At 65.2% G+C, this 56,668-nt stretch carries 53 protein-coding genes and 1 pseudogene (1 of these 54 cut by a window edge); 31 read left to right on the plus strand and 23 right to left on the minus strand.

The genetic code is table 11. From position 1 onward, the window contains the following. The 3 genes and pseudogenes from U5768_RS20685 to U5768_RS20695 form a co-directional block, all read left to right on the plus strand. Nucleotides 1-260: pseudogene (locus tag U5768_RS20685) on the plus strand (hypothetical protein); the annotation flags it as partial. Nucleotide 261: 1 nt separating this feature from the next. Then, complete coding sequence (locus tag U5768_RS20690) at nt 262-747, plus strand: hypothetical protein (protein ID WP_322032270.1); 486 nt, start codon at nt 262-264, stop codon at nt 745-747. Further along, a complete protein-coding gene (locus U5768_RS20695; RefSeq protein ID WP_322032271.1) occupies nt 744-947 on the plus strand; it encodes a hypothetical protein in 204 nt (67 codons plus the stop codon). Before U5768_RS20690 ends, U5768_RS20695 begins: the two co-directional genes overlap by 4 nt. Nucleotides 948-1,090: 143 nt before the next feature. Here U5768_RS20695 and U5768_RS20700 read toward each other — a convergent pair whose 3' ends face one another. Together U5768_RS20700 and poxB are read right to left on the minus strand one after the other, a co-directional pair. Continuing rightward, the gene (locus tag U5768_RS20700) at nt 1,091-1,462 is read right to left on the minus strand and encodes a hypothetical protein (protein ID WP_322032272.1); all 372 of its coding nucleotides are present in this window, start codon (nt 1,460-1,462) and stop codon (nt 1,091-1,093) included. Between the two features lie 138 nt (nt 1,463-1,600). After that, entirely contained in the window at nt 1,601-3,319 is a 1,719-nt protein-coding gene (poxB, locus tag U5768_RS20705; protein WP_322032273.1) for a ubiquinone-dependent pyruvate dehydrogenase, read from the minus strand. A 276-nt stretch (nt 3,320-3,595) separates the two neighbouring features. Here poxB and U5768_RS20710 point away from each other — a divergent pair, with 276 nt between their 5' ends. Both U5768_RS20710 and U5768_RS20715 read left to right on the plus strand, forming a co-directional pair. Further along, entirely contained in the window at nt 3,596-4,303 is a 708-nt protein-coding gene (locus U5768_RS20710; RefSeq protein WP_322032274.1) for a 16S rRNA pseudouridine(516) synthase, read from the plus strand. 166 nt (nt 4,304-4,469) lie between these two features. Beyond that, the gene (locus U5768_RS20715) at nt 4,470-4,658 is read left to right on the plus strand and encodes a hypothetical protein (protein ID WP_322032275.1); all 189 of its coding nucleotides are present in this window, start codon (nt 4,470-4,472) and stop codon (nt 4,656-4,658) included. Between the two features lie 34 nt (nt 4,659-4,692). On the opposite strand, the gene U5768_RS20720 is transcribed toward U5768_RS20715, so the two are convergent. Beyond that, on the minus strand, nt 4,693-5,784 hold the full coding sequence (locus U5768_RS20720; protein WP_322032276.1) for an NAD-dependent epimerase/dehydratase family protein: 1,092 nt from the start codon (nt 5,782-5,784) through the stop codon (nt 4,693-4,695). 118 nt (nt 5,785-5,902) lie between these two features. Between U5768_RS20720 and U5768_RS20725 the strand changes: the two genes are divergently transcribed. The 3 genes from U5768_RS20725 (at nt 5,903) to U5768_RS20735 (ending at nt 8,988) form a co-directional block, all read left to right on the plus strand. Continuing rightward, entirely contained in the window at nt 5,903-6,934 is a 1,032-nt protein-coding gene (locus U5768_RS20725) for a CDP-6-deoxy-delta-3,4-glucoseen reductase (RefSeq protein WP_322032277.1), read from the plus strand. A 380-nt stretch (nt 6,935-7,314) separates the two neighbouring features. After that, the gene (locus U5768_RS20730) at nt 7,315-8,499 is read left to right on the plus strand and encodes an acetylornithine transaminase (RefSeq protein ID WP_322032278.1); all 1,185 of its coding nucleotides are present in this window, start codon (nt 7,315-7,317) and stop codon (nt 8,497-8,499) included. Nucleotides 8,500-8,517: 18 nt separating this feature from the next. Further along, nucleotides 8,518-8,988, plus strand: a complete 471-nt coding sequence (locus U5768_RS20735) for a GNAT family acetyltransferase (protein WP_322032279.1) — start codon at nt 8,518-8,520, stop codon at nt 8,986-8,988. A gap of 95 nt (nt 8,989-9,083) precedes the next feature. Here U5768_RS20735 and U5768_RS20740 read toward each other — a convergent pair whose 3' ends face one another. The 7 genes from U5768_RS20740 to U5768_RS20770 form a co-directional block, all read right to left on the minus strand. Continuing rightward, nucleotides 9,084-9,800 carry an ABC transporter ATP-binding protein gene (locus tag U5768_RS20740; protein WP_322032280.1) on the minus strand — a complete coding sequence of 239 codons (717 nt, stop codon included), beginning with the start codon at nt 9,798-9,800 and terminating at the stop codon, nt 9,084-9,086. Continuing rightward, on the minus strand, nt 9,800-10,576 hold the full coding sequence (locus U5768_RS20745) for an ABC transporter ATP-binding protein (RefSeq protein WP_158758448.1): 777 nt from the start codon (nt 10,574-10,576) through the stop codon (nt 9,800-9,802). The genes U5768_RS20740 and U5768_RS20745 overlap by 1 nt, the downstream gene beginning before the upstream one ends. 15 nt (nt 10,577-10,591) lie before the next feature. Then, complete coding sequence (locus tag U5768_RS20750) at nt 10,592-11,761, minus strand: ABC transporter permease subunit (protein ID WP_322032281.1); 1,170 nt, start codon at nt 11,759-11,761, stop codon at nt 10,592-10,594. A 16-nt stretch (nt 11,762-11,777) separates the two neighbouring features. Next, nucleotides 11,778-12,728, minus strand: a complete 951-nt coding sequence (locus tag U5768_RS20755; protein WP_322032282.1) for a branched-chain amino acid ABC transporter permease — start codon at nt 12,726-12,728, stop codon at nt 11,778-11,780. 477 nt (nt 12,729-13,205) lie between these two features. Continuing rightward, nucleotides 13,206-13,421 (minus strand): hypothetical protein, encoded by a 216-nt coding sequence (locus U5768_RS20760; protein ID WP_322032283.1) that lies wholly within the window; start codon nt 13,419-13,421, stop codon nt 13,206-13,208. A gap of 370 nt (nt 13,422-13,791) precedes the next feature. Beyond that, nucleotides 13,792-14,763 carry a 4-hydroxy-3-methylbut-2-enyl diphosphate reductase gene (ispH, locus tag U5768_RS20765; RefSeq protein ID WP_322032284.1) on the minus strand — a complete coding sequence of 324 codons (972 nt, stop codon included), beginning with the start codon at nt 14,761-14,763 and terminating at the stop codon, nt 13,792-13,794. Between the two features lie 5 nt (nt 14,764-14,768). Beyond that, nucleotides 14,769-15,224, minus strand: coding sequence for a peptidylprolyl isomerase (locus tag U5768_RS20770; protein ID WP_322032285.1), 456 nt, complete (start codon nt 15,222-15,224; stop codon nt 14,769-14,771). Between the two features lie 189 nt (nt 15,225-15,413). Here U5768_RS20770 and radC point away from each other — a divergent pair, with 189 nt between their 5' ends. The 4 genes from radC (at nt 15,414) to nadB (ending at nt 18,683) form a co-directional block, all read left to right on the plus strand. Further along, the gene (gene radC / locus U5768_RS20775) at nt 15,414-16,235 is read left to right on the plus strand and encodes a RadC family protein (protein ID WP_322032286.1); all 822 of its coding nucleotides are present in this window, start codon (nt 15,414-15,416) and stop codon (nt 16,233-16,235) included. A gap of 247 nt (nt 16,236-16,482) precedes the next feature. Next, on the plus strand, nt 16,483-16,716 hold the full coding sequence (gene rpmB / locus U5768_RS20780; RefSeq protein WP_027794135.1) for a 50S ribosomal protein L28: 234 nt from the start codon (nt 16,483-16,485) through the stop codon (nt 16,714-16,716). 10 nt (nt 16,717-16,726) lie between these two features. Continuing rightward, nucleotides 16,727-16,894: a 50S ribosomal protein L33 gene (gene rpmG, locus U5768_RS20785; protein ID WP_027817504.1), complete on the plus strand. Its 168-nt coding sequence runs from the start codon at nt 16,727-16,729 to the stop codon at nt 16,892-16,894. Nucleotides 16,895-17,081: 187 nt separating this feature from the next. After that, complete coding sequence (nadB, locus tag U5768_RS20790; protein ID WP_322032287.1) at nt 17,082-18,683, plus strand: L-aspartate oxidase; 1,602 nt, start codon at nt 17,082-17,084, stop codon at nt 18,681-18,683. A gap of 93 nt (nt 18,684-18,776) precedes the next feature. Here nadB and nadC read toward each other — a convergent pair whose 3' ends face one another. The 5 genes from nadC to purN form a co-directional block, all read right to left on the minus strand. Next, nucleotides 18,777-19,676 (minus strand): carboxylating nicotinate-nucleotide diphosphorylase, encoded by a 900-nt coding sequence (gene nadC / locus U5768_RS20795; protein WP_322032288.1) that lies wholly within the window; start codon nt 19,674-19,676, stop codon nt 18,777-18,779. Beyond that, nucleotides 19,677-20,807, minus strand: coding sequence for a quinolinate synthase NadA (gene nadA, locus U5768_RS20800; RefSeq protein WP_322032289.1), 1,131 nt, complete (start codon nt 20,805-20,807; stop codon nt 19,677-19,679). A gap of 174 nt (nt 20,808-20,981) precedes the next feature. Continuing rightward, the gene (locus tag U5768_RS20805) at nt 20,982-22,178 is read right to left on the minus strand and encodes an acyl-CoA desaturase (RefSeq protein ID WP_322032290.1); all 1,197 of its coding nucleotides are present in this window, start codon (nt 22,176-22,178) and stop codon (nt 20,982-20,984) included. A 318-nt stretch (nt 22,179-22,496) separates the two neighbouring features. Then, nucleotides 22,497-23,888 (minus strand): RsmB/NOP family class I SAM-dependent RNA methyltransferase, encoded by a 1,392-nt coding sequence (locus U5768_RS20810; protein WP_322032291.1) that lies wholly within the window; start codon nt 23,886-23,888, stop codon nt 22,497-22,499. Next, nucleotides 23,885-24,544, minus strand: a complete 660-nt coding sequence (gene purN / locus U5768_RS20815; protein ID WP_322032292.1) for a phosphoribosylglycinamide formyltransferase — start codon at nt 24,542-24,544, stop codon at nt 23,885-23,887. Before purN ends, U5768_RS20810 begins: the two co-directional genes overlap by 4 nt. A 177-nt stretch (nt 24,545-24,721) precedes the next feature. On the opposite strand from purN, the gene U5768_RS20820 reads away from it, so the two are divergent. The 6 genes from U5768_RS20820 (at nt 24,722) to dut (ending at nt 32,031) form a co-directional block, all read left to right on the plus strand. Continuing rightward, nucleotides 24,722-25,717: a bifunctional riboflavin kinase/FAD synthetase gene (locus U5768_RS20820; RefSeq protein WP_322032293.1), complete on the plus strand. Its 996-nt coding sequence runs from the start codon at nt 24,722-24,724 to the stop codon at nt 25,715-25,717. Nucleotides 25,718-25,857: 140 nt separating this feature from the next. Next, entirely contained in the window at nt 25,858-28,707 is a 2,850-nt protein-coding gene (ileS, locus tag U5768_RS20825) for an isoleucine--tRNA ligase (protein WP_322032294.1), read from the plus strand. Next, the gene (gene lspA / locus U5768_RS20830) at nt 28,707-29,222 is read left to right on the plus strand and encodes a signal peptidase II (protein WP_322032295.1); all 516 of its coding nucleotides are present in this window, start codon (nt 28,707-28,709) and stop codon (nt 29,220-29,222) included. Before ileS ends, lspA begins: the two co-directional genes overlap by 1 nt. A 33-nt stretch (nt 29,223-29,255) precedes the next feature. After that, nucleotides 29,256-30,485, plus strand: coding sequence for a bifunctional phosphopantothenoylcysteine decarboxylase/phosphopantothenate--cysteine ligase CoaBC (gene coaBC, locus U5768_RS20835; protein WP_415913950.1), 1,230 nt, complete (start codon nt 29,256-29,258; stop codon nt 30,483-30,485). Between the two features lie 62 nt (nt 30,486-30,547). Continuing rightward, on the plus strand, nt 30,548-31,552 hold the full coding sequence (locus tag U5768_RS20840; RefSeq protein WP_322032296.1) for an LLM class flavin-dependent oxidoreductase: 1,005 nt from the start codon (nt 30,548-30,550) through the stop codon (nt 31,550-31,552). 32 nt (nt 31,553-31,584) lie between these two features. Further along, on the plus strand, nt 31,585-32,031 hold the full coding sequence (gene dut / locus U5768_RS20845; protein ID WP_322032297.1) for a dUTP diphosphatase: 447 nt from the start codon (nt 31,585-31,587) through the stop codon (nt 32,029-32,031). Nucleotides 32,032-32,085: 54 nt separating this feature from the next. Here dut and U5768_RS20850 read toward each other — a convergent pair whose 3' ends face one another. The 3 genes from U5768_RS20850 to clpS all read right to left on the minus strand — a co-directional run bounded on the left by U5768_RS20850 (nt 32,086) and on the right by clpS (nt 36,277). Beyond that, on the minus strand, nt 32,086-33,501 hold the full coding sequence (locus U5768_RS20850) for an amino acid permease (RefSeq protein ID WP_322032298.1): 1,416 nt from the start codon (nt 33,499-33,501) through the stop codon (nt 32,086-32,088). 173 nt (nt 33,502-33,674) lie between these two features. Beyond that, on the minus strand, nt 33,675-35,966 hold the full coding sequence (gene clpA / locus U5768_RS20855) for an ATP-dependent Clp protease ATP-binding subunit ClpA (protein WP_322032299.1): 2,292 nt from the start codon (nt 35,964-35,966) through the stop codon (nt 33,675-33,677). Further along, the gene (clpS, locus tag U5768_RS20860) at nt 35,963-36,277 is read right to left on the minus strand and encodes an ATP-dependent Clp protease adapter ClpS (RefSeq protein ID WP_028213389.1); all 315 of its coding nucleotides are present in this window, start codon (nt 36,275-36,277) and stop codon (nt 35,963-35,965) included. Before clpS ends, clpA begins: the two co-directional genes overlap by 4 nt. Before the next feature lie 585 nt (nt 36,278-36,862). Here clpS and cspD point away from each other — a divergent pair. Beyond that, nucleotides 36,863-37,069, plus strand: a complete 207-nt coding sequence (gene cspD / locus U5768_RS20865; protein WP_017776809.1) for a cold shock domain-containing protein CspD — start codon at nt 36,863-36,865, stop codon at nt 37,067-37,069. An 85-nt stretch (nt 37,070-37,154) separates the two neighbouring features. Here cspD and U5768_RS20870 read toward each other — a convergent pair whose 3' ends face one another. The 3 genes from U5768_RS20870 to icd form a co-directional block, all read right to left on the minus strand. After that, complete coding sequence (locus U5768_RS20870) at nt 37,155-38,720, minus strand: multicopper oxidase family protein (RefSeq protein ID WP_322032300.1); 1,566 nt, start codon at nt 38,718-38,720, stop codon at nt 37,155-37,157. Nucleotides 38,721-38,825: 105 nt separating this feature from the next. Beyond that, the gene (locus U5768_RS20875; RefSeq protein WP_322032301.1) at nt 38,826-39,191 is read right to left on the minus strand and encodes a hypothetical protein; all 366 of its coding nucleotides are present in this window, start codon (nt 39,189-39,191) and stop codon (nt 38,826-38,828) included. Between the two features lie 61 nt (nt 39,192-39,252). Then, nucleotides 39,253-40,509, minus strand: a complete 1,257-nt coding sequence (icd, locus tag U5768_RS20880; protein ID WP_322032302.1) for an NADP-dependent isocitrate dehydrogenase — start codon at nt 40,507-40,509, stop codon at nt 39,253-39,255. A 304-nt stretch (nt 40,510-40,813) separates the two neighbouring features. Between icd and U5768_RS20885 the strand changes: the two genes are divergently transcribed. The 11 genes from U5768_RS20885 to U5768_RS20935 all read left to right on the plus strand — a co-directional run bounded on the left by U5768_RS20885 (nt 40,814) and on the right by U5768_RS20935 (nt 54,182). Next, complete coding sequence (locus tag U5768_RS20885; RefSeq protein WP_322032303.1) at nt 40,814-41,395, plus strand: pseudouridine synthase; 582 nt, start codon at nt 40,814-40,816, stop codon at nt 41,393-41,395. Nucleotides 41,396-41,739: 344 nt separating this feature from the next. Next, entirely contained in the window at nt 41,740-41,946 is a 207-nt protein-coding gene (locus U5768_RS20890; protein WP_322032304.1) for a hypothetical protein, read from the plus strand. A gap of 243 nt (nt 41,947-42,189) precedes the next feature. Beyond that, nucleotides 42,190-42,705 (plus strand): DUF192 domain-containing protein, encoded by a 516-nt coding sequence (locus U5768_RS20895; RefSeq protein WP_322032305.1) that lies wholly within the window; start codon nt 42,190-42,192, stop codon nt 42,703-42,705. A gap of 306 nt (nt 42,706-43,011) precedes the next feature. Beyond that, a complete protein-coding gene (gene fusA / locus U5768_RS20900; RefSeq protein WP_322032306.1) occupies nt 43,012-45,120 on the plus strand; it encodes an elongation factor G in 2,109 nt (702 codons plus the stop codon). Nucleotides 45,121-45,266: 146 nt separating this feature from the next. Then, complete coding sequence (locus U5768_RS20905; protein WP_322032307.1) at nt 45,267-45,776, plus strand: cupin domain-containing protein; 510 nt, start codon at nt 45,267-45,269, stop codon at nt 45,774-45,776. A 4-nt stretch (nt 45,777-45,780) separates the two neighbouring features. Continuing rightward, complete coding sequence (locus U5768_RS20910) at nt 45,781-46,788, plus strand: HoxN/HupN/NixA family nickel/cobalt transporter (RefSeq protein ID WP_322032308.1); 1,008 nt, start codon at nt 45,781-45,783, stop codon at nt 46,786-46,788. Between the two features lie 226 nt (nt 46,789-47,014). After that, nucleotides 47,015-48,691 carry an ABC transporter substrate-binding protein gene (locus tag U5768_RS20915; protein ID WP_322032309.1) on the plus strand — a complete coding sequence of 559 codons (1,677 nt, stop codon included), beginning with the start codon at nt 47,015-47,017 and terminating at the stop codon, nt 48,689-48,691. A gap of 32 nt (nt 48,692-48,723) precedes the next feature. Next, nucleotides 48,724-49,761, plus strand: a complete 1,038-nt coding sequence (locus U5768_RS20920; RefSeq protein WP_322032310.1) for an ABC transporter permease — start codon at nt 48,724-48,726, stop codon at nt 49,759-49,761. Continuing rightward, nucleotides 49,758-50,669, plus strand: coding sequence for an ABC transporter permease (locus U5768_RS20925; protein ID WP_415913951.1), 912 nt, complete (start codon nt 49,758-49,760; stop codon nt 50,667-50,669). Before U5768_RS20920 ends, U5768_RS20925 begins: the two co-directional genes overlap by 4 nt. Further along, a complete protein-coding gene (locus U5768_RS20930) occupies nt 50,666-52,738 on the plus strand; it encodes an ABC transporter ATP-binding protein (RefSeq protein WP_322032311.1) in 2,073 nt (690 codons plus the stop codon). Before U5768_RS20925 ends, U5768_RS20930 begins: the two co-directional genes overlap by 4 nt. 463 nt (nt 52,739-53,201) lie before the next feature. Continuing rightward, nucleotides 53,202-54,182, plus strand: coding sequence for a hypothetical protein (locus U5768_RS20935; RefSeq protein WP_322032312.1), 981 nt, complete (start codon nt 53,202-53,204; stop codon nt 54,180-54,182). 237 nt (nt 54,183-54,419) lie between these two features. Here the strand turns inward: U5768_RS20935 and U5768_RS20940 are convergent, their stop codons facing one another. Further along, a complete protein-coding gene (locus tag U5768_RS20940) occupies nt 54,420-55,265 on the minus strand; it encodes an aldo/keto reductase (protein WP_322032313.1) in 846 nt (281 codons plus the stop codon). Between the two features lie 142 nt (nt 55,266-55,407). Between U5768_RS20940 and U5768_RS20945 the strand changes: the two genes are divergently transcribed. Continuing rightward, entirely contained in the window at nt 55,408-56,154 is a 747-nt protein-coding gene (locus U5768_RS20945) for a GntR family transcriptional regulator (protein WP_322032314.1), read from the plus strand. Nucleotides 56,155-56,162: 8 nt separating this feature from the next. Here the strand turns inward: U5768_RS20945 and U5768_RS20950 are convergent, their stop codons facing one another. Further along, nucleotides 56,163-56,668, minus strand: partial view of a CoA transferase gene (locus tag U5768_RS20950; protein ID WP_322032315.1) — the end only. Its footprint extends 934 nt past the window's final position; 506 of the gene's 1,440 nt are visible here — the last part of the coding sequence; its start codon lies off the right edge, out of view; it ends in the stop codon at nt 56,163-56,165.

Raw genomic sequence — 56,668 nt, forward strand, 5'->3', positions numbered from 1 at the left:
GTTCGACGCCGCTTGGCGATGCCCAGCCATTCGATTACCAGCCTGATATGCCGGACGGCGACGCGGAGGATCTGGCGGCCGGCGATGGTCGGCCAGGGAATAATCAGGCACAAAACAAGCAATTTCGGGCGGTGGTTAAGGCCCTCGGCTTGAATCAGGATCAGGCTAGGCAACTCCACGACGACATACAGGACGATGACGAAATGGACTACCACGGACTCATGGACCGTGCTCAAGACTTGTTTGGCGGGAGTGATTGAAATGATTGATGCGCGGGAACAAATTGAGCAGCGTCTTTCTGTCCTCATCGGGCTGGACCTAAGCGCGGCCGGGCGAGCAGCGGACATGCTCACCTTGCAGTTCGGCCCCCTTCGCGAAATGACAACGAAGCGCGGGACCGTCAAGCGGGTTGGTGCGTGGGCGCTGCACGTCCAATGCGACTGGAAAATCGAGCGCGCCAATGAGATCTTCGCAGATGCCTCGGACTTCACCGTTTCAGACGAGGGCACTCGCGCGACGCTAGAGCGGATACGAGGCCTCATTGCCGACGGCGGTCCGCTCACTGTTGAGCGCGTGGTCGTCGGTGATAGCGGCAACGTGTCCATCTCAATGCCGCGGCGACTGTGTCTCACCATCGTTACGGATGCCGCGCCCGACGAGGAAGATTGGCGCTTTTTTGAACCGGGCTCCGACGGAAAGCACTTCGTGATCCAGGGCGGTAAGGTAGACCCTTGGAGTTTGGCGTGAGCGAGGTTTCAAAGCGGGATCGCCTCGCTGGCGAACTTGGCTGCTTCGTGCAGAAGTACGCCCGAAAGGCCCGCCCCGGCGGCCTCGATCCCAATGACAGGAAGTACGACCACAAGATCGAGAAGGCGATGCGACGGCTGCGCCCCGATGAATTATCCGACCTGCTTTCGGGCGATAGCGAACCGGATGCCGCCGACTGAAACGCAAAAGCCGACCTGCGAGGGTCGGCGTGTCTTCATCTCGCGAGGCGCGGCGAAGCCCGGATCGTCAAACCCATTAACCGTAAACAAGAGCGCTGTGCAAGAGTTCGAACGGGGCAGCAAGTCGCGACGTCAATCGCGGATCACGATGCTCTCCGTATTGTCACTTCCCGCGCTTGTGGAGCTTGGTGCAGCGGGACAATGTGTTCGCGCAATTCGGCCTCTTCCAGGGCTTCATTGAAGTCGCGCGCCAGTTGCGCAAGCTTTTTGAAGTGGTGCGGAACGTCGGCGGCCTCATCCAGTGCCGTGCACATGTGCTTGTGGATCGCCTTTAATTCTTCTGCCAGATCCGCGCGAAATCTGTAGAAGTCGCTTACACCAAAGTCGGCGAAGATGTCGATGTACGCTGGCCCGTCTTCGGCGCGTCGGACGTGCGCACCAAGGAAACTGGACAGGCGAGTCTCAGGCTGCTCGCGACGCTTCTTCTCGATGTGCTGCCAGACGGTGTTCTGCATGATTACGCGCGGACCGTCCGCGTGCGTCGATTCGAAGGTGTACGCTGCGACAAAGGCTGGCCCGAACCAGAATACTTTCCGGCAATCAGCCTATATCCGAAACCCGCGAAACCCCATGGCTTCGCGGGTTTTTCGTGCTCAGCGCAAATTCGTCTGCGCCAGTTCCACCACCTCGTCCCCGCGACCGCTCAGCACCGCACGCAGCATGTAGAGGCTGAAGCCCTTCGCTTGCGCCCACTGCAGCTTAGGCGGCATGGCCAGCTCGTGCTTCGTCGTCACCACATCGACGAGCGCCGGTCCTGCATGCGAGAACGCCGCGCGCAACGCCTCGTCGAGTGCTTCCGAAGTCTCCACACGCACGCTGAACAAGCCCGCGCCTTTCGCGATATCCGCGAAATTAGTGGCCGCCAGATCGGTGCCCGTCTCCACGTAGCCGCCCGCCTTCATCTCCATTGCGACAAAGCCGAGCGAGCTATTATTCAGGACTACGATCTTGATCGGCAGATTGAGCTGGCGCGCCGTGAGAATATCGCCGAGCAGCATGGAAAGGCCGCCGTCGCCGGAGAGCGAAACCACCTGGCGCCCGGCGTGCGCCGCCTGCGCGCCGAGCGCCTGCGGCATGGCGTTCGCCATCGACCCATGGTTGAACGAGCCGTGCAGACGGCGCCGCCCGTTCATGGTCAGGTAGCGCGCGGCCCAGAGCGTGGGCGTACCCACGTCGACCGCGAAAATCGCGTCGTCTTCGGCGAGGGCGTCGAGCCGCGAGACCACATACTGCGGATGAAGCGGCTTGCCCGCGGCGGCCGGGCGCGCGAGTTCGTCGAGTCCCTTGCGCGCGGTCGCGTAATGCTCGCGCGCGCGGTCGATAAAGCGCCGGTCGGTCTTGCGCGTGAGCTTCGGCATGAGCGCGCGCAGCGTTTCGCGCACGTCGCCGACGAGTCCGAGCGTAAGCGGCGCGCGCTTGCCGAGCGCGGCGGCGTCGCGGTCGATCTGCACGATGTTCGCGTGCTGCGGATAGAAGTTGCGATACGGGAAGTCGGTGCCGAGCATGACGAGCGTGTCGCACGACATCATCGCGTGATAGCCCGAGCTGAAGCCGATCAACCCTGTCATGCCCACGTCGTATGGGTTATCCCATTCGACATACTGCTTGCCGCGCAGCGCGTGCACGGTCGGCGCGCCGAGCGCGTCCGCGAAGGCCACCACTTCGTCGTGCGAGTTCTTGCAGCCGCTACCGCACAGCAGCGTCACCGCCTCGGAGCGGTTGAGCAGCACGGCTAGCCGGTCGATATCCGCCGCCGAGGGCAAGGTCGCCGGACGCGCCGCCTGGGACCAGACGGGCTCTTCGTCGGATGCTTCCAGCAGCGCCACGTCGCCGGGCAGCACGATCACCGCCACGCCCTTCTGGTCGATCGCCGTGCGCAGCGCCGTGTCGAGCACGCGCGCGAACTGCGACGCGTTCGTCACCAGTTCCACGTAATGGCTGCACTCGCGGAAGAGTTCGGTCGGGTGCGTCTCCTGGAAATAGCCGAGGCCGATTTCCGTCGACGGAATATGCGCCGCAATCGCGAGCACTGGCGAACGGTTGCGATGGCAATCGTACAAGCCGTTGATGAGGTGCAGGTTGCCCGGTCCGCAACTGCCCGCGCACACCGCTAGCCGGCCGGTTGCGGCCGCTTCGGCGCCCGCGGCGAAGGCGGCGACTTCTTCGTGCCGCGTGTGCATCCAGCGGATCGTGCCGAGCTTGCGCAGGCTTGCCGACAACCCGTTCAGGCTGTCGCCCGTCACGCCCCAGATGCGCTCGACACCAACTGCCTCGAGCGTTTTTGCCAGATGATCCGCGATTGTCTTCGCCATGGTGTTCTCCACGTGAGCCGTATGGCGCAGCGCGCGCACCCAGGCCGTGCGCTGCGCGAGAAGGAAATTGGGGGGAATCAGCAGGCGTCCGGGCCGCGCAATCCGGCCCGACGCGTCAATACTCGCGCTACGTTACGCCATCCGCCCGAAACGCGTGGTCAAGCCGTGCGCGGCGCGTTGGTACGGCGCGTTGATGCGGCGAGATCGGCGCAGGCGGACGCGCGTAACGCGTTGCCGCGGATAAAATACCCGGCTCCACGCTGTTCGCCGTCCGTCATGAATCTCGAAAGCATTCTCTTCACGCAGGGTTTCGGCACACGCCGTCAATGCCGCGCGCTCATCGCCGACGCGCGGGTCGCCGTCGCGGGCGAGCCGTGCTCCGATCCGCTCACCACGTTCGACACGGCCGGCCTCGTCTTCAGCGTGGACGGCACGCCGTGGCCGTTTCACGAGCGCGCGTACATCGCGCTCAACAAGCCCGCTGGCTACGAGTGCTCGCGCGATCCGCAGCATCATCTGAGCGTGTTTCATCTGCTGCCGCCGCAGTTCGCCGAGCGCAACGTGCAATGCGTCGGCCGCCTCGACCAGGATACGACCGGCCTTTTGCTGCTTTCCGACGATGGCCCGTTCGTCCACGCTTTCACCTCGCCCAAACGCAAGGTGCCGAAGGTGTACGTGGCGACGACGCGTCATCCACTCGACGAAACGCAACTGAACGCCCTGCGCGAAGGCGTGTTGCTGCACGGCGAGCGCGAACCGAGCGCCGCCGTCGCGGCGAACGCACGTGCGGACCACGAGCTGGAGCTGACGGTGCTCGAAGGCAAATATCACCAGGTCAAGCGCATGGTGGCGGCGGCGGGCAACCGCGTCGAGGCGCTCCACCGCGAGCGCATCGGCGGCTTTTCCCTTCCCCCCGCACTGGCGCCGGGCGCCTGGGAATGGCTCGACGCTTCCGCGCTCGAAGCATTGCGCAACAAGGGGTAAACCACCACGGCGCGCCCCCTGAAGGCCGCGCGCAGCCGCCGCTCCGTGGGTCGACGCCCCCACGCTTGCAAACAGGCGGCGTTTTCGCCGCGCCGCAGCATGCCCTTGCCGGGCTTCCGCCCTATACTCGTTTCAAGAACGATTACAAGTTGCAAGGAGGGGCATCATGATCATCAACGGATCATTCGAAATCTCATTCGTGTTGATGGCATTTATGGCGCTTGGGGCGGTGCTGATTGGGGGCCTGCTCGCGTCGATGCATATGCGACATCGGTATCATCCGAACCTCATCGGGGCGCTCATCGGGGCGCTGCTGTGCTTCCTCCTGCTCGAAGCGCTGCCGGCCATCACGTGAACGGCACGCTTTGCGCCGCGCCGCCCGCCCGGCGTCACGGGCGCGGCGGCAGCGTGCGCAAGAACGCATCCACATCGGGATAACGCAAACGCACGCCCAGTTCGCCCTTGAGCCGCGTATTGGCGAGCCGGCGCGACTCGCGCATGAACGACAGCAAGACGGGCTCGAGTTCGCGCTCGGCCTCGGCGCGGCTCACGCGCGGCGCGCGCGCGAGGCCGAAGGCGTCGGCCACGCGGTCGAAATACTCGCCCATCTTCAGTTCGCTGTCGTCCGTTGCGTGAATCGTGCGGCCGGGGCGGCCATGCGTCGCGAGGCGCAGGAGTATGGCCGCGAGGTCATCCGCGTGGATGTGGCTCGTGTAGACGTCGTCGCCTGCGACAAGCGCCGGCGTGCGCTTTTCCAGCCGCGCCAGGGGGAGTCGATCGGCGGCGTAAATGCCCGGAATGCGCGCGATCGTGGCGGCCAGTGCGCCGCGCGCCGTGGCGCGCCGCAGTTGCCGTTCAGCCGATACCCGTCGTATGGCCCGGGCGTTGGCGGGCTGAACCGTGCGGGTTTCGTCGATGCGCGCGCCGCCACAATCGCCGTACACCCCTGTCGTGCTGGCGTAGACGAGCGTTGGGCGGCTCGGGCCGTTCAGGCGCTTGTGCCGGACGCGGGAAAACCGCCGGATGCGCTCGGGTACAATGATGGATGCTCCAAAGCCTGCGGCGGAGCCGAAAGCGCTGCGGCGCAGGCGGCCCACGAGCGAACGCAATGGGGGCCGCAATGCGCGTGGCGCTACGCCCGCGAGCGCTGGCCGCGACACTGCCCGGCGGCGCGCGGCGAGCGCTGCGATCAGGCGGCGCGTGCGCAGGTCGTCGTCGCCGGATTTTTGCGGTGGCGCGAGGTGCAGCACCGTGCCCGCCAGGCCCGCGATCCGCGCGAGGCTCGTGCGGGAATCGAGGTCGCCGCGCACCGGCACGGCGCCCGCGGCCCGCGCCGTGTGGGCGCGCTCGTCGCGGCGCGTGAGCGCAAAAACGCGCGCGCGGTCTGGCCGCTCGCGCAACTGGGCGACGCAGCGCAGGCCGACGTCGCCGCAACCGACAATGAGGATGCGCGCACGGCGCAAGGTTCGTGTGGCAATCATGGTGGAACCATTTTAGCGGCCCCGGCCTTTCGGCGAGGCCGGCAAGGAAACGCGGCAACCTGACCAGGCAACCCGCGACCGATTCAACCCCCGGATACAGACTTACGCTTCCCTGAATATGGCTTTCAACGTAACGCTCAAGCAAAGCGGCCGGCAATTCCAGGTCGAACCCGACGAACCCATTCTCAACGCGGCCCTGCGCCAGGGCATCGGCCTGCCGTACGGTTGCAAGAACGGCGCCTGCGGCTCGTGCAAAGGCACGGTCTGCCACGGCGAAGTCGAGCAGCGCGCTCACGCGGCGTCGGCACTGTCCAACGACGAAAGAACGCGCGGCATGGCCCTCTTCTGCTGTGCGACGGCGCAAACCGACCTCGAAATCGATATCCGCGAAGTGGCGGGCGTGGGCGACATGCAGGTGCGCAAGCTGCCCACCCGTATCGCCGCTATCGAACGCCGCGCCGACGACGTCGTCGTCCTCAGGCTGCAACTGCCCGCCAACGAGCGCCTGCAGTATCTCGCCGGGCAGTACCTCGAATTCATCCTCAAGGACGGTACGCGCCGCAGCTACTCCATGGCGAACGCGCCGCACGAGGAAGGCCCGATCGAGCTGCACGTCCGCCACATGCCGGGCGGCAAGTTCACCGATCACGTCTTCTCGCAGATGAAGGAGCGCGACATCCTGCGCTTTGAAGCGCCGCTCGGCACCTTCTTCCTGCGCGAGGAGTCGGACAAGCCCATCGTGCTGCTCGCCTCGGGCACCGGCTTCGCGCCGCTCAAGGCGATCGTCGAGCACGCGGTCCACAAGAACCTGAACCGCCCGATGACGCTCTACTGGGGCGCGCGCCAGAAGAAGGACCTGTACCTGATGGATCTCGCCGAACAATGGGCGAAGGACATCCCGAACTTCCGCTTCGTGCCGGTGCTCTCGGAGCCCGCAGCGGACGACAACTGGACCGGCCGCACGGGCTTCGTGCACCGCGCCGTGATCGAGGATCTGCCCGACCTTTCGGGCTACCAGGTCTATGCGTGCGGCGCGCCGGTGATGGTCGAGTCGGCGCAGCGCGACTTCACGCAGCACCACGGCCTGCCCGAAGACGAGTTCTACGCGGACTCGTTCACGAGCGCCGCGGACCTCGCGAACGCCGTCTGAAGCGCTTTCCGGCGGGTCGTTGCGTACGCAATGCAATGACTCGCATCGCCCAATCCAGGCGGCCGTCACGAAAAATTCTTCGGCCGCCTGAAAAAAATCGGCACATTGACGGTTTACATCGCCGTTCGGCTTGTCGTATTCTTGCGCCCATGAACTGCATCCTGTCCGCTCTCCGACGTCGCCGCTCGCCCCATCTTTAGGGCCTGGCTACTCGCGGACGCGCGTTGCACTTCTCAACGCACAGCAAGTTCGAATCACGAAAGCCACGGCCAGTCCGTGGCTTTTTGTTTTTCCGCCGTATCGTTTGTAACCCAGTCTGCAACCCAGTTTGCAACCCCGTTTTTCAACCCTTTAGCAGCCCCAACGCGGAGCCCGTTGCCATGAATTATTCCGAGTACCCGATCGAGTCGCTGATGTACATCACCAACCGGCCCGAAATCGTCTTCACGCATGGCAAGGGGTCGTGGCTCTACGACAACGAAGGCAAGCGCTACCTGGACTTCATCCAGGGCTGGGCCGTCAACAGTCTCGGGCACTGCAACGAGGGCATGATCGAGGCGCTGGAAAAGCAGTCGCGCCTGCTCATCAATCCGTCGCCGGCCTTCTACAACGAGCCGATGGCGAAGCTCGCGGGCCTGCTCACCGAGCATAGCTGCTTCGACAAGGTGTTCTTCGCCAACAGCGGCGCCGAAGCCAACGAAGGCGCGATCAAGCTCGCGCGCAAGTGGGGCAAAAAACATCGCGACGGCGCCTACGAGATCATCACGTTCGACCACAGCTTCCACGGCCGCACGATCGCGACGATGTCGGCGAGTGGCAAGCCGGGCTGGGACACGATCTACGCGCCGCAAGTGCCTGGCTTCCCGAAGGCCGACCTCAACGACATCGCTTCGGTCGAAAAGCTCATCAACGCGAAGACGGTCGCCGTGATGCTCGAGCCGATCCAGGGCGAAGGCGGCGTGATCCCCGCCACGCGCGAGTTCATGCAGCAACTGCGCGCGCTCACGCAGAAGCACGGCATCCTGCTGATCGTCGACGAAGTGCAGAGCGGCTGCGGCCGCGCGGGCACCCTTTTCGCGTACGAACTTTCGGGCATCGAGCCGGACATCATGACGCTCGGCAAGGGCATCGGCGGCGGCGTGCCGCTCGCGGCGCTGCTCGCGAAGAAGGAAATCGCCGTGTTCGAAGCGGGCGACCAGGGCGGCACGTACAACGGCAATCCGCTGATGACGGCTGTGGGCTATTCGGTGATCTCGCAACTGGTTGCGCCCGGCTTCCTCGAAGGCGTGCGCGCTCGCGGTGAATATCTGCGCGAAAAGCTGCTCGAACTTTCGGCTGAACGCGGTTTCCAGGGCGAACGCGGCGAAGGCTTGCTGCGCGCGCTGCTGCTCGGCAAGGACATCGGGCCGGAGATCGTCGAGAAGGCGCGCCTCATGCAGCCGGACGGTCTGCTGCTCAATGCCGCTCGCCCGAACCTGCTGCGCTTCATGCCGGCGCTGAACGTGACGACGCAGGAAATCGACCAGATGATGGCGATGCTGCGCACGATTCTCGACTCGCTGTAATCAGGCGGAGCGCGAGCGATGTCCATCACGATCCGCGTGTTCAAGGAAACCGATACCGAAGCGGTGATCGCGCTCTGGCTGCGGGCGTTTCCCGAGTACAACGACGCGAGCCGGCCGCACCGCAATCCGCGTCTGTCGATCGCGAACAAGCTCGGTACGCAGCCGGAGCTGTTCTTCGTCGCGATTCGCAACGACGGCGAGGTCGACAGCGCGCTAGTCGGCACGGCGATGGCCGGTTACGACGGGCATCGCGGCTGGCTCTATTCGGTCGCCGTCGCGCCAGATGCGCGGCGCCATGGTCTCGGCACGCGGCTCGTGCTTCACGCCGAAAACGCGCTCGCCGCGATGGGCTGCCTGAAGCTCAACCTTCAGGTGCTCACCGACAAGGCCGAGGTGCTCGCGTTCTACGAGCGGCTCGGCTATCGCGCCGATGCCGTGGTGAGTCTCGGCAAGCGGCTCGCCACACAGGAGTCCGAAGCAATCGTTTGAGCCTTGTTGGCCGATGCCATAAGAAAAGCCGCATGGGGTTCGAAACCCATGCGGCTTTTGTTTTTTATGCGGCCGCCAGGGCCGCATTGCGATGCTTACTCACCCAGGTACGCCGCGCGCACCTTCGGATCGTCGAGCATCTGCTTCGCTTCGCCTTCCATCGTCACGAGGCCCGAATCCATCACGTAACCGCGATTCGCAGCCTGCAGCGCGAGCCGTGCGTTCTGCTCCACCAGCAGCACCGTGATGCCTTCCGACGAGATCGTGCGCACCACTTCGAAGATCTTCTCGACCATGATCGGCGAGAGACCCATCGACGGTTCGTCGAGCAACAAAAGCTTCGGCTTGCTGATGATCGCGCGCGCCATGGCCAGCATCTGCTGCTCCCCGCCCGAGAGCGTGCCCGCGAGCTGCGTGGCGCGTTCCTTCAGACGCGGGAAGAAGCCGAACATGCGTTCGACGTCCTTCTGGATGCCGTCGTTGTCGCTGCGCAGGTACGCGCCCATCTGCATGTTTTCGAGGATCGACATGCGCGCGAAGATGCCGCGGCCTTCCGGCACCATCGCGAGGCCGCGCTTGAGCAGTTCATACGCCGGCACGCCCTTGATCGACTGGCCCATGTACTCGATGTCGCCCGCCGAGTACGGCTTCAGGCCCGTGATGGCCTTCATCGTCGTGGTCTTGCCCGCGCCGTTCGCGCCGATCAGCGTGACGAGTTCGCCAGAGCGTACTTCCATGTCCACGCCCTTGACCGCCTGAATGCCACCGTAGTTGACCTGCAGACCCTTGATTTTCAGAACTGGTGTAGCCATCAATGAACCCCCGCGCCCAGATATGCCTCGATCACCTTCGGGTCCTTCTGCACGTCTTGCGGCAGCCCTTCGGAGATCACCTTGCCATAGTCGAGCACTGTCATCCGGTTGCACAGGCCCATCACCAGTTTCACGTCGTGCTCGATCAGCAGGATGGTCTTGCCATCGGCGCGGATCTTGTCGAGCAGGCGCGTGAGTTCGACCTTCTCGGTCGCGTTCATGCCGGCTGCCGGCTCGTCGAGCGCGAGCAGCTTCGGATCGGTCGCGAGCGCACGCGCAATTTCCAGACGGCGCTGGTGGCCGTACGAGAGATTGCGCGAGGTGTAGTCCGCGTATTGCGCGATGCCCACGTATTCGAGCAGTTCGATCGCGCGTTCCTTGATCTCGCGCTCTTCCTTGCGCTCGGACGGTGTTTGCAGCACCGCGCCGATCAGGCCGTGCTTCGTGCGCACGTGGCGGCCGACCATCACGTTTTCGAGCGCCGTCATGCCGCCGAACAGACGAATGTTCTGGAACGTGCGCGCAATGCCTGCCTGCGCCACCTGATAAACGGCGGTCGGCGTATAGGCCGTGCCGTCCAGCTTGAATTCGCCGGAATCAGGCGTGTAGAGACCGGTGATCACGTTGAAGAACGTGGTCTTGCCCGCCCCGTTCGGGCCGATCAGGCCGTAGATCGTGCCTTCCTCGATCTGGAGGCCCACATCGGAGAGCGCCTGGAGGCCGCCGAAGCGTTTGTTCACGCCCTTTACGGACAGACGAATGGATTTGTTGCTCATATTCTGGTCTCCCCGTTATGCGCGAACCGGCTTCTTGCTGGCGCGCCTCGCGATCTTCGCGATCTTGTCCTCGTGCTTCGCCGCGGGCCACAGGCCTTCCGAGCGATACAGCATGATGACGACCATGGCGAGGCCGTAAAGCAACTGGCGAATGACTTCCGTGTCGACGACTTCGTGGCCGAACAGCATGTGCTGGAGCGGGCCCATCGTCGAGCGCAGGAACTCGGGGAAAATGGCGAGCAGCACGGCGCCGAGAATCACGCCGGGGATGTGGCCCATGCCGCCCAGCACCACGCAGGCGAGCACGACGACCGATTCCCAGAACGTGAACGATTCCGGCGACACGAAGCCCTGGAACGCACCGAACATCGCGCCAGAAAGACCGCCGAACGACGCGCCCATCGCGAACGCGAGCAGCTTGACGTTACGGGTGTTGATGCCCATGGCCTTGGCGGCGATTTCGTCTTCGCGGATCGCGGCCCACGCGCGGCCGATGCGCGAGTGCTGCAAACGCGTACACACCCAGATCACGAGCAGCGCGCAGATCACGAACACGTAGTAGTACATGTAGACCGACGTGAACGTGAAGCCGAGGATCTCGTGCGGCTGCGCGAGATTGAAGCCGAACACCTGCAGCGGCGCCACGCCCGTAATCCCCTGCGGCCCGTTGGTGATGTTCACCGGACGGTCGAGGTTGTTCATGAAGATACGAACGATTTCCCCGAAGCCCAGGGTCACGATGGCGAGGTAGTCGCCTCGCAGACGCAGCGTCGGCGCGCCGAGCAATACGCCGAAGATGGCGGCGAGCGCCATGGCGCACGGCACCACGATCCAGTACGGCGTATGCATGCCGCCCGGGAACATGCTGGCGATCCACGCGAACTGCGTGGTGAGGTGCGGCGAAGTGAGCAGCGCGGCGACGTAGGCGCCCACCGCGTAGAACGCGATGTAGCCCAGGTCCAGCAGGCCGGCGAAGCCCACCACCACGTTCAGGCCCAGCGCGAGCATCACGTAAAGCATCGCGAAGTCGAGCACGCGCACCCAGTAGTTGCCGCCCGCGGCGCCGACCACGAAGGGCAGCGCGGCAACGACGACAGCGGTCACGATGCCCACGGCGAGCGTCTTCGTCGTGTTCTTTTCGGGGATGAGCGTCGTCGACGGCTCGATCGGTTGAATTGAAGTCATGTTGTGCTACTCCCTCTTATGCGCGGTCCGCGACACGTTCGCCCAGCAGCCCCGACGGACGGAACACGAGCACGACGATCAGCACGATGAATGCGAAGACGTCCTGATAGTTACTGCCGAACACCCCGCCGGTCAGGTTGCCGATGTAGCCTGCGCCGAGCTGCTCGATCAGACCGAGCACCACGCCGCCGACCATCGCGCCGCCGAGGTTGCCGATACCACCCAGCACTGCCGCCGTGAAGGCCTTCATGCCGGGGATGAAACCCATGTAGAAGTGCGCGTTGCCGTATTCCGAGGCGATCATCACGCCGGCCAGCGCCGCGAGCGCCGAGCCGATCATGAACGTGGCCGAAATCACGAAGTTCGGGTTCACGCCCATCAGCGAAGCGTTGTTCGGGTTCTCGGCGATGGCGCGCATCGCGCGGCCGAGCTTGGTCTTGTGCACGAGGATCAACAGGCCCGCCATCACGAGGAACGCGACCACGATGATGACGATTTCCGTCATCGAGATCACGGCGCCCACGCCGGTTTCAGTCGGCTTGATGACGTTGATCGGGTCGGTCGAGATGAGCTGGGGGAACGCGAGCGGATTGCGGCCCCAGATGATCATTGCGAGCGTCTGCAGCAGGATCGACACACCGATGGCGGTGATCAGCGGCGCGAGACGCGGCGCGCGGCGCAGCGGCCGGTAAGCGACCTTTTCGATCGTGTACCCGACGACCGCACACACTACGGCGGCGACCACCAGCGCGATACACAGCGTGGGGATGTTCCCGAGGCCCGGGAAGTGATTGTGGAGCACGTTGATCGCGGAGAGCGCGACCATGGCGCCCACCATGAGCACGTCGCCGTGCGCGAAGTTGATGATGCCCAGAATCCCGTACACCATGGTGTAGCCCAGTGCGATGATGGCGTAGATGCTGCCAAGCACCAGCCCGTTCAGGATCTGCTGGATGAAAATATCCATGTAATGCTCCTTAGCCCGTGCAACCGGATTCGCGCTCGTCATCGGCCGGTGGGCGATGTTTTACGGAACCGCAACGACACTTTCGGGTATTGAGTAAAAACCGGTAACGGTTGGCCGCCCGGGTTCGCGTTGCCGCTGTGTTGCAGCGGCAGGCTCGCCAGAAGCGGATGCAAAAACGGCACCGTCGGATGGTTCGGTGCCGTCGGGTTCAATCAACTACGCGCCATGTTCGCGTTGGCGTATTCGCGGCGAGCCTTTCGGCCCGCAAACGCGAATGCGTCAAACGCCATGACTCCTTTTCCCCGACCGCTCGCGCACTTCGAAATCTCGCCTGCGAGATTCGTCGCACTTGAGCGGCAAACCGGCATGACTACGCCGGTGCATGCAAAAGCAACCTGCATGCCAGGAATGATCGATGTTGCGCTCATACCCGTCTCGACATTGCAGCGGCGCCACGCGTGACGCAGCGCAACCGCATTAATCGCAGACGCGGCAAAAGCAGACTTGAATCGCATTAATCAGGTCTCCTGCGCCTTCCGAAATGCTTGCCTGATGGCCTTCCCAACGATGTCCGGCCTTCAGAACGCGCGCATTGTAACGCCAATTATGCGACGGGCAATATTGTTGAACCGGCAGGGTTTTCCTGCATTGCAACCATATTTCTAGATAAGCCCACAGATAGGGTTGCACCATGGGTTGCGCCTTATTTTGGTGCACCAGTTGCACCAGAAATCGACCGCTTCACATCATGTGTTGCGGATAAGGACCGCAATGCCTTATCGGATGGGCATGAACTCCCGTGTAACGGATTTAAGGGAGAGCATAAAACTCTCGCCCCCGCGGGATGCATGTGTGTCGAAATTGTGCCAAGTGAAGCAATAAATCGGGGTCACACCATGAAATTCGACACCCCACTCTAGCGAAAACACTGATAAGAACGCCCGCCCGACGTGAGGTTAACCTGCTCTTTCTTGTGATGCAGCCCTTTTTATTGCGGTGGGACACGGGGCGCAGCCATAAAAAAACGCGCCGCATGGGCGCGTTGTTCTGGGAGCGCGAAGCTTCAGAGTACCTGGCCGAGTCCGCGCGGCAAGGGGAACGCAATATTCTCCTCGATGCCTTCGAGCGCGCGCACATTGCGCGCACCAAGTTCGTGCAGACGCTGGATGATTTTCTGTGCAAGCGCCTCGGGCGCGGACGCTCCGGCCGTCAGACCGATCCGGCGCTTGCCGGCAAGCCACTGCGGGTCGATCTGCTCGGGGGCGTCCACCATATAGGCGGGAATGCCGCGCTTTTCCGCGACTTCGCGCAGACGGTTCGAGTTGGAACTGTTCGGGCTGCCCACCACGATCACGACGTCGCACTGCGGCGCCATGAACTTGACGGCGTCCTGGCGATTCTGCGTGGCGTAGCAAATGTCCTGCTTCTTCGGCTCGCGAATGGCCGGAAAGCGCGCCTTGAGCGCCGCGATGATTTCCGCGGCGTCGTCCACGGAGAGCGTGGTTTGCGTGACGAACGCCACGCGCTGCGGATCGCGCAGCTTGAGCGCCTCGACATCGGCAATGTCTTCGACGAGGTACATGCCTTCGGCCACCTGCCCCATCGTGCCTTCCACTTCCGGATGGCCCTTGTGCCCGATCATGACGATGTCGAGCCCTTCGTCGCGCATTTTCGCGACTTCCACGTGCACCTTCGTGACGAGCGGGCAAGTCGCGTCATAGACGCGCAGGCCGCGCGATTCGGCGTCGGCGCGCACCGACTTGGAGACGCCGTGCGCGCTGAAGATCACGGTGTTGCCGGACGGGACCTCATCGAGCTGCTCGATGAAGATCGCCCCTTTCTTGCGCAGGTCTTCGACGACATATGCGTTATGGACGATCTCGTGACGCACGTAGATCGGCGCCCCATGCAACTGGATGGCGCGTTCGACGATCTCGATGGCCCGATCGACGCCGGCGCAGAAGCCGCGCGGCTGGGCGAGCAGGATTTCCGCGTCAGTCAGGGGTGCGACGAGGGACGTGTCCGTGTTGGTCATGGGCTTTAAAGGATTCCGATGATTTGCACTTCGAACGCAACCGCCTGGCCAGCGAGCGGGTGGTTGAAATCGAACAGGGCGGAGGTCTCGTTGACCTCCTTGAGCACGCCCGCATAGCGGCCGCCGCCGGGCGCATTGAACTCGATCAGGTCGCCCGGATTGAATTCCTCGCCGATCATGCCGTTCTCGCGCAGGGTCTTGAGCGAGACGCGCTGGATCAGGTCGGGGTTGCGCTGGCCGAAAGCGACGCCCGGTTCTAGCTGAAAGGTCGAGTGGTGGCCCACCTTCAGGCCCTGCAGAATATCTTCCAGCGGCGGCGCGAGCTGGCCGGCGCCCATCAGCAGGGTGGCGGGACGATCGACAAAGGTATTGACGATCTCGGTGCCATCGGCGAGCGAAAGCCGGTAGTGCAGTGTCACGTGAGAACCGGGTTTCACTTCGGAGATGTCGATGATGCTCATGCGTAACTCTTTTCGTCGGAACGCGCGCTTCGCGCGTGCGCGCCGCAAGGCGCCGGTCCGGCCTGTTTTCGACGGCCGTAAAGGATCTATTGTAAGCCACTTGGCCGGGGCGGTCGCGGCACGATTTCGTACCGCCGCCGCTCGCGCGCGCCCGCTCCGTGCGCGCCCGGGCTGCCTGCGGAGACCGTCATGACCGAACTAGACTGCACGCCGGACGTGGCGCCCGCGACCGCCGGCGGCGCCCTTTCCCGCCGCCTGCATCGTCTGGACTGCGCGGAGCGAGGCCCCGGCGACGCCGCGCTGCCCGCGACCACTGAGCCTGCGGTGTCGGCCCACGAGAGCGCCGCGCCAGCGGCACGCCGCCGCGACATGCCTCGCGAACGGCTGCGCACGGCCGGCGCGGAGGCGCTTTCAGACGTGGAATTGCTCGCGATCCTGCTCGGTTCCGGGCTGCGGGGCCACGACGTGTTCGAGGTGGCTCGCGCGCTCCTGGCCCAATTCGGCTCGCTGCGCGCCATGCTCGACGCGCAGCGCGAAGAATTCGAGGCTCTGCGCGGCATCGGCCCCGCCAAAGCCTCGATGCTGCAGGCCGTGACGGAACTTGCACGCAGAGCGCTGGCCGAAGCGCTCGACGACAAGCCGCTCGTCGATTCGCCGGGCGCGGTCGAGGACTATTTACGCCTCCTGATCGGCGGGCGGCCGCACGAGGTGTTCGTGTGCCTCTTTCTGGACGCTCGCCACCGGCTGATCCGCTCGGAGGAAAGCTCGCGCGGCTCGCTCACGCGCATGGCGGTATATCCTCGTGAAATCGTGCGGCGCGCGCTCACGCTCAACGCCGCGAGCCTGATCGTCGCCCATAATCACCCTTCGGGCGCGGTGCAGCCGAGCGCGAGCGACCGGCGCCTCACGCGGGTCTTGCGCGAAACGCTGGCGCTCGTGGAGGTGCAACTCATCGATCACCTGGTCATCGGCACACGGGAAACGTTTTCGTTCGCGCGGCAAGGCTGGTGATGCGTCGAACCACGCCCGCACGACGCCATGTGCAAATCGTGTTTGATTTTCCTGGCCTTTTTCTGCTAGACTCACGGTTTGCCTATTTCCAACCCTGTTCCGAAGCCCGTCGCGGCATTCCAGGGGAAATACGGCCTGGGTTCGAGGTTGTCTCTCATCCATACGTGAGCGCGCTCTTATTCCGGCCATTTCTCGCCTGGGAAACTTAAGCGGCTCACGAACTCAGAATTTCCGTAGGAGTGCACTCATGGCACGTGTATGCCAAGTCACTGGGAAAGCGCCGATGAGCGGCAACAACGTTTCCCACGCTAACAACAAAACCAAGCGCCGTTTCCTCCCGAATCTGCAAAACCGCCGTTTCTGGGTTGAAAGCGAAAACCGTTGGGTGCGTCTGCGCATCTCGAACGCAGGCCTGCGCCTGATCGACAAGAACGGCATCGATTCCGTGCTCGCAGACCTGCGCGCACGCGGCGAACTGTAAGGAGTAAATCATGGCCAAGGGTATCCGCGACAAGATCAAGCTCGAGTCGACCGCAGGCACGGGTCACTTCTACACGACCACGAAGAACAAGCGCAACATGCCGGAAAAAATGTCGATCAAGAAGTTCGACCCGGTTGTTCGCAAGCACGTCGAGTACAAGGAAACCAAGATCAAGTAATTGATCGGGTTTCGAGCCGGACGAAGACAGAAAAACCCCGCTTTTTAGCGGGGTTTTTCTTTTTGCGCGCCGTGCGCTCCCCTCTCGGAGTATGCTTCCCGCTTCATACCGGCTGCCACACGCGTGTCATATGCCCGTGACGGCGCAGCCAGAAAGCGTAGAACAAGAGAGACGGAGAAGCAGGATCATGAATTTCGATGTAGCGATCGTCGGCAGCGGCCTCGCAGGGCTGAGCGTCGCGCTGAATCTCGCCGGTTCGCGTCGCGTCGTGATCATCGCCAAGCGCGCGATGACCGAAGGCGCGAGCGACCGCGCGCAAGGCGGCATCGCCGCCGTGCTCGATTCGGCCGACAGCGTGGAGAACCACGTGGACGATACGCTCGTCGCCGGCGGCGGCCTGTGCGACGAGGCGGCAACGCGCTACATCGTCGAGCATGGCCGCGAGGCCATCGAATGGCTGATCGCCCAGGACGTGCCGTTCACGAAGGACGCCGCCGCCGAACTCGGCTTTCATCTCACCCGCGAAGGCGGCCACAGCCATCGCCGCATCATCCACGCCGCCGACGCCACCGGCCACGCCGTCGTGCAAACGCTGCTCGAACGCGCGCGCTCGCACCCGAACATCACGATCCTCGAAGACCATCAGGCCATCGACGTCATCACCTCCGACCGCCTCGGCCTGCCGGGCCGCCGCTGCCACGGCCTGTATGCGCTCGATCTGAAGAACGACCGTACGGTGACGATTCAGGCGCCGCACACGGTGCTCGCCACGGGCGGCGCGGGCAAGGTCTACCTCTACACGACGAATCCCGACACGGCGACCGGCGACGGCATCGCCATGGCGTGGCGCGCAGGCTGCCGCGTGGCGAATATGGAGTTCATCCAGTTCCATCCCACCTGCCTCTTTCACCCGCACGCCAAATCGTTCCTGATTTCGGAAGCCGTGCGCGGCGAAGGCGGCGTGCTGCGCCTGCCCGACGGCACGCGCTTCATGCCCGCGCACGACGAGCGCGCCGAGTTGGCGCCGCGCGATATCGTCGCGCGCGCGATCGACTTCGAGATCAAGAAGCACGGCATCGACTGCGTGCACCTCGACATCAGCCATCAGCCGCCGGCGTTTCTCGAAGAGCACTTCCCCACCATCCTCGCGCGCTGCCGCGAATTCGGCATCGACATCACGAAAGAGCCGATTCCGGTCGTGCCCGCCGCGCACTACACCTGCGGCGGCGTCGTCACCGATCTGGGCGGGCGCACCGATCTCGCGGGCCTCTACGCCGTGGGCGAGACCTCGTACACGGGCCTGCACGGCGCAAACCGGCTGGCCAGCAATTCGCTGCTGGAGTGCCTCGTGATCGGCCGCTCGGCCGCCGAGGCAATCGAGGCGGAAGGCTTCAGCGCGGGCGCGCATGCACCGCTGCCCGACTGGGACGAAAGCCGCGTTTCGGATTCCGATGAGGAAGTCGTCGTTGCCCACAACTGGGACGAACTGCGCCGGCTGATGTGGAATTACGTCGGCATCGTGCGCACCGACAAGCGGCTCGAGCGCGCACAGCATCGCATCTCGCTGCTGCGCGACGAAATTCTCGAGTACTACGCGAATTTCCGTGTCACGCGCGATCTGCTGGAATTGCGCAATCTCGTCGAAGTCGCCTCGCTGATCGTGGAGAGTGCGCGCTCGCGCCGCGAAAGCCGTGGCCTGCACTACAGCCGCGACTGGCCGAACTCGCTGCCCAAGGCGCTGCCGACCGTGCTCGCGCCGGAGCGCGTGCGCAATCGCACGGTTTCCTAAGACCTGCGGCGTACTCTACGCGCCGCAAAAACAAAGGCCGCCTCAATCGCGAGGCGGCCTTTTCGTTTTGGTCCAGCTTGGCCGATTCCGGCTTCAGACAATGCGCATCGAGAAGTCCGTCGCGCGCACGTCCTTCGTCAACGCGCCGATCGAAACCCGGTCCACGCCCGTTTCCGCGATGGCGCGCACCGTGTCGACGTTCACGCCGCCCGAGACTTCGAGCACCGCGCGCCCCGCCGTGAGCTTCACCGCATCGCGCATCATGTCGAGCGAGAAGTTGTCGAGCAGGACCGACTTCGCGCCGTGGGCGAGCGCCGTTTCGAGCTGTTCGAGCGTCTCGACTTCGATCTGGATCGGCACGCCCGCGTCGAGCGCGAGCGCAGCGTCCATCGCCGCGTCCACGCCGCCGGCCGCCGCGATGTGGTTTTCCTTGATCAGAATGCCGTCGTAAAGCGCCAGTCGCTGGTTTGCGCCGCCGCCCACGCGCACCGCGTACTTCTGCGCGAGGCGCAGGCCGGGCAGTGTCTTGCGGGTGTCCAGAATGCGCGTGCTCGTATGCGCAATCATGTCGACGTAGCGGCGCGTCACGCTCGCCACGCCCGAAAGCAACTGCAGGAAGTTCATCGCGTTACGCTCGGCCGTGAGCAGCGAGCGCGCCGGACCGCGCAGCGAGCACACGGTCGTGTCGGCGGCCATGCGGTCGCCTTCGCGATACTGCCAGCGCACCTCGATGCGCGGATCGACGCGCTTCACCACGCCGTCGAACCAGAGCACGCCGCACAGCACGGCCTCTTCGCGCACGATGATGCGCGCGTCGCGCATTTCGTCGGCGGGCACGAGGCGGCCCGTCTGGTCGCCCGGGCCGACGTCTTCCTCGAGCGCGTCGGCCACGTTGCGTGCGATCGCGGCGTCGAACGCTGCGCCGTACTGCGCACGCACTTCATCGAGCACGGGCGAAACGGCATCGACTGCGAGCAATTCGAGTGCACCCATTTACGCGGCCCCCACTTGCGAGAACAGCGCGGTGTCGCGCGCAAGGTCGCCGCTCGCCTGCACGCGGCGCTTGTGCTCGGCCGCGAAGGCCAGCATGCGGTCGATCGGCAGACGCGCGCGTTCGCCGATCGCGGCATCCACGTGGATCTCGTTGTGACCGCGCTCCAGCACGTCTGCGAGGTTCGCGAGACCGTTCATGGCCATCCACGGGCAATGCGCGCAGCTCTTGCAGGTGGCGCTGTTGCCGGCAGTAGGCGCTTCGATGAAGGTCTTGCCCGGTGCAGCCAGGCGCATCTTGTGCAGGATGCCCAAATCGGTCGCGACGATGAAGCGCTGCGCGTCGAGCTTCACGGCGGCGTCGATCAGTTGCGTCGTGGAGCCGACCACGTCCGCGAGCGCGACCACGCCTTCGGGCGATTCGGGGTGGACGAGAATCTTGGCGTCCGGGTATTCGGCGCGCAGCAGATCGAGTTCGACGCCCTTGAACTCGTCGTGCACGAGGCAGGAGCCCTGCCACAGCAGCATGTCCGCCCCGGTCTTCTTCTGGATGTAGCTGCCCAGATGCCGGTCCGGCGCCCACAGAATTTTTTCGCCCTTCGCGTGCAGGTCGGCCACGATTTCGAGACCGATGGACGACGTGACCATCCAGTCCGCGCGCGCCTTCACGGCCGCGCTCGTGTTCGCATAGACGACCACGGTGCGGTCCGGATGCTCGTCGCAAAACGCCGAGAATTCGTCGATGGGGCAGCCGAGATCGAGCGAACAGGTCGCGTCGAGGTCGGGCATGAGGATGCGCTTGTTCGGACTCAGAATCTTCGCGGTCTCGCCCATGAATCGCACGCCCGCCACGACAAGCGTCTGTGCTTCGTGGTCGCGGCCAAAACGCGCCATCTCGAGCGAATCGGCCACGCAGCCGCCGGTTTCGTCGGCGAGTTCCTGCAATTCAGGATCCACGTAATAGTGCGCGACGAGCACCGCCTTCTCGCGCTTGAGCAACGCGCGAATCCGCTCCTTCAATGCCATGCGCTCCGCCGTGGACGGTGCATCGGGCACGCGCGCCCACGCCTGTCCCACGCTGCAGACGGCACCTTGCGGCCGGTCGTATTCGACCTTCCTGATTGCCTGACTCATCATCTCCTGCCCCTACCGATCGCCGCGCCATGGAAGCCATTGAGGGAACTCCGGCTTTTTTGCGGCCCAAAAAGAAAAACCCCGCCAGCGCGGGGTTTTGTGACGTCTCGTCATTCTAAAGGATTTTCTTACGCCCGACTGAGGGCCAAAATCCGCTCGCGACGATCGATTCGGTCAGGCGTAGCGGCGCAGGCGCGACGCAAATTCCTGAAGCGCCTTGATACCGCTTTGTTCGGCGCGATGGCACCAGTCCTGGAGTTGAGCGAGGAGCTGTTCGCGCGAGGCGCTCGAACGTTCCCAGATTGCGGCCAGTTCGTTACGCAGTTCGATGTACGTGCGCAGCTTCTGGCTGTTCGCGAAAATCTGCGGAAGCTGTCGCTTCTGCGGCTCGTTCAGGCTGGCTTCTTCCTTGTCGAACCACTTGCGCGCACCGCGCATGACCTTGTACTTCTCGCGCTCGCCCACTTCCTTGAGGTGCGCGAGTTCCTGGCGGTACGCCTGCTTCACGGCCTTCGCGTACGTCGCCATCACTTCGTAGCGGTTCGACAACACGGCTTGCAGCGTTTCGTGGTCGGCCACGAGCTTGCCCTTCGTTAGGCGCGGCGTAGGCGCGACCTTCTTCACCTTGGCCAACCCAACCGCCTGCATCATGCGGATGTACATCCAGCCGATGTCGAACTCGTACCACTTGTTCGAGAGCTTCGCCGAAGTCGCGAACGTGTGGTGATTATTGTGCAGTTCCTCGCCGCCGATGATGATGCCGATCGGCAGAAGGTTCGTGCTTGCGTCGGACGAATTGAAGTTGCGGTAGCCCCAGAAGTGGCCGAGACCGTTCACGACGCCAGCCGCCCAGAACGGGATCCACGCCATCTGCACGGCCCACACGGTGAGGCCGACCGCGCCGAACAGCGCAACGTCGATCACCATCATGATGCTCACGCCGAGAATGGGGTAGCGCGTGTAGACGTTGCGCTCCATCCAGTCGTTGGGCGTGCCGTGGCTGAAGCGGCGCAGCGTTTCTTCGTTCTTCGCTTCGGCGCGATAGAGTTCGGCGCCTTCGAGCAGCACCTTCCAGATGCCGCGCGTTTGCGGGCTGTGCGGATCTTCCTCCGTTTCGCACTTGGCGTGGTGCTTGCGGTGGATGGCCGCCCACTGGCCCGTGAGCATGCCCGTGGTCATCCACAGCCAGAAACGGAAAAAGTGGCTCGCAATGGGGTGCAGGTCCAGCGCGCGGTGCGCCTGGCAGCGGTGCAGATACACCGTCACGCCGATGATAGTGATGTGGGTGACCACCACCGCGAACAACACGATCTGCCACCACGAGAAATGGAGCACGCCGTGGGCGAGGAAATCAAGCAGGGAGTTCAACAAGGCATTTACCTGTGAAGCGAAGCGCGTCGGCCTTTCAGCCAGGCGCCGGTGTCAAGAAAGTGAAAGCGACTAGAAGCAGTTGGACGGCATTCTACTAGAACCGTTCCAAGTGTTTGTAACAAAGGGAGATTTTTTTCTTTAATGGTTACGGCGTCAACGTCTGGAGGACGTTTCGAGGCGCTTTGCCGCACCCCGACCGGCCTTTTTTTTGTCATTCAACCCTATTAGCCTTTCACCGCCCCGCACCCTTGCGCTTCGCTGGACCGGCCGGCGCGTCCCGGCCGGCCAGTCCTGCGTCATGGCTGCCCTGCCGCGCGCTTATTCGAGCGCGGCGTCCGGCTCGGCCGCTTCGCTTTCCCGCGCCTTCGCGATCGCGTCGGACGCCTCCTGCACCACCGCGGCTTCTCCCGGCGTAGTCTGCGCGCCGGCCGTCTTCGTCCGGGGCTTCGCGTCGCCGCGACGCTCCAGCACGGCGGCGAAGAAGCCGTCGGTGGCGTGGCGGTGCGGCCACAGCGAGAGATAGTCGCCCGTGTCCAGGCCCACGCGCTGCTCGGTCAGCACGTCGCGCGCGCTGACCAGCGCGAAGTCGGGGTGCGCCTCGAGGAACTGCTTCACGACCGCCTCGTTCTCGGCTTCGAGAATGCTGCAGGTCGCGTAGACGAGACGGCCGCCGCGCTTGAGCAGGCGCGCGGCGCTCGTGAGAATCGAAAGCTGCTTGGGCGCGAGTTCCGCAACCGACTCCGGCGACTGACGCCACTTGAGGTCGGGATTGCGGCGCAGCGTGCCGAGGCCCGAGCACGGCGCGTCCACCAGCACGCGGTCGATCTTGCCGACGAGGCGCTTGATCTTGGCGTCGTGCTCGCTATCGATCAACACCGGATTGACGTTCGAAAGCCCGCTGCGCGCGAGGCGCGGCTTGAGCTTGGCGAGGCGGCGCTCGGACACGTCGAAGGCATAGAGACGGCCCGTCGAACGCATCATCGCGCCGAGCGCCAGCGTCTTGCCGCCCGCGCCCGCGCAGAAGTCCACGACCATTTCGCCGCGGCGCGGCGCGAGGAGCGTGCACAGCAACTGGCTGCCCTCATCCTGCACCTCGAACCAGCCGTTCTTGAACGAATCGAGTTTTGCGAGCGCGGGCTTGCCCGTCACGCGCACGCCGAACGGCGCGAACGGCGTTTCGCCGCCCTCGATGCCCGACTCGGACAGCGAGCGGATCAGCTCGTCGCGGTTCGCCTTGATCGGATTTGAACGCAAATCCAACGGCGCCGGATAGTTCAGCGCGGCGGCCAGTTGCGCGAGTTCGGCGGGCTCGAAGCGCGTTTCCAGCGCCTTCATGATCCACTCCGGCAGATTCAGTTGCACGCGCTGCGGCAGGCTGGCCGGGTCGATCTTCGCGACGTGCTCGAGCCAGGTGGCTTCGGCGTCGGAAACGAACGGACGGATCGCGGAGCGGCCCGCCGTCGCCATGAGGCCGAGCAGCGTGAGGCGGCGCGTCGGGCTGCCCGTGCCGCTTTCGGCCAGGTGCGCGAACTCCATGCGCCGGCGCAGCACGGCGAACACGGCTTCGGCGATCACGCCGCGCTCCGCGTGGCCGAGCTTCGGATGCTCGCGGAAGAAGCGGCTCGTCACGGCGTCGGCCGGGCCCGTAAATTTGAGGACGTCGGCGAGCAACGTTTCGGTCTGTCCAATCAGAAATCCATGCAGTCTCATGCGCCCTCCCCGGCGGCTTGCGAGTCGTCAAAGAAGAGCCATTGCGGCTCGGCAGGCGTGAGCGTCACGCGTTCGCCGTCGAGCGCGAGGCGCCCTTCGACGAACCAGCGCACCGCGCGCGGATACATTACGTGTTCGGTCTTGAGCACGCGCGCGGCGAGCGCCGCGGCGTCGTCGCCCGCGCGCACCGGCACCACCGACTGCGCGACGATCGGACCATGATCGAGTGTAGGCGTGACAAAGTGCACCGTGGCGCCGTGCACGCGGCAGCCTGCGTCGAGCGCCTGCTGGTGCGTCTTGAGGCCCGGAAACATCGGCAGCAGCGACGGATGGATATTGATCATCCGACCCGAATAATGGTCGACGAACGCGTCGGTCAGCACGCGCATGAAGCCCGCCAGCACGACGAGGTCCGGCGCGTAGCCGTCGATGACTTGCGCGAGCGCCGCGTCGAAGCCGGCGCGATCGGAAAACTGGCGGTGATCGACGACCGCCGTGGCAATGCCGTTCGAAGCCGCGAACGCGAGGCCCGCGGCATCAGGACGGTTGGCAATCACGGCGGCGATGCGCGCGCCCCAAGCTTCCTGTGCGCACGCGCGCACGATGGCTTCCATGTTGCTGCCCCGCCCCGAAATCAGGATGACGAGATTTTTCATCCGCGGATTTTATCATCGGGGGGCGTGCTCAACGCGCGGGCGGCGGCGATCGTCGCCTCGTGCGTTTATAATCTTCTGTTTCGTCGCGGTCCTTGGGCCGCGAGTGGCCCAGTCAGCAGGTCCCAGCACGCGTGCTGCGCCAGCGCGCTTTTCGAGGTTCCACCAGGTTCCGCTATCGTGAGAGTCTTCCGCGGTCTTCCCAATGCCGAAAGCCGCGCGCCCTGCGCGCTGACCATCGGCAATTTCGACGGTGTCCACCGCGGGCATCAGGCATTGCTCGCGCGCGTGCGCGCGGCGGCCGACGCGCGCGGCCTGCCCGTCTGCGTGATGACCTTCGAGCCGCATCCGCGCGAATTCTTCAACCCGGCTAGCGCCCCGCCGCGCATCGCCATGCTGCGCGACAAGCTCGAAGCGCTGCGCGAGAACGGCGTGGACCGCGTGGTGGTCGAGCATTTCAATCACACGTTCGCGAGCCAGTCGCCCGAGGCGTTCGTCGAGCGCATCATCGTGGGCGGGCTGCACGCGCGCTGGATGATGATCGGCGACGACTTCCGCTACGGCGCGAAGCGCGCGGGCGACTTTGCCTCGCTGCAGGCCGCGGGCGAGCAGTACGGCTTCGAAGTCGAACAGATGGCGACCGTGGCCGACCCCTCGGGCGTGCGCATTTCCAGCTCGGCCGTGCGCGCGCAACTGCACGCGGGCGACCTCGACGCCGCACGCGCCTCGCTTGGCCGCGGCTACCACATCAGCGCGCACGTCACGCATGGTCTGAAGCTCGGCCGCGATCTGGGCTTTCCCACGATGAACCTGCTGATCGGCCACAAGCGGCCGGCGCTCAAGGGCATTTTCGTCGTGCTGGTGCATGGCATTGGCGACCAGCCGCTTCCGGGCGTCGCGAGCCTCGGCCTGCGCCCGACCGTGGACGACTCGGGCCGCGTGCTGCTCGAAGTGCATCTGCTCGACTGGCACGGCGACGCCTACGGCAAGCTCGTGCGCGTCGAGTTCCTCAAGAAGCTGCGTGACGAGGAGAAGTTCGCCGACCTCGAAACGCTCACCGCCGCGATCGCTCGCGACGTGGCGAACACCCGCGCGTGGTTCGCCGCCGCGGGCGCCGACGTGGCTGGCGGCGCATCCACCGGCTTCGCCACTTCGGCCACCGACCGAATTAGGTGATCCGCGGCCCGCATGCGCGGGCTGCCCCGCCCCCAGGCGCCGCGTGCCCCAGGCACCGCATGCAGCGCCCGAGGCGACGGTTGCGCGGCATCGGCCGCAACGCTGACGCCATGCATCCCCCGAATTCCACGTGACATACCATGAGCGACAAGAAAGCATCCTCCGGCAAGCCGCAGAAGTCCGAATCGAAGTACCCCGTCAACCTGCTCGACACTCCGTTCCCGATGCGCGGCGACCTGCCCAGGCGCGAGCCGCAATGGGTCAAGGAATGGGAAGAGAACCAGGTCTACGAGAAGATCCGCGCGGCCTCGAAAGGCCGCAAGAAGTTCATCCTGCACGACGGGCCTCCGTATGCGAACGGCGACATCCACCTCGGCCACGCGGTGAACAAGATCTTGAAGGACATGATCGTCAAGGCGCGCAATCTCGCGGGCTTCGACGCGGTCTACGTGCCGGGCTGGGACTGCCACGGCATGCCGATCGAAATCCAGATCGAGAAGCAGTTCGGCAAGTCGCTGCCCGCCCAGGAAGTGATGCAGAAGGCGCGCGAGTACGCGGCCGGCCAGATCGAGACGCAAAAGAAGGGCTTCAGGCGCCTCGGCGTGCTCGGCGACTGGAACAACCCGTACAAGACGATGAACTTCGTGAACGAGGCGAACGAGATTCGCGCGCTCGCGAAGATCATCGAGAAGGGTTATGTGTTCCGCGGTCTGAAGCCCGTGAACTGGTGCTTCGACTGCGGCTCGGCATTGGCTGAGGCCGAAGTCGAGTACAAGGACAAGACCGATCCGACCATCGACGTGCTGTTCACGTTCGCGCAGCCCGCTGAAACGGCGGCCGCGTTCGGCCTGCCCGCGCTGCCGCGCGAGGAAGGCGGCATCGTGATCTGGACCACCACGCCCTGGACGATCCCGTCGAACCAGGCGCTGAACGTGCACCCGGAAATCGATTACGCGCTCGTCGATACGCAACGCGGCCTGCTGATCCTCGCCGTCGATCGCGTGGAAGCGTGCATGAAGGACTTCGCCCTCGAAGGCAAGATCGTCGCCACGACCAAGGGCGAAAAACTCTCGCTGCTTCGCTTCAATCACCCGCTCGCCTCGGCGCATCCGGGCTACAAGCGCACGTCGCCGATCTACCTCGGCGACTACGTGACGACCGACACCGGCACGGGCATCGTCCACTCGGCGCCCGCCTATGGCGTGGAAGACTTCGTGTCGTGCAAGGCGCACAACATGCCGGACTCGGACATCATCAGCCCGGTAATGGGCGACGGCCGCTACATCGAATCGCTGCCGCTCTTCGGCGGCCTCTCGATCTGGGCGGCGAACCCGAAGATCGTCGACGCGCTCGACGCCGCCGGCACCCTGCTGCGCAGCGAAAAGTATCTGCACAGCTACATGCACTGCTGGCGCCACAAGACGCCGATCATCTACCGCGCCACGTCGCAGTGGTTCGCGGGCATGGACGTGACGCCCAGGGACGGCGGCAAGACGCTGCGCGAAACGGCGCTCGAGGGCATCGAGGCGACGGCGTTCTACCCCTCGTGGGGCAAGCAGCGTCTCTATTCGATGATCGCCAACCGCCCGGACTGGACGCTCTCGCGCCAGCGCCAATGGGGCGTGCCGATGGCGTTCTTCGTCCACAAGGAAACCGGCGAGCTGCATCCGCGTACGCTGGAGTTGCTCGAACAGGTTGCGCAGCGCGTGGAGAAGGAAGGCATCGAAGCGTGGCAAACGCTCGACCCGCGCGAGCTGATCGGCGACGACGCGAACCTGTACGAAAAGAACCGCGACACGCTCGACGTGTGGTTCGACTCGGGCACGACGCACTGGCACGTGCTGCGCGGCTCGCACAAGGACGAACTGCAATTCCCGGCCGACCTCTACCTGGAAGGCTCGGACCAGCACCGCGGCTGGTTCCACTCGTCGCTGCTCACGGCCTCGATGCTCGACGGCCGCCCGCCCTACAACGCGCTGCTCACGCACGGCTTCACCGTCGACGGCGAGGGCCGCAAGATGTCGAAGTCGCTCGGCAACGGCGTCGATCCGCATGAAGTCGCGAACCGTCTGGGCGCGGAAATCATCCGCTTGTGGATCGCGTCGACCGACTATTCGGGCGAGCTGGCCATCTCCGAGGAAATTCTCAAGCGCGTGACGGAGGGCTATCGCCGTATCCGCAACACGCTGCGCTTCCTGCTCTCGAACCTGTCGGATTTCGACTTCGAGAAGCACGCGCTGCCCGCGAGCGAATGGCTGGAGATCGACCGTTACGCCGTCGCGCTCACGCACACGCTGCAAAACGACGTGCTCTCGCACTACGACCGCTACGAGTTCCACCCGGTCGTGGCCAAGCTGCAAACGTTCTGCTCCGAAGACCTGGGCGGCTTCTACCTCGACGTGCTGAAAGACCGCCTCTACACGAGCGCGGCGGACTCGAAGGCTCGCCGCGGCGCGCAAACGGCGCTGCACCACATCACGCACAGCCTGTTGCGCATTCTCGCGCCGTTCCTCTCGTTCACGGCCGAAGAGGCGTGGAAGGTGTTCCAGCCGCAAAGCGAAACCATCTTCACCGAAACGTTCCACGCGTTCCCGGACATCGCCGAAGCGCCGGAGCTGATCGCCAAGTGGACGCTGCTGCGCGAAGTGCGCGGCAACGTGACGAAGGCGCTCGAAGAGGCGCGCGTGGCGAACCAGATCGGCTCGTCGCTGCAGGCCGAAGTGCGCATTCTCGCGAGCGGCGCGCGTTACGACGCGCTCACCTCGCTCGGCGACGACCTCAAGTTCGTGCTCATCACCTCGGCGGCGCAAGTCGTGAAGGTGGAAAGCGAAGCGGAGGAAGGCGTCGAAGTGGTCACCTCGAAATACCTCAAGTGCGAGCGTTGCTGGCACTACCGCGAGGACGTGGGCGCAAACGCGGAGCATCCGGGCCTGTGCGGCCGCTGCGTCGTGAATCTGTTCGGCGGCGGTGAAAAACGGAGCGCGGCATAATGGCAAAAACCCTGTCGAAGCCAACCCGCTCGAACGGCGCAGGCGGCACGCTCGCGCCGTGGCTCGGGGTCGCGGTCATCGTGATCCTTGCCGATCAGCTCACGAAAATCGCCGTCAACAAGGTGTTCAGCTACGGCGAAGGCCGCGTGATCACGCCGTTCTTCAACCTCGTGCTGGTCTACAACAAGGGCGCGGCGTTCAGCTTCCTGTCCGCCGCGGGCGGCTGGCAGCGCTGGGCGTTCACGGCGCTCGGCGTGGTGGCGGCGCTCGTGATCTGCTATCTGCTCAAGCGCCACGCCACGCAGAAGCTCTTTTGCACGGCGCTCGCGCTCATCATGGGCGGCGCGCTCGGCAACGTGATCGACCGCCTGCTGTACGGCCACGTGATCGACTTTCTCGACTTCCACGTGGGCGGCTGGCACTGGCCGGCGTTCAACCTGGCCGACAGCGCGATCTGCATCGGCGCGGCGCTGCTGGTGTTCGACGAGTTGCGGCGCGTGCGCGGCGCGCGCTGAGTGTGCGGGCTGCACGGTTAAAGGAGTTGTGACTTGAACACGTCCGCTGCAACCCCAGGCGAGCTTGCCGGCCGCCACCTCGTGCTCGGCATGACGGGCGGCATTGCGTGCTACAAGATCGCCGAGTTGACGCGCCTGTTGACCAAGGCCGGCGCGACCGTGCAGATCGTGATGACCGAGGCGGCCACGCAGTTCATCACGCCTGTCACGATGCAGGCGCTCTCGGGGCGCCCCGTCTACACGAGCCAGTGGGACGCGCGCGTGCCCAACAACATGGCGCACATCGACCTCTCGCGCGAGGCCGACGCCATCGTCATCGCGCCCGCCTCCACCGACTTCCTCGCCAGGCTCGCCCACGGTTTCGCCGACGACCTGCTCTCCACGCTGTGCGTGGCGCGCGACTGTCCGCTGCTGGTCGTGCCCGCGATGAACCGCCAGATGTGGCAAAACCCGGCTACGCAGCGCAATGTCGCGCAACTGCGCGCGGACGGCATCGAAACGCTCGGCCCCGATTCCGGTCCGCAGGCCTGCGGCGAGATCGGCGACGGTCGCATGCTCGAACCCGAAGCCGTGTACGAGGCGATCGTCTCGTTCTTCGCGCCGAAGGTGCTCGCGGGCCGCAAGCTCCTGATCACCGCCGGTCCGACCTTCGAGCCGCTCGATCCCGTGCGCGGCATCACCAACCGCTCCAGCGGCAAGATGGGCTTCGCGCTCGCGCGCGCGGCACAGCAGGCCGGCGCCGAGGTGCATCTGGTGGCGGGTCCGGTCGCACTGGAAACGCCGTGGGGCGTGTATCGCGAAGACGTGCAGACCGCGCAGCAGATGTACGACGCGGTGATGCGCGCGGCGACCGACGCCGACGTCTTCATCGGCGTGGCGGCCGTGGCCGACTGGCGCGTCGATCACGTCGCCGAGCACAAGATCAAGAAGACGGCTGAGCGCCGCATGCCGACGTTCGCGTTCGTCGAGAACCCGGACATTCTCGCCTCGGTTGCGGCATTGCCGAATCCGCCGTACTGCGTGGGCTTCGCCGCCGAAAGCGGCGACCTCGACGTGCACGGCGAGGAAAAGCGCGCGCGCAAGAAGGTGCCGCTTCTGATCGGCAATCTCGGCCCGCTCACCTTCGGTCAGGACGACAATGAAGTCGTGCTGTTCGAGGCGGGCGGCCGCACGCCGCTGCCGCGCGCGGCCAAGCAGGCGCTCGCGCAGACGCTCGTCGCCGAAATCGCGCGGCGTCTGCCCGACCCGAGCATCATCTCGTGACGCGCGCGCCGGCGCCTGCGTGTGCCGGCGCGCCGCGAATCCAGGCAAGGAGCAGTACTGCCATGACACGGCTTTCCGTACTCGACCAGTCGCCCGTCATCGCCGGGCACAGCGCGGCGGACGCCATCGCCGCGACCATCGAACTTGCGCAGCTCGCCGACGACCTCGGCTACACGCGCTACTGGTGCGCCGAACACCACGGCCTGCTGGGCGTGTGCAACCCCTGCCCCGAAGTCATGCTCGCGCGCCTTGGCAGCGTGACGAAGCGCATCCGCATCGGCTCGGGCGGCATCATGCTGCCCTATTACAGCCCCTTCAAGGTCGCCGAGCAGTTCATGATGCTCGAAGCGCTCTTTCCGGGGCGCGTCGATCTCGGCGTCGGGCGCGCGCCGGGCGGCGACATGCGCACCGCGCAGGCCGTGGCCGCCGGCACGTACAACCGCGGCGACCAGTTCGCGCAGCAGGTGCAGGATCTCGTCGGCCTGATGGACGGGCAGCTTCCCGCCGACCACCTCGCGCACGGCGTGGCGCTCCAGCCGCAAATCGACACGCGCCCGCAGCTCTGGGTGCTCGGTTCGAGCGACTTCGGCGGCATGCTTGCCGCGCAGCTCGGGCTGCGCTTCTCGTTCGCGCACTTCATCAACGCGCACTTCGGGCATCTCGTGGCGCAGGCATATCTCGACCGCTTCCAGCCGGGTCACGAAGCGAAGCCGTATCTCGCGTGCGCCGTATTCGCGATCTGCGCCGACACCGAAGCCGAAGCCGCCGACCTCGAAAAGGCCGTCGATCTGCGCCGCGTGCAGATGGCGTACGGCCTGAACGCGCCGGTTCCGAACCTCGAACAAGGGCGCATGCAGGAATACGGCGAGCGCGAGCAGATCGTGATCGACCGCGAGAAGCCGCGCAGCGTGATCGGCACGCCCGGGAGCGTCACCGAGCGCCTTCTTGCGATCAAGGATAACTTTCACGCCGACGAGCTGATCGTGCTGACCGTTGCGGGCAGCTACAAGGCTCGTCTGCGCTCTTATGAACTTCTCGCCGAGGCGTTCCAGTTGCCTCGCGCCTGAGCGATCCACCCCCGCCCCATCATCCAGACTTCATGAAAATCGACATCAAGATCCTGAACGAGCGCATGCGCGACCAGTTGCCCCAATACGCAACGCCGGGCAGCGCCGGCCTCGACCTGCGTGCGTGCCTCGACGCGCCGATCACGCTCGAACCGGGCGAAACGAAACTCGTGCCCACAGGTCTCGCCATCCATGTGGCCGACCCCGGCTACGCGGCGCTGATCCTGCCGCGCTCGGGCCTCGGCCACAAACACGGCATCGTGCTCGGCAACCTGGTTGGCCTGATCGACTCGGACTACCAGGGCGAACTGATGATTTCGACCTGGAATCGCGGCCACACCACCTTCACGCTCAATCCGCTGGAGCGCCTGGCGCAACTCGTGATCGTGCCGGTCGTGCAGGCGCACTTCAATATCGTCGACGACTTCGAGGCGAGCGAGCGCGGCGCGGGCGGCTTCGGCAGCACGGGCAAGCACTAAGCCGAGCGGTTGCGCTGGCAACAAAAAAGCACGCCTGGGCGTGCTTTTTTGCGTTTAGACGGAAGCTTCGGTTCGTCGCGTCGCGCCGGGACGGCGGCGATACCAGAACGCATAGACCGCCACGAGCACCGCAAGAAACGCGAGACCGTAGACCAGCGTCATGCGGAATTCGCGCGTGAACGCCGTGCCGACCAGAATGCCGAGCATGAGCAGCGCGCCCAGCACGCTCGTGAACGGGAAACCCCACATGCGGAACGCGAGCGGCGCGCCGCCTTCGCGCGCCTGCCGTACGCGGAAAAAGATCTGCGTGACGAAGATCATGAGCCACGTGAACATCGCGCCGAACATGGCGATCGACATCATCAGCGTGAACGCCGCCTGCGGCCAGAGCGCGTTGAGCACGGCCGCGACCGCAATGCCGATGGTCGAGAGCGAAAGCGCGGCGGTCGGCACGCCGTGGCGCGTGAGGCGCCCGAACGCCGCGCTCGCATAGCCCGCGCGCGAGAGGCTGAACATCATGCGGGTGGTGATGTAAAGCTGGCTGTTCATGGCGGAAAGCGCCGCCACGAGCACGATGAAGTTGATCGCGCCCGCCGCGTACGGCACGCCGGTCGCGGCCATGACCTTCACGAACGGGCTTTCGTTGCCGCCTGCCTCGGTCCACGGCACGATGGCGAGCATGAGCGCGAGCGTGAGCAGGTAGAACAGCACGAGGCGCAGCACGGTCGCGCGAAACGCACGCGTGACGGCGCGCTGCGGGTCCTGCGCCTCGGCGGCCGCAACGGCGATCGTTTCCACGCCGAGATAACTGAAGAGCGAGACGATCGTCCCGACCCACACGCCCCACCAGCCTCGCGGCAGCAAGCCGCCGTGCGACGTGTAGTTCGCAAAGCCCACGCCGGAGCCTGCGGGCGCGCGCCAGACGAACCATGCGCCCAGCACGATGAACGCCACGATGGCGGCGATCTTCAGGCTCGAAAACAGATATTCGATGGTGCCGTACGCGCGCACGCTCATTGCGTTCACAACGATCAGTGCTGCTGAGAATCCGACGATCCAGTAGAGCCCCGGCACGTGCGGAAACCAGAACTTCATGTAGACGGCGATCGCCGCGACCTCGGTGCCGACCGCCAGCACGTAAGCCGACCAGTACGCATAGCGCACGACGAAGCCGGCGAGCGGCCCGATGTAGTGCTCGGCATACGCGCCGAACGAGCCCGACACAGGGTGCGCGACCGTCATTTCGGCCAGCGCGCCCATCAACAGCAAGGCGATCAGCGCGCCGATCGCGTAGGAAACGAGCACGCCCGGCCCGGCGAACGAGATGGCGAAGCCGCTGCCGAGAAACAACCCGGTGCCGACCGCGCCGCCAATGGCGATCATCGTCATCTGCCCGGCGGTCAAGCCCTGGCGCAGCCCTTGTTCGCGCTCGACGATGGCTTCGAACGCGCCCGATTTACGTGGTACCACTGTTACACCCCTGCTAAACGCCGACGGCTGGACAAACAGCTATTTTACCGGGTGCGCCGTTCGCGCCCGCGCGCCTCGACCGGCATAGCCCAGGAACACGACCGCAAAAAAGAAAACGGCGCAGTCCTTTCGGACTGCGCCGTCTTGCCCTAGGGCAGCGTAAGCGGTGCCGCTTACTCCACTTCCACCGCTTCCGGATTGCGCGGTGCCGGCTGCTCGTCGAACGTGAGCTGGACCTTGTCCTCCGCGTCGACGTCCACGGTCACGCGGCCGCCGTTCATGAGCTTGCCGAACAGCAGTTCGTCGGCGAGCGCACGGCGGATCGTGTCCTGGATCAGGCGCTGCATCGGCCGCGCGCCCATGAGCGGGTCGAAGCCGTGCTTGGCCAGATGCTTGCGCAGCGCGTCGGTAAAGACCGCATCGACCTTCTTCTCGTGCAGTTGGTCTTCCAGTTGCATGAGGAACTTGTCGACCACGCGCATGATGATTTCTTCATCGAGCGCACGGAAGCTGATCGTCTGATCGAGCCGGTTGCGGAACTCGGGCGTGAACAGGCGCTTGATATCGGCCAGTTCGTCGCCCTGCTCGCGCCGGGTCGTGAAGCCGATCGTCGACTTGTTCATGGCCTCGGCGCCCGCATTCGTCGTCATGATGATGATGACGTTGCGGAAATCCGCCTTGCGGCCGTTGTTGTCGGTCAGCGTGCCGTGGTCCATCACCTGCAGCAGCACGTTGAAGATGTCCGGGTGCGCCTTCTCGATCTCGTCGAGCAGCAGCACACAGTGCGGCTTCTTCGTAACGGCTTCGGTGAGGAGACCACCCTGGTCGAACCCGACATAGCCCGGCGGCGCGCCGATCAAACGGCTCACCGCATGGCGCTCCATATACTCGGACATGTCGAAGCGGATCAGTTCGATCCCGAGCGTGAACGCGAGCTGGCGCGCCACCTCGGTCTTGCCGACGCCGGTCGGGCCCGAGAACAGGAACGAGCCGATCGGCTTGTCCGTCTTGCCCAGACCCGCGCGCGCCATCTTGATCGAAGCCGAAAGCGCGTCGATAGCCGGATCCTGGCCGAACACCACGGCCTTGAGGTCGCGGTCGAGCGTTTGCAGCTTGCTGCGATCGTCCTGCGAGACGCTTTGCGCCGGCACGCGCGCGATCTTCGAGATGATCTCTTCGATCTCGCTCTTGCCGATGGTCTTCTTCTGCTTCGACTTCGGCAGAATGCGCTGGGCCGCGCCCGCTTCGTCGATCACGTCGATAGCCTTGTCGGGCAAGTGACGGTCGGTGATGAAGCGCGCCGACAGCTCGGCCGCCGCGTTCAGCGCGCCCGACGAATACTTCACGCCGTGGTGCTCTTCGAAACGCGACTTCAGACCGCGCAGGATCGCCACGGTTTGCTCGACGGTCGGCTCGACCACGTCGACCTTCTGGAAGCGCCGCGACAGCGCCGCGTCCTTCTCGAAGATGCCGCGGTATTCCGTGAACGTCGTCGCACCGATGCACTTGAGCGTGCCCGACGAGAGCGCCGGCTTGAGCAGGTTCGACGCATCGAGCGTGCCGCCCGACGCGGCGCCCGCGCCGATCAGCGTATGAATTTCGTCGATGAACAGAATGGCGTGCGGACGCTCTTTCAGTTCCTTGAGCACCGTTTTGAGGCGTTGCTCGAAATCGCCGCGATATTTCGTGCCCGCAAGCAGTGCACCCATATCGAGCGAATAGACCTGGGCGTCGGCAAGAATGTCCGGCACTTCGCCGCGCGTAATGCGCCAGGCGAGCCCCTCCGCGATCGCGGTCTTGCCGACACCGGCCTCACCCACGAGCAGCGGATTGTTCTTGCGGCGGCGGCACAGCACCTGCACCACGCGCTCCACTTCCAGTTCGCGGCCGATGAGCGGATCGATCCGGCCGTCCTTCGCCATCTGGTTCAGGTTCTGCGTGAACTGGGCGAGCGGGGTTTCCTTCTGGCTGGCGGCGTCTTCGGCTTCGGCATTCGCGTCGCTGGCCTTGGCCGCTTCGCCGCTGCCTGTCTTCGCGATACCGTGCGAAATGAAGTTCACGACATCCAGACGCGTGACGCCCTGCTGCTGCAGGTAGTACACCGCGTGCGAATCCTTCTCGCCGAAGATGGCGACCAGCACGTTCGCGCCCGTCACTTCCTTCTTGCCGTTGGAAGTGGACTGAACGTGCATGATCGCGCGCTGGATCACGCGCTGGAACCCGAGCGTCGGCTGCGTGTCGACGTCATCCGTGCCGGGAACCGTAGGGGTATTGTCGTGAATGAAGTTGCGCAGGTTCTGTCGCAGGTCTTCGATATTGGCGGCACATGCACGCAAGACTTCCGCCGCTGTTGGATTGTCCAACAGCGCCAGCAGCAGATGCTCGACCGTTATGAACTCGTGCCGCGCCTGACGTGCTTCCATGAACGCCATGTGCAGGCTGACTTCCAGTTCCTGGGCAATCATGCTTCCTCCATCACACACTGCAGCGGATGCCCGGCCTGCCGTGCGTGGGTAACGACTTGCTCAACCTTGGTCGACGCGATGTCCCGCGTATAGACCCCACAAACACCCCTGCCCTCGCGATGCACCTTCAACATGATCTGCGTTGCGGTCTCGCGGTCCTTATTGAAATACTCCTGCACGACCATCACGACGAATTCCATCGGCGTGTAGTCGTCATTCATTAGCACGACCTTGTACATGGAGGGCGGTTTGACCTTTTGCTCCTGCCGCTCCAGTACGGTTGAATCCTGCTTGTCCGGGATAATCGCCATACACCCATTCTAAACAACTCGGACAGGCCCGCAATCCTGCCGTAACCCGACCGGCCGGCCGGTGAACCCGGCGCTCCCGACCTGCGACCCACTGCAAGCAATTCACGCGCCCTGGCCCGGCCCCGATCCCTTGGACCGGCTGCGGGGCCGGTACACAATCCTGCTCTGAGCAGCTTTCACGCCACCGTTGAATCGAGTATCGCACAACCTTGACGTTGTCGTGGGAAGCGACTGTAGGCGCCCGCACGCTGGGTGTCGGAATCCATTGTGCGATGGATCGCATATGCGCCACTCGCGCGTTTTTTCAAGACGGCTGGCGCAGGTTGCTTTATGCAGTGGTGCTCAGCGTCGGCGAAAAGCAGGAAAAACCCTGGAAATGTGCTCTTTACAACGCGTTAAACAGCGTCTCAAAATATTCTTGACAGCAGAATAAAGACCCTCAACAATCAAGCTGGCACTTTTTTCAACCGCCTTAAATTCGAAAAAATGCCGTTGGTGAGCTTGTGAGGAGGGGGCGATCGCACCGCGATCGTTTGGCTTTTCGAACTGCTCGTGGTAGTGACATGAGTTACAGGGGAAGTTGGTATGGCAACCGGTACGGTCAAGTGGTTCAACGACGCGAAGGGTTTCGGGTTCATCACGCCGGATGAAGGCGGTGAGGACCTGTTCGCTCACTTTTCGGCTATTCAAATGAATGGCTTCAAGACCCTCAAAGAAGGGCAGAAGGTGAGCTTCGAGGTCGTGCAAGGCCCGAAGGGTAAACAGGCATCGAACATTCAGGCAGCAGCCTGATCTGTTCGGTACCCGTACCTGGGAAACCCGGCTTCGGCCGGGTTTCTTTTTTGGCGTCATCGTTTTTTAACGTCCGCGTGTTAGCTCAACTCACGCGCAGCGTACCCATCATGCCGAGATCCTCGTGCTCGAGGATATGGCAATGAAACATGCGGTCGCCCGCTTCGTGCTGGACCGTTGCGATATGCACCGTTTCGCCGGGCCGCACGTTCACCGTGTCGCGCCACGCCAGCAGTTCCTCCTCCTCGCGCACGCCGCCGCGCTCGCGCGCCAGCACCTGAAATTGCGTGCCGTGAAGATGAAACGGATGATCCATGTCCGTACCGTTTGCTATCGACCAGCGCTCGACTTCGCCGCGCCGGCTTGTCAGCGTCACGCGCGCCGGATCGAATACCGCGCCGTTGACCATGAACTGCATGCCGCGCGGCATGGGTTGTGCGGACGCGCCCGGCGCGTGCATCGCTTTCATGTCCATGGCTTCGCTGAATACCACGCTTTTTTGCGGAATCGTTAGCTGACCTGATGAAGCGAGCGGCGCAATCTCTCGCAAGCGCGCGGGCAGCGCCGATGGCGCCGCGCTGGCCGGCGCGAAGCCAACGCTCGCGAGGATCAGCGAAGGCCCCGCAGGCAAGCTGCCGTGGGTCATCGCCATCTTGTGACGGTCGTACTGCGCCGCGATCAGCGACGCCCGCGATGCGCCCTGCCCCGCGCGCACGACCAGTTCGGCGCGTTCGCCCGGCGCGAGCAAAAGCGACGTGACGCCCTCGCGCGGCGCGCCCAGCAGTCCGCCGTCGGTTCCCACCTGCGCGAAGGCGCGGCCGTCGTCGAAAGCAAGTTGCAGATAGCGTGCGTTACAGCCGTTCCAGACGCGCCAGCGCTCGTCGCGCACGACCTCGATGTGCGGCTCACGCGCACCGTTCACGAGCACGTACTGACCTTCGCGGCCGTTCATCCAGTCCATCATGCCGTTCGCGGGAATCGTGCCGTTGGCGGCGAGCTTCAGGTCGGACACGAACAGATGCCGCTCGGGCCACGCCGCGAGCGGATCGTCGGCGGCGCGCACGACGAAGGGCCCCGCCAACCCGCGAAACACCTGCTCCGAACTCAGCATGTGGGGATGCGGGTGATACCAGTAGGTCGCCGCGCTTCCCTGCGGCAGCGTGAAGCGATAAACATGCTGTTCACCCGGCGCGACGGGTTTCGACGGATTGCCGTCCTGATCGGGCGGCACGGGCAGGCCGTGCCAATGGATCGTCGAAGGCTGCGGCAGCCGGTTCACGAAAGTGATTTCGACGGTATCGCCCTCGCGCACGTCGATCAACGGACCGACGACGGGGCCGTCGTCTGCTGTCGCCACGCCTGCGTCGTATTGCCAGAACACGGTTTGCGGCTGGCCGGCGAGCAATGCGCGCGCCGCGGGCTGCGCGACGAGCGTCGCGCGAAACTGGCCCGGTTCGCGGCTCTGGCTGGCGAGCGTGCGCAGCGCGGCGAGCGGCGCGCCGGCGGGCAACGCATCGGCAGCGGCCAGCGGTCCTTGCGCGTGCATCATGCCGTGCATCGCTTCGCCCGCCTCTTGCGCGAAGGCGTGGCGCGCGAACAGGGTCGCCGTGGCGGCGCTCAATGCGCCGGATAGAAATGCCCTTCGTTTCATCGATAAAATCCTCATACCTCGTTCATACCTGAGCACGTGGCGCGCAATACAGGCGCGCGGCGCGTGCGACCGTTCGCTCCGCGCATGCGAAGCCCCTCGGCAGGCTCAGACGATCGGTGGAGGTAGTGGAGGAGCGTGGGTAATCCCGGCGCGCAGCGGGACGGGAAGAACATTGAGCGGCGAGCCAGCGGGAACGTGCAGACCCAATGCCGATGCAACGGGCGGCGCGCCGCAGTGCACGCCGCAGCCCGCGACACAGCAACCCGCGCCGCACGCGCCGTGCGAACCGTGACCATGCGTGTTCGTCATGCCGACGGCTTTCGCCGTCCCGCAATGATCGGCCGCCGCGACCATGCCGTGTGCCGCATGCCCGATTCGCTGCGTGTGCTCGCATGCCGCCGCACCACGCACGGCAAAGAGCGCGAACACGCAGAACACGCAGACGAAAAGAAAGCGGCCGGGAAAAGTCATGCGGGCGGCGGCAAGGAGTGAAGCCAGGTTAACCGGGGTCGCGACGCGCCAGTCGGCGCGCTCACATATTCTCAATCATCACCTGCCCAAACCCCGAGCAGGACACCTGCGTCGCCCCTTCCATCAAACGCGCGAAGTCATACGTCACGCGCTTCTGCAGAATCGACTTCTCCATCGACTCGATGATGAGATTCGCCGCCTCGACCCAGCCCAGGTGCCGCAGCATCATTTCCGCGGAAAGAATTTCGGAGCCCGGATTCACATAGTCCTTGCCCGCATACTTGGGCGCCGTACCGTGCGTGGCCTCGAACATTGCCACGGAGTCCGAAAGATTCGCCCCTGGCGCGATACCGATGCCGCCCACCTGCGCCGCCAGCGCGTCGGAGATGTAATCGCCGTTCAGGTTCAGCGTGGCGATCACGTCGTATTCGGCGGGGCGCAACAGAATCTGCTGCAAGAAGGCGTCGGCGATCACGTCCTTGATCACGATGTCGCCGCCCGTCTTCGGATTTCTGATCTTCATCCATGGGCCGCCGTCTATCAGTTCCGCCGCGAACTCCTTCTGCGCGAGCGCGTAACCGTAGTCGCGGAACGCGCCCTCGGTGAACTTCATGATGTTGCCCTTGTGCACGAGCGTGACCGAGCGGCGTTCGTTGTCGATCGCATACTGGATCGCCTTGCGCACGAGACGCTCGGTGCCCTCGCGCGACACCGGCTTGACGCCGACGCCCGAGCTGTCCGGAAAGCGGATCTTCGCCACGCCCATTTCTTCGCGCAGGAACCTGATGAGCTTCTTCGCGCCTTCGGACTCCGCGGGCCATTCGATGCCCGCGTAAATGTCCTCCGAGTTCTCGCGGAAGATGACCATGTTGACCTTCTCCGGCGCGCGCACCGGAGAAGGCACGCCCTTGAAGTACTGCACGGGGCGCAGGCACACGTACAGGTCGAGTTGCTGACGCAGCGCGACGTTCAGCGACCGGATGCCGCCGCCCACGGGCGTCGTGAGCGGCCCCTTGATCGACACCACGTACTCCTTCACGACGTCGAGCGTTTCTTCGGGCAGCCAGACGTCGGGGCCGTACACGCGGGTCGCCTTCTCGCCCGCGTAAATTTCCATCCAGTGAATCTTGCGCTTGCCGCCGTAGGCCTTTTCCACCGCCGCATCGACCACTTTCAGCATGACGGGCGTAATGTCCACGCCCGTGCCGTCGCCCTCGATGTACGGGATGATCGGCTGGTCCGAAACGTTGAGCGAGAAGTCCGGATTGACGGTGATCTTGTTACCGCCGGTCGGAACCACGATGTGCTGATACGGCATGATCGACTCCAGTAAGGGCAAGGCTGTTGTAGCGGGTTCGACGCGGCGCGCGGCGCCCCAGGCCTCCAGGCGGCGGCTAAGCGGGTTCGCCCGGCCCGAGCGGCCTGTCGGCGTGAGGATCTGGCGGTTATTCTAGCCCACGCCTGGCGCTCGCGCGCCGCACACTACATACGCGGGCCAGCGGCAGCCGGCATCCGCCGCGAGCCCTGTCTTATATCTTATATAAGAGATAAATATCGACGGGGCCCGATATGCATTAAGATTCCGGCGCTATCCCGTCATTCCTTCGTCACCGTCTCCTGTCATGCGTTTGATCGCCCTCAATAAACCGTTCGGCACGATCTGTCAGTTTTCGCCGCACGAAACCCGTCAGTCACTCGCGGACTGGGTGAAGGCGCCGGGCGTCTATCCCGCGGGCCGGCTCGATTCCGATAGCGAAGGTCTTCTGCTTCTCACCAACGACGGCGCATTGCAGGCGCGCATTGCCGAACCGAAGCGCAAGCTCGTGAAGCGCTATTGGGCGCAAGTGGAAGGCGAACCCGATGCGGCAGCGCTTGCCGCGCTCGAACGCGGCATCGATCTCGGCGACTTCGTGACGCAACCGTGCCGAACACGAATCATTGTCGAGCCCGAAAATTTGTGGCCGCGCAATCCGCCTATTCGTTATCGCGCGTCAATCCCCACCACGTGGGTGGAGATTGCGATCAGCGAAGGCAAGAACCGGCAAGTGCGACGCATGACGGCCGCAGTGGGCTATCCGACGTTGCGGCTCGTACGCGTCGCGATTGGCGCGCTCGATATTTTTTCGCTTGGCCTCGCACCGGGCCAAAGCGTCGACGTGAGCGCAGATGCGCCCTGGCAAAACACATCTCGAAAACACAAGTGATTGTTGTGCAAGCCCTTTTCCCGTGCTGATCGATTTTTTTCGAATCATGCGGCACGTCCCCCGCCTTTCTGTCGCATCTCGTTACGAAGCAAATAAAAAGTTTGCGTCAACCATCTCGCGAGACCGTGCGTTATTCGACGCAGATGCCGCCAGAAGCTATCCGGCATTCAGCCTTCCGGGTCCTCGCAGTCATGCGCGGTCCTGACCGCTGGCAGACGCAGAAATCAAGTTCAAGCGAATTTGTCGAAAGCGACTGTCAACCGAAAGGTGGATGGCACGTTTACCGACCTGACTCCAAAAACCGGGTCATTTGGTTAATCAACTCAAGCTTGAGGATTCACAACATGAACAAACTGATCGCTGCTCTGGTCGCTGGCCTCTTCGCATCGGCTGCATTCGCACAAGCTTCGGCTCCGGAAGCTGCTCCGGCTGCTGCACCGGCTGCTGCTGCTTCGGCACCGGCACACAAGGCTTCGCACAAGAAGTCGCACAAGAAGTCGTCGCACAAGAAGGCAGCGAAGGCTGAAGCCGCTTCGGCAGCTTCGGAGTAAGCTTGCTGTAAGACGCATGAGCAGCGGCATTCGTGGCCGCTCTTCAGCGCGAAAGGCAGAGCGCCGCGAGGCGTTCTGCCTTTTTGTTTGGCTGCGTGATTTTCCGTGATGTGCGAGCTTGCCAAGTCATGTCGATTACGTGAAAGACGACATGAATGACGGCTGGAATCGCATCACGCATTTTGACCCGTTCTGACCTGGTCGCGTAACATGCGCGAATTAACCTACAGCAAGGAGTTTCTCGTGCGATTTTCCCTGCGCTCGTTTTTCGTGCGCTGCGCGCTTGTCGTCGCATTGCCCATTGCCGCTTTCGCGGCGCTCACGTTCACTGCGGCAGCGACATCGAACGTCGCGCAAGCACAAGTGCCGCCAGGCGCCAAACAGCCCAGCGAATTTCCGCGCGTGAAGCTCACGGCAGGCATGTTCGTGATCGACGCAGCGGTCGCCGCCAACGACGCGGACCGCGAACAGGGCCTCATGTACCGTTCGCAGCTTGGGCCCAATGAAGGCATGCTGTTCGTGTTCGGCGAGAACGCCGTGCACTGCTTCTGGATGAAGAACACGCTGATCCCGCTGTCGATCGCCTTCATTCGCGCCGACGGCACGATCACCGACATCGACGAGATGCAGGCCGAAACGACCAACAACCACTGCCCGCGCAATAACGGCGTCTTCGCGCTCGAAATGCCCAAGGGCTGGTTCACGGCGAAGGGCATCAAGCCCGGCATGACGATTCAGGGACTGCCGCCGCTGCAGTAAGCGCGCGGTCGTTCTGCGCAAGCCGGTCCCGCACGTGCGCGGCGCCGGCTTTTTTTGCGTCTGCTCGCGGCGCGTGTGCCAGCGCGCCGCCGGGCGTTAGGCGCGGCCCGCCCGGGCCCACCGGGGCCGCTCTCGCTCCTTCCCCCGCCCGACACGCGTCCTGCAAAACGGGCGCGCAAGCGCTATTCTATTAATTTGCTGCATTGCGCGTGCCAGGCGCGCGCCGTGCGGCGCATCGGGCCGCGCGCTGGCCGCGCCGCGTGCCGCCCGGCAGCTTCCATGGCGCGTCATTCCAAGGAGATCACCGTGCCTCGCAAGACCCCCATCGAGCGCTATCGCAACATCGGGATCAGCGCTCACATCGACGCCGGCAAGACCACGACGACCGAGCGCATCCTTTTCTACACCGGCGTGAATCACAAGCTCGGCGAGGTTCACGACGGCGCGGCGACCATGGACTGGATGGAGCAGGAACAGGAACGCGGCATCACGATCACCTCGGCCGCGACCACCGCGTTCTGGAAAGGCATGGCCGGCAATTACCCCGAACACCGCATCAACATCATCGATACCCCGGGGCACGTGGACTTCACCATCGAAGTCGAGCGCTCCATGCGCGTGCTCGACGGCGCGTGCATGGTGTACGACTCCGTGGGCGGCGTGCAGCCGCAGTCGGAAACCGTGTGGCGCCAGGCGAACAAGTACAAGGTCCCGCGCATTGCGTTCGTCAACAAGATGGATCGCGTGGGCGCGGACTTCTTCCGCGTGCAGCGGCAGATCGGCGAGCGTCTGAAGGGCGTGGCCGTACCTATCCAGATTCCGGTGGGCGCGGAAGATCACTTCCAGGGCGTGGTCGATCTCGTGAAGATGAAGGCGATCGTCTGGGACGACGAAAGCCAGGGCGTGAAGTTCGAGTACGAGGAGATTCCCGCGAATCTCGTCGAGCTTGCGCACGAGTGGCGCGAGAAGATGGTCGAAGCCGCCGCCGAAGCCGACGAAACGCTGCTCGAAAAGTACCTTCACGATCACGAGAGCCTGACCGAAGAAGAGATCAAGGGCGGCCTGCGCAAGCGCACGATCGCCAACGAGATCGTGCCCATGCTCTGCGGCAGCGCGTTCAAGAACAAGGGCGTGCAGGCCATGCTCGACGCCGTGATCGACTATCTGCCCTCGCCCGTGGACGTGCCCGCGATTCTCGGCCACGACCTCCACGACAAGGAAATCGAGCGTCATCCAAGCGACGACGAGCCGTTCTCCGCGCTCGCCTTCAAGATCATGACCGACCCGTTCGTCGGGCAGTTGATCTTCTTCCGCGTGTACTCGGGGGTGGTGAATTCGGGCGACACGGTACTCAACGCGACCAAGGACAAGAAGGAGCGCCTGGGTCGCATCCTGCAGATGCACGCGAACGAGCGCAAGGAAATCAAGGAAGTGCGCGCGGGCGACATCGCGGCAGCCGTGGGCCTGAAGGAAGCGACGACGGGCGACACGCTCTGCGATCCGGCGCACGCCATCGTGCTCGAACGGATGATCTTCCCCGAGCCCGTGATTTCGCAGGCCGTCGAGCCCAAGACCAAGGCCGACCAGGAAAAGATGGGCATCGCGCTCAACCGTCTCGCGCAGGAAGACCCCTCTTTCCGCGTGCAGACCGATGAGGAGTCCGGCCAGACCATCATCTCGGGCATGGGCGAGCTGCACCTCGAAATTCTCGTCGACCGCATGAAGCGCGAGTTCGGCGTGGAAGCGACGGTCGGCAAGCCGCAGGTCGCGTATCGCGAGACCGTGAAGAACAAGGTCGAAGATGTGGAAGGCAAGTTCGTGAAGCAATCGGGCGGCCGCGGCCAGTACGGCCACGCGGTCATCACGCTCGAACCGCAGACACCGGGCAAGGGCTACGAATTCGTCGACGCCATCAAGGGCGGCGTGATTCCGCGCGAGTTCATTCCGGCCGTCGACAAGGGCATCCAGGAAACGCTCAAGGCGGGCGTGCTCGCGGGCTACCCTGTCGTCGACACGAAGGTGACGCTCACGTTCGGCTCGTACCACGACGTGGACTCGAACGAAAACGCCTTCCGCATGGCCGGCTCGATGGCCTTCAAGGAAGCGATGCGCAAGGCCAAACCGATCCTGCTCGAACCGATGATGGCCGTGGAAGTGGAAACGCCCGAGGACTTCATGGGCAACGTGATGGGCGATCTGTCGAGCCGTCGCGGCATCGTGCAGGGCATGGAGGACATCGCGGGCGGCGGCGGCAAGATCGTGCGCGCCGAAGTGCCGCTTTCGGAAATGTTCGGCTACTCCACGTCGCTGCGCTCGCTCACGCAAGGCCGCGCCACCTACACCATGGAGTTCAAGCACTACTCGGAAACCCCGCAGAACGTGGCCGAAGCGGTCATCAACGCGAAGAAGGCGTAGCACGGGCGGCGTGCAGGCGTTGCCATGCTCACCGGAAGCCCGTCCCTTGCGGACGGGCTTTTTTGCATGCGCGCCGCGCAATTTTGACCATGCCACAATGCGGCGATAACGCTTCGATGCGCACAGACAGTCAAGGAGACACGACGATGAGCCACGATCACGACCATGAGCACGATCACCACGACGACGCCCCCGTCGACTGGCGCGAAAACGGCGTCAAGGTGATACGCGGCGATCAGCTCGATACGAACACCGCGCAAACGCCCGGCATGAACCGCGCGGCGGCGATCAACGCGGCGCGCGTGGGCGCGCAGAAAATCTGGGCGGGCACGGTGACGATCCATCCGAACGCGAAGACGGGCGCGCATCATCACGGCGCGCTGGAAAGCGTGATCTACGTCGTGCGCGGTCACGCTCGCATGCGCTGGGGCGAGCATCTGGAATTCACCGCCGAGGCAGGTCCCGGCGACTTCATCTTCGTGCCGCCCTACGTGCCGCACCAGGAAATCAACGCGAGCACCGACGATCCGCTCGAATGCGTGCTCGTGCGCAGCGACAACGAGGCCGTGGTGGTCAACCTCAACATCGACGCCGTCGAGGCGCCGGAAACCGTGTACTGGGTCGATCCGATCCACCGCCATCCGCACGATCATTGAGCCGATGCCGACGCCCGCCGCCTCGCTGCGCCCCCGCCTGATCCCGCTCTATGCCGCGCTCATCGCCGCCAATCTCGGCGCGTGGGCGTGGGCGCTGATCGCGTTTCGCCACTATCCGCTGCTGCTCGGCACGGCGCTCCTCGCCTACGGCTTCGGCTTGCGCCACGCCGTGGACGCAGACCATATCGCCGCCATCGACGCCGTCACGCGCAAGCTCATGCAGGCGGGCCAGCGCCCGCTCGGCGTGGGACTCGCGTTCTCGCTCGGCCATTCGACGGTCGTCGTCGCCGCCACGCTCGGCATCGCGCTCACGGCCCTCTCGCTGCACGGCCGCTTCGAGGAGTTTCACGCGCTCGGCTCGACCGTCGGCACGCTCGTGTCCGCGACGTTCCTGCTCCTGCTCGCGGGCGTGAACCTCGTGATCCTGCGCGACGTGTGGATGCGCTACCGCCGCGCGCAGCAAGGCGACGGCGCAGCGCCCGCGCCCGCGCCCGCCGGCCTCTTCTCGCGCGCGCTGCGTCCGCTATTCGCGCTCGTCACGAAAAGCTGGCACATGTACCCCGTGGGCGTGCTGTTCGGCCTCGGCTTCGACACGGCCACCGAGATCGGCCTGCTCGCCATCGCCGCCGCGCAAGCCGGCCGGGGTTTGCCCATATATTCGATTCTCGTGTTCCCCGCGCTCTTCACGGCGGGCATGACGCTAGTCGACTCCACCGACAACGTGCTGATGGTCCACGCCTACGGCTGGGCCATGGACGATCCCAAACGCAAGCTCTACTACAACGCGAGCATCACGTTCGTCTCCGCGCTCGTGGCGATCGTGATCGGCGGCGTGGAAGCGCTCGGCCTCATCGCCGACAAGCTCGGCGCAAGCGGCGGCGCATGGACGCTCATCGCCGGCCTGAACGAGCGCTTCGGCGAACTGGGCTACGGCATCGTCGCCGCGTTCATTGCGTGCTGGATCGGCTCCGTGCTGTTTCATCGCTGGCGCCGCCCGGCCACGGTCCGCTAACGCTCAGGCGCCTCGCGCGCGCAACCCCGCGAAACCCTACCCTTCGTCTACCCTTCGCCTCGTTTGCCGAAAGCGCGTAAACTAGGCCCAGCTATTGCGTCCGATATTTCATCCATCGTTACGCGTGGCTATACCCATTCGTCGTCTGCCGTACCGCATGCCACCGTCGCGCAAGCCCTCGGGCCTCGCGCGTCCCCTGAACGGAATCGCACGGAAACCCGCACCGATGAAACAACCGCAGTCCCGCCGTCCGCTCCTTTCCGCCCTCGAAGCGCTGCGCTCCCAAGCCGGCGATCACGGCAACCACGCCCTCGACGAATTCGCAGCCGGCCGCCTCACGCGCCGCGAGCTGCTGCGCTATGCAAGCGCGATCGGCCTCACCGCGCTGCCCGCCTTTGCGGGACTCGGCGCGCCGCGCGCCGCGCACGCGCAGGGCGCGGGCAAGCCCGGCGAGCAGACGATCCGCGTCGCGCACCTGATGCCCGCGGGCGCGGTCGATCCGCTCACCGTGACCGATGCGGGCGCGCTGTGTCTCCTGAACCAGACTGGCGAATTCCTTGCCAACGACGACGCGCAAGGCCATCTGCAACCCGCCCTCGCGCTCTCGTGGCAGGCCAACGCGAAAGCAGACGTCTGGACGTTCAAGCTGCGCCCCAACGTGAAATTCCACGACGGCCAGCCATTCGGCGCGAAGGACGTGGTGGCGACGTTCGATCGGCTCGCCGATCCTGCGACGGGCTCGGCGGCGCTCTCGGTGCTCAAGGGCGTGCTCTCGAAAGGCGGCACTAAAGCCATCGACGATCACACGGTCGAGTTTCATCTCGACGCGCCCAACGGCAACTTCGCCTACTACGTTTCTTCGGACAACTACAACGCCATCATGCTGCCCGCCAACTATGCGGGCAATTACGAAAAGAGCTTTATCGGCACGGGGCCGTTCAAGCTCGACAAGTTCGAAGCGCGGCGCGGCGCGAGCTTCGTGCGCAATCCCGGCTATTGGGGCGACAAGGCGCTGCCCGCGCGCGTGGAGTTCGCGTTCTACGCCGACGAGCAGGCGCAGTTGCTCGCGCTGCAAGGCCACCAGGCCGATGTGATGGGCACCTTCACCGTGCAGGGCGGCATCGGCATTTTGAACAATCCCGACTTCAAGGTGATCGGCGTGCGCTCCAGCGCGCATCGCCAGATCCACATGCGCAACGACTCGCCCACGTTCAAGGACAAGCGCGTGCGTCAGGCGCTGGCGCTTGCGCTCGATCGCGACGTGCTCGTGCGCGGGCTCTTCAAGGGCCGCGCCGTGCTGGGCAACGATAGCCCGTTCGCGCCCATCTTCCCCTCCACGGCGACCGACGTGCCCCAGCGCAAGCTCGACGTCGCGAAGGCACGCCAGTTGCTCGCGCAGGCGGGCGTGGCCAACGGCTTCGACGTGACGCTCACCACCGAGAAGTACATGGAGATACCGGACCTCGCCGTGGTCGTGCAGAACGCGGCGAAGGCAGTGGGCATTCGCATCGCGCTCAAGGTGGAAAGCCAGTCGCAGTACTACGGCGCGGGCACGTTCGGCAAATCGGACTGGCTCGACTCGCCGCTCGGCATTACCGACTACGGGCACCGGGGCGTGCCGAATGTGTTTCTCAACGCGCCGCTCACCTCCGGCGGCACGTGGAATGCTGCGCATTTTCGCAACGCGCAGTACGACAAGCTGGTCGCGCAGTTCGCGGCGACGCTCGACGTGGCGGCCCAGAAGCAGGTGGCGAGGCAGATCCAGAAGCTGCTGCTCGACGAAACGCCCGTGATCATCCCGTACTTCTACGATCAGTTGATCGCGCAGCGCGCCGCGCTTTCGGGTGTGCGCTTCACGGCGCTCGCCCAGCTCTATTTCGACCGCGCGACGCTCGCCGCCTGAAGAGGCCCTGGCGCCACCGAAACGGAAGTCCGATGGCAACTCCGCTCCCGCCCATGCCGAGCCCGACCGGGTCGAACCCGATCGGCACCGCGCGCGCCTTCGCGCCGCGCCCGGGCATCGCGCGCTTTCTTGCCCGGCGCGCCGTCTGGGCGATCTTCACGCTCTGGCTGCTCTCGGTGCTCGTGTTCGCGGGCGGCCAGTTGCTGCCCGGCGACATTGGCCGCGCCGTGCTCGGGCCCCTGGCCGACGCGCGCGCCGTGGCCGCCCTCAATCACGAACTGGGCGCGGACCGGCCGGTGCTCGACCAGTACGTTTCGTGGATCACGCACGCGCTGCGCGGCAACTTCGGCATGTCGTGGAGCTACAAGCAGCCCGTGGCGCCGTTCGTGGGCGACGCGCTCCTGCAGTCGGCGAAACTCGGGCTGCTCGCGTTCGTCGTGGTGGTGCCGCTCGGCATTGCGGGCGGCGTATGGGCGGCGCTCAACGAAGGCCGCATGATCGACCGCGCGATCAGCACGGGCGGCCTGTGCGCGAGCGCCGTGCCGGAGTTCGTCTCGTCGATCGTGCTGATCCTCATCTTCGGCGTGTGGCTGCGCTGGCTACCCATCGAAGCGACCGCGCCCAGCGGCGCGGGCGTCCTCGAACAACTGCGCCATCTCGTGCTGCCCGTGCTGCCGCTCGTGCTCGTGTTCTTCGGCTATCTCGCGCGCATCGCGCGCGCGGGCACGATCACGGCGCTCGACGCCGACTACACGCGCACCGCGATTCTCAAGGGGCTGCCGAGCCACGTCGTGATCGTGCGCCACGTGCTGCGCAACGCGCTCTTGCCTAGCGTGACGGTGGCGGCCACGCAGCTCGGGTATCTGATCGGCGGGCTCGTCGTGGTCGAGTCGCTGTTCCGCTATCCGGGCATCGGCTCGCTGATTTTCAACGCCGCGAAAGCCAAAGACTTCCCGTTGCTCGAAGCAGGCGTGCTCGCGGTGGGCGCGGTCTACACACTCGCCAATCTTGCCGCCGACGCGCTGCACGCGCTGCTCGACCCACGCTTGCGCTCGCGAGGCGGCGCATGAACGATATGGCCTCCGAAGCAATGTCTCCAGACGGCGAATCGCCCGACGGGCAACCGCCGGGCCAGGAAGCGCTCGCCGACACGCGTCTGCGCGACACGCTGCATCTGCTGCTGCGTTCGCCCTCGTTCGTCGCGGGCGCGCTGATCCTCTTGTGGTGGATCGTCTGCGCACTCGCGGGACCGTGGTTCGCACCGCACGACGCCTATGCGTCCGACCCGCTCAGCTCGCTCCTGCCGCCCGACCGCACGCACTGGTGCGGCACCGATCAACTCGGACGCGACATCTGTTCGCGCGTAATAGTCGGCGCGCGCGACATCCTCACGATCGCGCCGCTCGCCACGCTCGTCGGCACGCTCGCGGGCGCGGCGCTGGGGCTCGTCACGGGCTATTTCGAAGGCGCGTTCGGTACGCTCGTCGCACGCACGCTCGACGCCGTGCTCGCGCTGCCGCTCGTGATCGTCGCGCTCCTCGTGCTCGCGGCCGTGGGCGCATCGAATCTCGCCGTGGTGCTCGTGATCGGCATTACGTTCGCGCCGCTCATCGCGCGCACGGTGCGCGCGGCGGTGCTCGCCGAGCGTCATCTCGACTACGTAGCGGCGGCGCGTTTGCGCGGCGCGAACGCGTTCTCCGTGATGTTCACCGAGATCCTGCCGAACGTCTGGCCGCCCATCGCCGTCGAGGCGACGGTGCGCCTCGGCTACGCGATCTTCGCGGTGGCGACGCTCTCGTTCCTCGGCTTCGGCATCCAGCCGCCGTCGGCCGACTGGGGGCTCGCGCTCGCCGAATCGTACACGCTGCTCGCGGGCGGCGCGTGGTGGACCGTGACGTTCGACGCCATCGCCATCGCCTCGCTCGTGGTGGCCGTGAACCTGATCGCCGACAGCCTGCGCGAGGTGCTCCAATCGTGAACCGCCCCGCTTCCCCACGCCCCGCGCTTGCTACCTTCAGCGCGCCGCGCGACGACGACGCGCTCGCGCTCGTCGGCCTCACCGTCGCTTATCGCGTGCGCGGGCGCGACCGGGACGTGCTCACCGACGTCTCGCTGCGCATCCGGCGCGGCGAAGCGTACGGGCTCGTGGGCGAATCCGGCTGCGGCAAGTCGACGGTCGCGCTCGCCGCGCTGCGCTACCTGCCGCGCAACGGCCGCGTGAAGGCGGGGCGCATCGCGATCGCGGGCGAAGACGTGCTCGCGCTCGACGCCGGGAGCCTGCGCACGCTGCGCGCCAACGCCGTTTCGATGGTCTATCAGGACCCCGCTAGCGCGCTCAATCCCACGCTTACCATTGCTCGTCAGTTGAACGAAGCATTCGAAGCCGCAGGCGCCGATGCAAGCACGGCGCGCTCACGCTCGCACGCGATGCTGGAACGCGTGCGCATTGCCGATCCGGGCCGCGTGCTGGCGAGCTATCCGCATCAGCTTTCGGGCGGCATGCAGCAGCGCGTGGTGATTGCGATGGCGCTCGCATCGAACCCCGCGCTCCTGATCCTCGACGAGCCGACCACGGGCCTCGACGCCACCGTCGAGGCCGAGGTGCTCGACCTTATCGCGAAGCTGCGCGCCGAACTGGGCATGGCGGTGCTTCTGATCAGCCACGACCTCGCCGTGATCGGGCGCATGTGCGAACGCGTGGGTGTGCTCTATGCGGGGCGGCTGGTCGAGGAAGGCGCCACGCGCGACGTATTCGAGCGCGCGCGGCACCCGTACACCGTGGGGCTGCTGCGCTGCTTGCCCGCGCACGGACGAAACAAGCATGCAGGCGCGCTCGACACCATTCCGGGCGAGTTGCCCGCGCCCGGCGCGAGCGCGCCCGGCTGCATCTATGCGCCGCGCTGCCGCCTCGCCGACGCGCGTTGCCGCGTGGAAGCGCCCCCGCCGCATCGCATGACGTCGCCGCACGGCGAGCAGATGTCACGCTGCCACTATCACGAACGCGCAATCGAGTTGCCGTTCGGCAATCTGATTGGCAATGGCTCGCAAACTTCGGGCGATGGCCCAGCGAACGGCGAAGCGGAACCGCGCGTCGTGTTGCGCGCGCTCGACGTCTCGCGCACCTTCGGACACGGCGCGCAAGCCGTACGCGCGCTCGACGGCGTATCGATCGAGCTGCATGCGGGCGAAACGCTCGGCCTCGTCGGCGAATCGGGGAGCGGCAAGACGACCCTCGCGCGCATGCTGCTCGGCCTGCACGCGCCCGATGCGGGCGGCGCAGTCGAACTCGACGGCCAACGCCTCAACGCGCACGTCGCGCGGCGTCGCGCCAGCGAGCGCGCGGCGCTGCGCGTCGTCTTCCAGCATCCGGATGCCTCGCTCAACCGCGCACTGCCCGTGAAGCGACTGATCGAGCGTGCGTTGGCACGGCCGCACGACGAGACCTCGGACGGATCGCGTATCGCGGGCCTGCTCGAATCCGTGCGCGTGCCCGCTCGTTATCTCGTGGCGCGCGCGCGGCAACTTTCGGGCGGCCTCAAGCAACGCGTGGCAATTGCCCAGGCGTTCGCGGGCGAGCCGCGCATCGTGATCTGCGACGAACCCACGTCGGCACTCGACGTCTCGGTGCAAGCCGCGATTCTCAACCTGCTCGCGCGACTGCAGCGCGAACGCGGCGTGAGTTACCTGTTCATCTCGCACGACCTCGATGTCGTGCGCTATCTCGCCGATCGCATCGTCGTGCTCTACGCGGGCCGCATCGTGGAAAGCGGTCCGGCCGGCGCCGTGTTCGACGGCCCATGGCATCCGTATACGGAAACGCTGCTGGCCGCGCGCGCGCTCGGCGCAGCGTCGGCAAACGGCGCGCAATCCACGCGGCGCGGCTGCATTTTCAGCGCGCACTGCCCGCGCAAGCTCGGCGCTATTTGCGACGAAACGCCCCCGCCGCTAGCCGATGCGGGCGGCGGCCATCGCATTCTCTGCCACATTCCTGTAGACGAATTGCGCGCTCAACAGCGCGGCACCACGGTCACGCAAGCGGCGACCTGAGGTGTTGCCGCAGGTGCCGACGATGCAATAGCGCGCACAGCGCCGCGCGGTTCGTTGCGCTGTCCGCTTTCGCAACGTGGACACGCGCCATTCGGCGCGTGCGTTTCATCGCCGTAACGTTTTTCGCGTTTTTTGCGTCACGCGGACGGCACATCAATTGTTAAGTCCACCCTGCGCGCCCTTCCACGGCCGATGGCACAAAACTGGCTACATCGACAACAGGCATCCGGCCGCTGCAATCCAGTGCGATTCACCCCGACACGCGCGGGGTCGTCGCACCGGGCGGAAGGATGACCGGCCGCTCGACGCGCTTGTAATCTGCCGTCCCACGCCATGGGCCTCGACAATCCACAAGCAGTCCTGCACAAACCGGTCACCCTGCGCGCGGCCCGACCGGGTGCCTTTTGTTTGGGGGCATGAGAAACGCCAGTGCATCGCGCTGCCGTCTCGCGGGGAGAACAAGATGAAAAAGACGAACATTCATCAGTACTGCTATTGGATAAGACGGGGAGCAGGCATGTGTGCGGTGAGCGCGGGCGTGATGTTCCCCGCGATCGCCGCCCACGCCGCAGACGACACCATCAATCCCGTGATCCTGCTCGCCGACGCGCCTTTGCCGGCGAGCGGAGCCGAGGGGTTCGGCGCTTTCGGCGCGCCGGTTGCCGGGCAACCGCCTGCCGTGGGCACCTCGTCGAAAACTGATTCGGAGTCCGATTCAGATATCCTGGCGAGCGACGTTTCCACCGTATTCGCGCCGAACGATTGCATTAGCCGTCCCACAGGCGGCGCGTGTTTTCGGGGCAACGGCGGCGGCGGCCATGGCGGCTCGGGTTCGTCGGCTGGCGGCAGCGGAAGCAGCGGCGGCGCTGCGGGCGCCGCTACGGCCAGCACGGGCGGCCTTGGCCGCAGCGGCAGTTCCAGCGTAGGAGGAACGGGACCGAGCGGCTCGGGAGGCGGTTCCAGCAATTCCGGCGGCGGGAAAGGCGGCGGTGGCAAGGGCGGCGGCGGCAACAGTGGCGGTGGGAACAGCGGCAGTGGCAACAGCGGCGGTGGCAACAGCGGCAGTGGCAACAGCGGCGGCGGCAACAGCGGCAGTGGCAACAGCGGCGGCGGCAATAGCGGCGGTGGCAATAGCGGCGGCAGCAACAGCGGCGGGGGCAACAGCGGCGGTGGAAACAGCGGCGGCAACAGCGGCGGTGGAAACAACGGCGGCGGCAACAATGGCGGTGGCAACAGCGGCGGCGGCAGTTCGAGCGGCTGTGGTTGCGGCGGCCACGGCGGATCGGCAAGTGGCCCTTCGGGCGGCCCCGCAGGCGGATTCGGTGGCGGCTTTGGCGGGGGTTTCGGCGGATTCGGCGGTGGATTCGGCAAGGGTGGACCGTCGGGCGGCCCGGGCGGCGGGTACGGCGGCGGACACGGTGGCGGCCATGGCAGCGGTCATTGAGCCTGTACGGCGGTGCAGGCAGACCGCAGCAGCCACCCCGATCTGGCGCGACGGCCAGGCGCGCCAGTCCTGGCGTCGGCGGCGGCGTCCCGGTCCCCCGGCCGGGCACCGCCGCCGTGGGCCGGTCGCCGGATGCGCGATGCGCGTGGCGTCGCCGGATACCCACGCCCTCTGTCTTCTCGCGATACGCCGGCGCGGGTCATAAGCGCGCGATAAGCGCGTTACTACACTCGCGCGCTACAGCATCTCCAGCGCGCGCTTGCTGCGCGGCGGCTTGAAATACGCGTCGAGCGCCGCGTGTTCTGCGGCATCGAGCACGAGATCGAGCGCGGCACGGTTGTCCCGCACGTGCTCCACGCGCCCCGCCTTCGGAATCGCGCACACGCCCTCTTGACCCAGCACCCACGCCATCGCCACGCGATACACCGACACGCCATGCGCATGAGCAATGTCGTCAAGCGGCGAACGTTTGGGCAAGCGCGCATGATCGACGGGGCTATACGCCATTACCGGCATGCGATGCGCGGCGCTCCACGGCAGCAGGTCGAATTCGGCGCCGCGCCGCGCGATGTTGTAGAGGATCTGGTTGGTCGCGCACGCGTTACCGCCGGGCGCGGCGAACAGTTCTTCCATGTCGTCGGTGTCGAAGTTGCTCACGCCCCAGTGCCGGATCTTGCCCGCGCGCACGAGCGCCTCGAACCCTTCGATCGTCTCTTCGAGCGGCACGCCGCCGCGCCAGTGCAGTAAATAGAGATCGAGGCGGTCGGTGCCAAGCCGTTTCAAGCTCGCCTCGCACGCGCGCGCGACGCCGCCGCGGCTCGCGTTGTGCGGATAAACCTTGCTCACGAGAAACACGTCGTCGCGCAAGCCCTGCAAGGCTTCGCCGACAAGGCGCTCGGTCGCGCCGTCGCCGTACATCTCGGCGGTGTCGATGAGCGTCATGCCGAGCGCCACGCCTTCGCGCAACGCGGCAATTTCCGCGGCGCGATGCGCGCTGCGCTCGCCCATTTCCCACGTGCCCTGTCCGAGCTTTGGAATGCGTTCGCCGTCCGGCAATGCGACGCTTGCGATATAGGTCGACATGATCACCCTTTGCGCGCTGGAACGAACGGCCAGTGTATCGCCTCGCGCGCAATGCGGTCATACGCACTCTCGCAACCCGTTCATTTCCGTGATTGCACGCCGATGACATAAAATTGCCGTTCGCCTTTCATGCCTGCCTCCCATGAACGCACCCACGGAAGACCGCTGGCGCGACCTGCGCCCGGACCCGGACAACGACACGCCGCTGTATCTGCAGCTCGCACGCAAGCTGAGCGTCGCGATTCACGACAATCGCTGGAACGCGGGCGAAGCCCTGCCTTCCGAGCGCGTACTCGCGGAATCGCTCGGCGTTTCGCGCATCACGGCGCGCAAGGCGATCGCGCTGCTCGTCGAGCAGGGACTGATTCGCCGCACGCAAGGCGCGGGCAGCTTCATCACGCCGCGTATCGAAGACCCGCTCTCGCGCCTCACGAGCTTCAGCGAGATGCTGCGCCAGCGCGGTTTCACGCCCAGCTCGCGCTGGCTGTCGCGCGAAATCCAGCCCGCGAGCCGCGACGAGGTGATCCAGCTCGGCCTCTCGCCCGCGGCCGCCGTCACGCGCCTGAAGCGCCTGCGTCTCGCCGACGGCATCGTCATGGCTGTAGAGAACTCCACCTTCCCCGCCGCGCTGATTCCCGATCCGAACGCGATCGGCGACTCGCTCTACAGCTTTCTCGAACAGCGCGGTCTTTCGATCGTGCGCGCGCTGCAACACTTTCGCGCCGTCAACGCGAGCGAGGAAATCTCCCGGCAGATGAGCATCGCGCCCAACGAGGCGCTGCTGCTCATCACGCGCGTGGGCTATACCGCCGATCAGCGCGCCATCGAACTCACCGACACGTACTGCCGCAACGACTACTACGATTTCGTCGCGGAATTGCGCAAGTAGCTCGCGGTTCAGGCGCACGCAGCCGCCTGGTCACCCCACACCGGCGCATCGCTGCCGATCGGCACCGGCGGCCGCGCATGGAACGCGGGCGTGAGTTCGAGCCGCTCGGCGGGCGCCACCGCGCGCACGCGCCCGAACGGCGAATCCATTTCCTCCAGACAATCGGCGAGGTCGGCGGCGCCCACTTCGGGGGCCTGCTGACCGTCTTCGAGCGTGCCCATCGTCTGCAGCCAGCGGCCCGTTTGCGCAAGCGAAAGGCGCACGTGCCAACTGCCGCCTTCGCGTGCGCGCCGCGCGAGCGCGACCATCGCGCCGAACGCCGCGAGATAGCCCGTGGCGTGATCGAGCGCCTGGCACGGCAGCGGACGCGCGGCGGTGAACGGCGGCGCGCCTGCTGCGCCATTGCCGTGTTTCGCCGCGGCGACGCTCTCGGCCCACACGATGCCGCTCGCCGACTGCACAAGGCTGTCGAAGCCGCGCCGCTCGCGCCACGGCCCGCGATGCCCATACGCGC

The sequence above is a fragment of the Paraburkholderia sp. J76 genome, from assembly GCF_905220295.1.
GTDB lineage: Bacteria > Pseudomonadota > Gammaproteobacteria > Burkholderiales > Burkholderiaceae > Paraburkholderia.

What these genes read in the sequence shown, in the direction of transcription:
- U5768_RS20690 (WP_322032270.1), top strand. Translation starts at nt 262, where the DNA reads ATGATTGATGCGCGGGAACAAATTGAGCAGCGTCTTTCTGTCCTCATC.
- U5768_RS20700 (WP_322032272.1), bottom strand. Translation starts at nt 1,462, where the DNA reads ATGCAGAACACCGTCTGGCAGCACATCGAGAAGAAGCGTCGCGAGCAG.
- poxB (WP_322032273.1), bottom strand. Translation starts at nt 3,319, where the DNA reads ATGGCGAAGACAATCGCGGATCATCTGGCAAAAACGCTCGAGGCAGTT.
- U5768_RS20710 (WP_322032274.1), top strand. Translation starts at nt 3,596, where the DNA reads ATGAATCTCGAAAGCATTCTCTTCACGCAGGGTTTCGGCACACGCCGT.
- U5768_RS20715 (WP_322032275.1), top strand. Translation starts at nt 4,470, where the DNA reads ATGATCATCAACGGATCATTCGAAATCTCATTCGTGTTGATGGCATTT.
- U5768_RS20720 (WP_322032276.1), bottom strand. Translation starts at nt 5,784, where the DNA reads ATGATTGCCACACGAACCTTGCGCCGTGCGCGCATCCTCATTGTCGGT.
- U5768_RS20725 (WP_322032277.1), top strand. Translation starts at nt 5,903, where the DNA reads ATGGCTTTCAACGTAACGCTCAAGCAAAGCGGCCGGCAATTCCAGGTC.
- U5768_RS20730 (WP_322032278.1), top strand. Translation starts at nt 7,315, where the DNA reads ATGAATTATTCCGAGTACCCGATCGAGTCGCTGATGTACATCACCAAC.
- U5768_RS20735 (WP_322032279.1), top strand. Translation starts at nt 8,518, where the DNA reads ATGTCCATCACGATCCGCGTGTTCAAGGAAACCGATACCGAAGCGGTG.
- U5768_RS20740 (WP_322032280.1), bottom strand. Translation starts at nt 9,800, where the DNA reads ATGGCTACACCAGTTCTGAAAATCAAGGGTCTGCAGGTCAACTACGGT.
- U5768_RS20745 (WP_158758448.1), bottom strand. Translation starts at nt 10,576, where the DNA reads ATGAGCAACAAATCCATTCGTCTGTCCGTAAAGGGCGTGAACAAACGC.
- U5768_RS20750 (WP_322032281.1), bottom strand. Translation starts at nt 11,761, where the DNA reads ATGACTTCAATTCAACCGATCGAGCCGTCGACGACGCTCATCCCCGAA.
- U5768_RS20755 (WP_322032282.1), bottom strand. Translation starts at nt 12,728, where the DNA reads ATGGATATTTTCATCCAGCAGATCCTGAACGGGCTGGTGCTTGGCAGC.
- U5768_RS20760 (WP_322032283.1), bottom strand. Translation starts at nt 13,421, where the DNA reads ATGGTGCAACCCTATCTGTGGGCTTATCTAGAAATATGGTTGCAATGC.
- ispH (WP_322032284.1), bottom strand. Translation starts at nt 14,763, where the DNA reads ATGACCAACACGGACACGTCCCTCGTCGCACCCCTGACTGACGCGGAA.
- U5768_RS20770 (WP_322032285.1), bottom strand. Translation starts at nt 15,224, where the DNA reads ATGAGCATCATCGACATCTCCGAAGTGAAACCCGGTTCTCACGTGACA.
- radC (WP_322032286.1), top strand. Translation starts at nt 15,414, where the DNA reads ATGACCGAACTAGACTGCACGCCGGACGTGGCGCCCGCGACCGCCGGC.
- rpmB (WP_027794135.1), top strand. Translation starts at nt 16,483, where the DNA reads ATGGCACGTGTATGCCAAGTCACTGGGAAAGCGCCGATGAGCGGCAAC.
- rpmG (WP_027817504.1), top strand. Translation starts at nt 16,727, where the DNA reads ATGGCCAAGGGTATCCGCGACAAGATCAAGCTCGAGTCGACCGCAGGC.
- nadB (WP_322032287.1), top strand. Translation starts at nt 17,082, where the DNA reads ATGAATTTCGATGTAGCGATCGTCGGCAGCGGCCTCGCAGGGCTGAGC.
- nadC (WP_322032288.1), bottom strand. Translation starts at nt 19,676, where the DNA reads ATGGGTGCACTCGAATTGCTCGCAGTCGATGCCGTTTCGCCCGTGCTC.
- nadA (WP_322032289.1), bottom strand. Translation starts at nt 20,807, where the DNA reads ATGAGTCAGGCAATCAGGAAGGTCGAATACGACCGGCCGCAAGGTGCC.
- U5768_RS20810 (WP_322032291.1), bottom strand. Translation starts at nt 23,888, where the DNA reads ATGAGACTGCATGGATTTCTGATTGGACAGACCGAAACGTTGCTCGCC.
- purN (WP_322032292.1), bottom strand. Translation starts at nt 24,544, where the DNA reads ATGAAAAATCTCGTCATCCTGATTTCGGGGCGGGGCAGCAACATGGAA.
- ileS (WP_322032294.1), top strand. Translation starts at nt 25,858, where the DNA reads ATGAGCGACAAGAAAGCATCCTCCGGCAAGCCGCAGAAGTCCGAATCG.
- lspA (WP_322032295.1), top strand. Translation starts at nt 28,707, where the DNA reads ATGGCAAAAACCCTGTCGAAGCCAACCCGCTCGAACGGCGCAGGCGGC.
- U5768_RS20840 (WP_322032296.1), top strand. Translation starts at nt 30,548, where the DNA reads ATGACACGGCTTTCCGTACTCGACCAGTCGCCCGTCATCGCCGGGCAC.
- dut (WP_322032297.1), top strand. Translation starts at nt 31,585, where the DNA reads ATGAAAATCGACATCAAGATCCTGAACGAGCGCATGCGCGACCAGTTG.
- clpA (WP_322032299.1), bottom strand. Translation starts at nt 35,966, where the DNA reads ATGATTGCCCAGGAACTGGAAGTCAGCCTGCACATGGCGTTCATGGAA.
- clpS (WP_028213389.1), bottom strand. Translation starts at nt 36,277, where the DNA reads ATGGCGATTATCCCGGACAAGCAGGATTCAACCGTACTGGAGCGGCAG.
- cspD (WP_017776809.1), top strand. Translation starts at nt 36,863, where the DNA reads ATGGCAACCGGTACGGTCAAGTGGTTCAACGACGCGAAGGGTTTCGGG.
- U5768_RS20870 (WP_322032300.1), bottom strand. Translation starts at nt 38,720, where the DNA reads ATGAAACGAAGGGCATTTCTATCCGGCGCATTGAGCGCCGCCACGGCG.
- U5768_RS20875 (WP_322032301.1), bottom strand. Translation starts at nt 39,191, where the DNA reads ATGACTTTTCCCGGCCGCTTTCTTTTCGTCTGCGTGTTCTGCGTGTTC.
- icd (WP_322032302.1), bottom strand. Translation starts at nt 40,509, where the DNA reads ATGCCGTATCAGCACATCGTGGTTCCGACCGGCGGTAACAAGATCACC.
- U5768_RS20885 (WP_322032303.1), top strand. Translation starts at nt 40,814, where the DNA reads ATGCGTTTGATCGCCCTCAATAAACCGTTCGGCACGATCTGTCAGTTT.
- U5768_RS20890 (WP_322032304.1), top strand. Translation starts at nt 41,740, where the DNA reads ATGAACAAACTGATCGCTGCTCTGGTCGCTGGCCTCTTCGCATCGGCT.
- U5768_RS20905 (WP_322032307.1), top strand. Translation starts at nt 45,267, where the DNA reads ATGAGCCACGATCACGACCATGAGCACGATCACCACGACGACGCCCCC.
- U5768_RS20910 (WP_322032308.1), top strand. Translation starts at nt 45,781, where the DNA reads ATGCCGACGCCCGCCGCCTCGCTGCGCCCCCGCCTGATCCCGCTCTAT.
- U5768_RS20915 (WP_322032309.1), top strand. Translation starts at nt 47,015, where the DNA reads ATGAAACAACCGCAGTCCCGCCGTCCGCTCCTTTCCGCCCTCGAAGCG.
- U5768_RS20920 (WP_322032310.1), top strand. Translation starts at nt 48,724, where the DNA reads ATGGCAACTCCGCTCCCGCCCATGCCGAGCCCGACCGGGTCGAACCCG.
- U5768_RS20925 (WP_415913951.1), top strand. Translation starts at nt 49,758, where the DNA reads ATGAACGATATGGCCTCCGAAGCAATGTCTCCAGACGGCGAATCGCCC.
- U5768_RS20935 (WP_322032312.1), top strand. Translation starts at nt 53,202, where the DNA reads ATGAAAAAGACGAACATTCATCAGTACTGCTATTGGATAAGACGGGGA.
- U5768_RS20940 (WP_322032313.1), bottom strand. Translation starts at nt 55,265, where the DNA reads ATGTCGACCTATATCGCAAGCGTCGCATTGCCGGACGGCGAACGCATT.
- U5768_RS20945 (WP_322032314.1), top strand. Translation starts at nt 55,408, where the DNA reads ATGAACGCACCCACGGAAGACCGCTGGCGCGACCTGCGCCCGGACCCG.